Annotated in this window: 55 protein-coding genes, 1 other RNA gene, 1 pseudogene and 2 other annotated features (2 of these 59 cut by a window edge); of the genes and pseudogenes, 9 read left to right on the top strand and 48 right to left on the bottom strand. The window is 34.9% G+C overall.

The features are described from left to right. Together hemW and WAX74_RS07535 are read right to left on the bottom strand one after the other, a co-directional pair. A protein-coding gene (gene hemW, locus WAX74_RS07540) for a radical SAM family heme chaperone HemW (protein WP_336497037.1) crosses the window boundary here: on the bottom strand, nucleotides 1–245 show its start. It extends 889 nt beyond the left edge of the window; the window shows 245 of its 1,134 coding nt (coding positions 1–245); it begins with the start codon at nucleotides 243–245; the stop codon falls past the left edge of the window. 228 nt (nucleotides 246–473) lie between these two features. Next, a complete protein-coding gene (locus WAX74_RS07535; RefSeq protein WP_336497036.1) occupies nucleotides 474–1,085 on the bottom strand; it encodes an alkaline phosphatase family protein in 612 nt (203 codons plus the stop codon). A gap of 49 nt (nucleotides 1,086–1,134) precedes the next feature. Here WAX74_RS07535 and WAX74_RS07530 point away from each other — a divergent pair. Then, nucleotides 1,135–1,655: pseudogene (locus tag WAX74_RS07530) on the top strand (LysR substrate-binding domain-containing protein). A gap of 303 nt (nucleotides 1,656–1,958) precedes the next feature. On the opposite strand, the gene lepA reads toward WAX74_RS07530, so the two are convergent. The 3 genes from lepA to gpr all read right to left on the bottom strand — a co-directional run bounded on the left by lepA (nucleotide 1,959) and on the right by gpr (nucleotide 5,948). Continuing rightward, nucleotides 1,959–3,788 carry a translation elongation factor 4 gene (lepA, locus tag WAX74_RS07525; protein WP_336497035.1) on the bottom strand — a complete coding sequence of 610 codons (1,830 nt, stop codon included), beginning with the start codon at nucleotides 3,786–3,788 and terminating at the stop codon, nucleotides 1,959–1,961. A 243-nt stretch (nucleotides 3,789–4,031) separates the two neighbouring features. Then, nucleotides 4,032–4,832: a stage II sporulation protein P gene (gene spoIIP / locus WAX74_RS07520; RefSeq protein ID WP_336497034.1), complete on the bottom strand. Its 801-nt coding sequence runs from the start codon at nucleotides 4,830–4,832 to the stop codon at nucleotides 4,032–4,034. Nucleotides 4,833–4,931: 99 nt separating this feature from the next. Next, entirely contained in the window at nucleotides 4,932–5,948 is a 1,017-nt protein-coding gene (gpr, locus tag WAX74_RS07515) for a GPR endopeptidase (protein ID WP_336497033.1), read from the bottom strand. 161 nt (nucleotides 5,949–6,109) lie between these two features. On the opposite strand from gpr, the gene rpsT reads away from it, so the two are divergent. Further along, nucleotides 6,110–6,358: a 30S ribosomal protein S20 gene (rpsT, locus tag WAX74_RS07510; protein WP_336497032.1), complete on the top strand. Its 249-nt coding sequence runs from the start codon at nucleotides 6,110–6,112 to the stop codon at nucleotides 6,356–6,358. Nucleotides 6,359–6,400: 42 nt separating this feature from the next. On the opposite strand, the gene holA is transcribed toward rpsT, so the two are convergent. Next, on the bottom strand, nucleotides 6,401–7,405 hold the full coding sequence (gene holA / locus WAX74_RS07505) for a DNA polymerase III subunit delta (RefSeq protein WP_336497031.1): 1,005 nt from the start codon (nucleotides 7,403–7,405) through the stop codon (nucleotides 6,401–6,403). A gap of 156 nt (nucleotides 7,406–7,561) precedes the next feature. Here holA and WAX74_RS07500 point away from each other — a divergent pair, with 156 nt between their 5' ends. Further along, entirely contained in the window at nucleotides 7,562–7,696 is a 135-nt protein-coding gene (locus WAX74_RS07500) for a YqzM family protein (RefSeq protein WP_082355158.1), read from the top strand. 42 nt (nucleotides 7,697–7,738) lie between these two features. On the opposite strand, the gene WAX74_RS07495 is transcribed toward WAX74_RS07500, so the two are convergent. The 12 genes from WAX74_RS07495 to WAX74_RS07440 form a co-directional block, all read right to left on the bottom strand. After that, nucleotides 7,739–9,880 carry a DNA internalization-related competence protein ComEC/Rec2 gene (locus WAX74_RS07495; protein WP_336497030.1) on the bottom strand — a complete coding sequence of 714 codons (2,142 nt, stop codon included), beginning with the start codon at nucleotides 9,878–9,880 and terminating at the stop codon, nucleotides 7,739–7,741. A 140-nt stretch (nucleotides 9,881–10,020) separates the two neighbouring features. Further along, nucleotides 10,021–10,584, bottom strand: a complete 564-nt coding sequence (locus WAX74_RS07490) for a ComE operon protein 2 (protein WP_336497029.1) — start codon at nucleotides 10,582–10,584, stop codon at nucleotides 10,021–10,023. A 74-nt stretch (nucleotides 10,585–10,658) separates the two neighbouring features. Then, complete coding sequence (locus WAX74_RS07485) at nucleotides 10,659–11,276, bottom strand: helix-hairpin-helix domain-containing protein (protein WP_336497028.1); 618 nt, start codon at nucleotides 11,274–11,276, stop codon at nucleotides 10,659–10,661. Between the two features lie 77 nt (nucleotides 11,277–11,353). Beyond that, complete coding sequence (locus WAX74_RS07480; RefSeq protein ID WP_336497027.1) at nucleotides 11,354–12,085, bottom strand: class I SAM-dependent DNA methyltransferase; 732 nt, start codon at nucleotides 12,083–12,085, stop codon at nucleotides 11,354–11,356. 5 nt (nucleotides 12,086–12,090) lie between these two features. Then, complete coding sequence (gene rsfS, locus WAX74_RS07475) at nucleotides 12,091–12,441, bottom strand: ribosome silencing factor (RefSeq protein ID WP_336497026.1); 351 nt, start codon at nucleotides 12,439–12,441, stop codon at nucleotides 12,091–12,093. Nucleotides 12,442–12,445: 4 nt separating this feature from the next. Continuing rightward, nucleotides 12,446–13,012, bottom strand: coding sequence for a bis(5'-nucleosyl)-tetraphosphatase (symmetrical) YqeK (gene yqeK, locus WAX74_RS07470; protein WP_336497025.1), 567 nt, complete (start codon nucleotides 13,010–13,012; stop codon nucleotides 12,446–12,448). Next, nucleotides 12,999–13,574: a nicotinate-nucleotide adenylyltransferase gene (locus WAX74_RS07465; RefSeq protein WP_336497024.1), complete on the bottom strand. Its 576-nt coding sequence runs from the start codon at nucleotides 13,572–13,574 to the stop codon at nucleotides 12,999–13,001. The genes yqeK and WAX74_RS07465 overlap by 14 nt, the downstream gene beginning before the upstream one ends. Then, a complete protein-coding gene (yhbY, locus tag WAX74_RS07460) occupies nucleotides 13,571–13,876 on the bottom strand; it encodes a ribosome assembly RNA-binding protein YhbY (protein WP_336497023.1) in 306 nt (101 codons plus the stop codon). The genes WAX74_RS07465 and yhbY overlap by 4 nt, the downstream gene beginning before the upstream one ends. Beyond that, nucleotides 13,863–14,693 carry a shikimate dehydrogenase gene (gene aroE, locus WAX74_RS07455; RefSeq protein WP_336497022.1) on the bottom strand — a complete coding sequence of 277 codons (831 nt, stop codon included), beginning with the start codon at nucleotides 14,691–14,693 and terminating at the stop codon, nucleotides 13,863–13,865. Before aroE ends, yhbY begins: the two co-directional genes overlap by 14 nt. A 13-nt stretch (nucleotides 14,694–14,706) precedes the next feature. Then, nucleotides 14,707–15,810: a ribosome biogenesis GTPase YqeH gene (gene yqeH / locus WAX74_RS07450; RefSeq protein WP_336497021.1), complete on the bottom strand. Its 1,104-nt coding sequence runs from the start codon at nucleotides 15,808–15,810 to the stop codon at nucleotides 14,707–14,709. Then, nucleotides 15,807–16,328, bottom strand: coding sequence for a YqeG family HAD IIIA-type phosphatase (locus tag WAX74_RS07445; protein ID WP_336497020.1), 522 nt, complete (start codon nucleotides 16,326–16,328; stop codon nucleotides 15,807–15,809). The genes yqeH and WAX74_RS07445 overlap by 4 nt, the downstream gene beginning before the upstream one ends. 98 nt (nucleotides 16,329–16,426) lie before the next feature. Continuing rightward, nucleotides 16,427–17,209, bottom strand: a complete 783-nt coding sequence (locus WAX74_RS07440; protein WP_336497019.1) for a phosphatidylserine decarboxylase — start codon at nucleotides 17,207–17,209, stop codon at nucleotides 16,427–16,429. 88 nt (nucleotides 17,210–17,297) lie between these two features. Between WAX74_RS07440 and pssA the strand changes: the two genes are divergently transcribed. Both pssA and sigK read left to right on the top strand, forming a co-directional pair. After that, a complete protein-coding gene (gene pssA / locus WAX74_RS07435) occupies nucleotides 17,298–17,837 on the top strand; it encodes a CDP-diacylglycerol--serine O-phosphatidyltransferase (RefSeq protein WP_336497018.1) in 540 nt (179 codons plus the stop codon). A gap of 1,181 nt (nucleotides 17,838–19,018) precedes the next feature. After that, nucleotides 19,019–19,747 (top strand): RNA polymerase sporulation sigma factor SigK, encoded by a 729-nt coding sequence (sigK, locus tag WAX74_RS07430; RefSeq protein ID WP_336497082.1) that lies wholly within the window; start codon nucleotides 19,019–19,021, stop codon nucleotides 19,745–19,747. Nucleotides 19,748–19,942: 195 nt separating this feature from the next. Here the strand turns inward: sigK and mtnN are convergent, their stop codons facing one another. The 17 genes from mtnN to cymR form a co-directional block, all read right to left on the bottom strand. Continuing rightward, nucleotides 19,943–20,635 carry a 5'-methylthioadenosine/S-adenosylhomocysteine nucleosidase gene (gene mtnN, locus WAX74_RS07425; RefSeq protein ID WP_336497017.1) on the bottom strand — a complete coding sequence of 231 codons (693 nt, stop codon included), beginning with the start codon at nucleotides 20,633–20,635 and terminating at the stop codon, nucleotides 19,943–19,945. 326 nt (nucleotides 20,636–20,961) lie between these two features. Then, a complete protein-coding gene (locus tag WAX74_RS07420; RefSeq protein ID WP_336497016.1) occupies nucleotides 20,962–21,651 on the bottom strand; it encodes a YrrS family protein in 690 nt (229 codons plus the stop codon). A gap of 174 nt (nucleotides 21,652–21,825) precedes the next feature. Next, nucleotides 21,826–22,299: a transcription elongation factor GreA gene (gene greA / locus WAX74_RS07415; protein ID WP_336497015.1), complete on the bottom strand. Its 474-nt coding sequence runs from the start codon at nucleotides 22,297–22,299 to the stop codon at nucleotides 21,826–21,828. A 112-nt stretch (nucleotides 22,300–22,411) separates the two neighbouring features. Further along, entirely contained in the window at nucleotides 22,412–23,050 is a 639-nt protein-coding gene (gene udk, locus WAX74_RS07410) for a uridine kinase (RefSeq protein WP_336497014.1), read from the bottom strand. After that, nucleotides 23,050–24,324: a peptidase U32 family protein gene (locus tag WAX74_RS07405; RefSeq protein ID WP_336497013.1), complete on the bottom strand. Its 1,275-nt coding sequence runs from the start codon at nucleotides 24,322–24,324 to the stop codon at nucleotides 23,050–23,052. Before WAX74_RS07405 ends, udk begins: the two co-directional genes overlap by 1 nt. Before the next feature lie 17 nt (nucleotides 24,325–24,341). Beyond that, on the bottom strand, nucleotides 24,342–25,271 hold the full coding sequence (locus WAX74_RS07400; protein WP_336497012.1) for a peptidase U32 family protein: 930 nt from the start codon (nucleotides 25,269–25,271) through the stop codon (nucleotides 24,342–24,344). A gap of 4 nt (nucleotides 25,272–25,275) precedes the next feature. Then, the gene (locus WAX74_RS07395) at nucleotides 25,276–25,911 is read right to left on the bottom strand and encodes an O-methyltransferase (RefSeq protein WP_336497011.1); all 636 of its coding nucleotides are present in this window, start codon (nucleotides 25,909–25,911) and stop codon (nucleotides 25,276–25,278) included. Between the two features lie 116 nt (nucleotides 25,912–26,027). Continuing rightward, nucleotides 26,028–27,146: an endolytic transglycosylase MltG gene (gene mltG / locus WAX74_RS07390; protein ID WP_336497010.1), complete on the bottom strand. Its 1,119-nt coding sequence runs from the start codon at nucleotides 27,144–27,146 to the stop codon at nucleotides 26,028–26,030. A gap of 174 nt (nucleotides 27,147–27,320) precedes the next feature. Then, nucleotides 27,321–27,611: a DUF1292 domain-containing protein gene (locus WAX74_RS07385; protein WP_336497009.1), complete on the bottom strand. Its 291-nt coding sequence runs from the start codon at nucleotides 27,609–27,611 to the stop codon at nucleotides 27,321–27,323. Between the two features lie 11 nt (nucleotides 27,612–27,622). Next, on the bottom strand, nucleotides 27,623–28,042 hold the full coding sequence (gene ruvX / locus WAX74_RS07380) for a Holliday junction resolvase RuvX (protein ID WP_336497008.1): 420 nt from the start codon (nucleotides 28,040–28,042) through the stop codon (nucleotides 27,623–27,625). Nucleotides 28,043–28,044: 2 nt separating this feature from the next. Beyond that, nucleotides 28,045–28,311 carry an IreB family regulatory phosphoprotein gene (locus tag WAX74_RS07375; protein WP_053588802.1) on the bottom strand — a complete coding sequence of 89 codons (267 nt, stop codon included), beginning with the start codon at nucleotides 28,309–28,311 and terminating at the stop codon, nucleotides 28,045–28,047. 171 nt (nucleotides 28,312–28,482) lie between these two features. Further along, nucleotides 28,483–31,116, bottom strand: coding sequence for an alanine--tRNA ligase (gene alaS / locus WAX74_RS07370; RefSeq protein ID WP_336497007.1), 2,634 nt, complete (start codon nucleotides 31,114–31,116; stop codon nucleotides 28,483–28,485). 212 nt (nucleotides 31,117–31,328) lie between these two features. Continuing rightward, nucleotides 31,329–31,537, bottom strand: a binding site (T-box leader). Between the two features lie 35 nt (nucleotides 31,538–31,572). Next, entirely contained in the window at nucleotides 31,573–33,990 is a 2,418-nt protein-coding gene (gene recD2 / locus WAX74_RS07365; protein WP_336497006.1) for an SF1B family DNA helicase RecD2, read from the bottom strand. A gap of 20 nt (nucleotides 33,991–34,010) precedes the next feature. Next, complete coding sequence (locus WAX74_RS07360; protein WP_336497005.1) at nucleotides 34,011–34,667, bottom strand: tetratricopeptide repeat protein; 657 nt, start codon at nucleotides 34,665–34,667, stop codon at nucleotides 34,011–34,013. Nucleotides 34,668–34,683: 16 nt separating this feature from the next. Further along, on the bottom strand, nucleotides 34,684–35,796 hold the full coding sequence (gene mnmA, locus WAX74_RS07355) for a tRNA 2-thiouridine(34) synthase MnmA (RefSeq protein ID WP_336497004.1): 1,113 nt from the start codon (nucleotides 35,794–35,796) through the stop codon (nucleotides 34,684–34,686). A 27-nt stretch (nucleotides 35,797–35,823) separates the two neighbouring features. Further along, a complete protein-coding gene (locus WAX74_RS07350) occupies nucleotides 35,824–36,960 on the bottom strand; it encodes a cysteine desulfurase family protein (protein ID WP_336497003.1) in 1,137 nt (378 codons plus the stop codon). Between the two features lie 13 nt (nucleotides 36,961–36,973). Continuing rightward, complete coding sequence (gene cymR, locus WAX74_RS07345) at nucleotides 36,974–37,399, bottom strand: cysteine metabolism transcriptional regulator CymR (RefSeq protein ID WP_336497081.1); 426 nt, start codon at nucleotides 37,397–37,399, stop codon at nucleotides 36,974–36,976. A 172-nt stretch (nucleotides 37,400–37,571) separates the two neighbouring features. Here cymR and WAX74_RS07340 point away from each other — a divergent pair, with 172 nt between their 5' ends. Next, nucleotides 37,572–38,858, top strand: a complete 1,287-nt coding sequence (locus WAX74_RS07340; RefSeq protein WP_336497002.1) for a replication-associated recombination protein A — start codon at nucleotides 37,572–37,574, stop codon at nucleotides 38,856–38,858. Between the two features lie 409 nt (nucleotides 38,859–39,267). Here the strand turns inward: WAX74_RS07340 and WAX74_RS07335 are convergent, their stop codons facing one another. The 5 genes from WAX74_RS07335 to hisS form a co-directional block, all read right to left on the bottom strand. Beyond that, nucleotides 39,268–39,462 carry a hypothetical protein gene (locus WAX74_RS07335; RefSeq protein ID WP_336497001.1) on the bottom strand — a complete coding sequence of 65 codons (195 nt, stop codon included), beginning with the start codon at nucleotides 39,460–39,462 and terminating at the stop codon, nucleotides 39,268–39,270. 79 nt (nucleotides 39,463–39,541) lie between these two features. Then, entirely contained in the window at nucleotides 39,542–40,303 is a 762-nt protein-coding gene (locus tag WAX74_RS07330) for a tRNA threonylcarbamoyladenosine dehydratase (protein WP_336497000.1), read from the bottom strand. 217 nt (nucleotides 40,304–40,520) lie between these two features. Beyond that, a non-coding RNA gene (gene ssrS, locus WAX74_RS07325) (6S RNA) lies at nucleotides 40,521–40,705 on the bottom strand. A gap of 44 nt (nucleotides 40,706–40,749) precedes the next feature. Continuing rightward, complete coding sequence (aspS, locus tag WAX74_RS07320) at nucleotides 40,750–42,534, bottom strand: aspartate--tRNA ligase (RefSeq protein ID WP_336496999.1); 1,785 nt, start codon at nucleotides 42,532–42,534, stop codon at nucleotides 40,750–40,752. A gap of 15 nt (nucleotides 42,535–42,549) precedes the next feature. Continuing rightward, nucleotides 42,550–43,824, bottom strand: coding sequence for a histidine--tRNA ligase (hisS, locus tag WAX74_RS07315; RefSeq protein WP_336497080.1), 1,275 nt, complete (start codon nucleotides 43,822–43,824; stop codon nucleotides 42,550–42,552). Between the two features lie 54 nt (nucleotides 43,825–43,878). Further along, nucleotides 43,879–44,113 (bottom strand) — a binding site (T-box leader). A gap of 115 nt (nucleotides 44,114–44,228) precedes the next feature. On the opposite strand from hisS, the gene WAX74_RS07310 reads away from it, so the two are divergent. Together WAX74_RS07310 and WAX74_RS07305 are read left to right on the top strand one after the other, a co-directional pair. Continuing rightward, complete coding sequence (locus tag WAX74_RS07310) at nucleotides 44,229–45,758, top strand: SH3 domain-containing protein (RefSeq protein WP_336496998.1); 1,530 nt, start codon at nucleotides 44,229–44,231, stop codon at nucleotides 45,756–45,758. 249 nt (nucleotides 45,759–46,007) lie between these two features. Further along, nucleotides 46,008–46,457, top strand: coding sequence for a PH domain-containing protein (locus WAX74_RS07305; protein WP_336496997.1), 450 nt, complete (start codon nucleotides 46,008–46,010; stop codon nucleotides 46,455–46,457). A gap of 246 nt (nucleotides 46,458–46,703) precedes the next feature. Here WAX74_RS07305 and dtd read toward each other — a convergent pair whose 3' ends face one another. From dtd to WAX74_RS07270, 7 genes are all read right to left on the bottom strand, one after another. Continuing rightward, nucleotides 46,704–47,141 (bottom strand): D-aminoacyl-tRNA deacylase, encoded by a 438-nt coding sequence (gene dtd / locus WAX74_RS07300; RefSeq protein WP_336496996.1) that lies wholly within the window; start codon nucleotides 47,139–47,141, stop codon nucleotides 46,704–46,706. 15 nt (nucleotides 47,142–47,156) lie between these two features. Then, nucleotides 47,157–49,349 carry a RelA/SpoT family protein gene (locus tag WAX74_RS07295; RefSeq protein WP_336496995.1) on the bottom strand — a complete coding sequence of 731 codons (2,193 nt, stop codon included), beginning with the start codon at nucleotides 49,347–49,349 and terminating at the stop codon, nucleotides 47,157–47,159. 158 nt (nucleotides 49,350–49,507) lie between these two features. After that, on the bottom strand, nucleotides 49,508–50,020 hold the full coding sequence (locus WAX74_RS07290; RefSeq protein WP_336496994.1) for an adenine phosphoribosyltransferase: 513 nt from the start codon (nucleotides 50,018–50,020) through the stop codon (nucleotides 49,508–49,510). Next, nucleotides 50,011–52,365 carry a single-stranded-DNA-specific exonuclease RecJ gene (gene recJ, locus WAX74_RS07285; protein ID WP_336496993.1) on the bottom strand — a complete coding sequence of 785 codons (2,355 nt, stop codon included), beginning with the start codon at nucleotides 52,363–52,365 and terminating at the stop codon, nucleotides 50,011–50,013. Before recJ ends, WAX74_RS07290 begins: the two co-directional genes overlap by 10 nt. A 275-nt stretch (nucleotides 52,366–52,640) precedes the next feature. Further along, a complete protein-coding gene (locus WAX74_RS07280) occupies nucleotides 52,641–52,961 on the bottom strand; it encodes a LapA family protein (protein ID WP_336496992.1) in 321 nt (106 codons plus the stop codon). A gap of 72 nt (nucleotides 52,962–53,033) precedes the next feature. Beyond that, the gene (secDF, locus tag WAX74_RS07275) at nucleotides 53,034–55,304 is read right to left on the bottom strand and encodes a protein translocase subunit SecDF (RefSeq protein WP_336496991.1); all 2,271 of its coding nucleotides are present in this window, start codon (nucleotides 55,302–55,304) and stop codon (nucleotides 53,034–53,036) included. 159 nt (nucleotides 55,305–55,463) lie between these two features. Next, the gene (locus WAX74_RS07270; protein ID WP_336496990.1) at nucleotides 55,464–55,778 is read right to left on the bottom strand and encodes a post-transcriptional regulator; all 315 of its coding nucleotides are present in this window, start codon (nucleotides 55,776–55,778) and stop codon (nucleotides 55,464–55,466) included. Nucleotides 55,779–55,870: 92 nt separating this feature from the next. Between WAX74_RS07270 and WAX74_RS07265 the strand changes: the two genes are divergently transcribed. Next, a complete protein-coding gene (locus tag WAX74_RS07265) occupies nucleotides 55,871–57,397 on the top strand; it encodes a putative polysaccharide biosynthesis protein (RefSeq protein WP_336496989.1) in 1,527 nt (508 codons plus the stop codon). Here WAX74_RS07265 and WAX74_RS07260 read toward each other — a convergent pair. Continuing rightward, a protein-coding gene (locus WAX74_RS07260) for a DUF421 domain-containing protein (protein ID WP_336496988.1) crosses the window boundary here: on the bottom strand, nucleotides 57,381–57,671 show its final stretch. Its footprint extends 348 nt past the window's final position; 291 of the gene's 639 nt are visible here — the last part of the coding sequence; its start codon lies beyond the right edge, outside the window; the stop codon is at nucleotides 57,381–57,383. The two genes, WAX74_RS07265 and WAX74_RS07260, sit on opposite strands and share 17 nt — an antisense overlap.

Below are 57,671 nucleotides of genomic sequence, written 5' to 3'. Positions count from 1 at the left end.
AATTGATGGATTAAATTTAATAATCGCTCCAACTGAGATTCCGATAAAGAGGTCGGAGTTCCTCCGCCAATAAAAATAGTTTCAATTTGAGCTCCCTTTAATTGTTCTTCCCATAACTGCATTTCTTTTCCTAAAGATTCGATATATTCATCAACCGGTTGGTTATGAAAGAAAAATTTATTAAAATCGCAATAATTGCAAATCTGATGACAGAAAGGAATGTGGAGATAAACACCACGTACCATAGGATGCACCACTTTCTATAAAAGGAAAAAGGAGGCAATAGCCTCCCTACCTTTAATATTTATTAGGCTAGTCCATTTAAAAAAGCCATAAATGCTTCATAGACGAGCACTTTCCTATTGTATTGTATCGTATTTTCTTAAATCTAACAAACCTTTGAGAAACTTGGTTTGTGAAATAAGATATTTTAATTGGATAGAAATACTCTCCTGTATACAAGTAACACTTTACTAATTACCTTGTTTTTTTACTTTCCCCATTAAATCATGCAAAGTGGTTACAAATTCAAAACCTTTTATGCGACCTAATCCTCCATATGCACAATCAAGTTCATTATACTTATTGTTTCGGTCTATTCGTATTCCTGGGCCATAAATAAGAATTGGAACAGGTTCCCCCGTATGCTCTCCAACTTCGCAAGGCGTCGAATGATCAGCGGCGATTAAAATATATACATTTTCCGGTAACTGATCATGAATTAGTCCTACCATACGATCAAACAGTTCAATGGACTTTACTTTTTCAAATGGTTCATTATCATGTCCTTTAACATCTGGTGCTTTTACATGAACATAAACTATGTCATTATCCACAATCTCTTCTAAAGCTAATCTAGCTTTTAGATCAATATTTGTGTCTATGTTGCCAGTCATCTTATTATCGGTAATTGGACTAAAACCTGCTAATTTTCCAACCCCCAGCACCGTACTTTCCCCTGCAATACAACTACCTTTTATATTTAATAACTGAGTAATAGGTTTTAGTTGCACCATTTGTCCTGCTCCTCTAGTCAAGAAAAAATTAGCTGGTAGTTTACCTTTAGCAAAACGCTCCAATTTCACAGGATGTGATGATAATATTATGTTAGCCTTTTAAATATATTTAAAGCAGATGCCGTTCTTTTTGCTTCCTCAGTCCTCTAGTCAGTTGAAGCATATGTTAGAATCCAATAAAGTGGAATTTTTAGTACTCTCTGATCGGATACCAATTGACGAAAGTCGTTTTGAATATAAAACCTTTTATCAAGACGAGCTTGTCCTAATCGTCAATAACCAACATCCACTTGCTAGAAATGAAGAGTGCACTCTAGAAGATTTAGCCAATGAGACTTTCATTTTGAAGCCTAATAAATCAGGTACCCGTAGCTTTTTGCATATGGATTCAGTTCTCCAAATTATATGGAAATTAGCAGCCTAGAAGCAATCAAACATGGAGTAATTCATGGTCTAGGAGTGTCAATTGTTTCGAGTTTAGCCATTCAACAGGAACTAGCAAATGGACAATTAATAGAAATTCCGATACGAGGGGTTAAATTTCTAAGAGGGATAAGATATGCATTTCATCGAGGCTCACTCCTTTCCCCAGCTACTACCCAACTAATCTCTCTCCTTGATGAGGAAACTAGCTACTAAAACTAATAGATAGAGGAATACAATGAGGAACTTTCAATGTATTAGCCATGGCTCAGAAGAATATCATAGTTAATTTTTATAACAATGCTGTTGTATAATTTATCAAAATAAAAAAGGACCTGAATTAGGTCCTTTTTTAGTGCCTTATTAAACAAATCCATCTGCTAACAAAATTATATAGTCGCTTTAACTTTCTTACAACTATATTGAAATAGAACTTGCCACCGAAAAATACAAACGGTGGCAAATTCATTGAAAAATATATAAATTTCAAAAGGATTTTATTTTTATCACTTTAATCAATTATTTATTAGGCTCATCCATCTTAAGAACTGCCATAAAAGCTTCTTGAGGAACTTCTACAGAACCTACTTGTTTCATACGTTTTTTACCTTCTTTTTGTTTCTCAAGAAGTTTTCTTTTACGTGAAATATCTCCACCATAACATTTTGCTAAAACGTTTTTACCGATTGATTTAATCGTAGAACGAGCAACAATCTTTTGACCAATTGCGGCTTGCACAGGAACCTCAAACTGTTGTCTAGGAATAAGTGCTTTTAACTTTTCAACAATCACTTTTCCTCGTTCATAGGCAAAATCTTTATGAACAATAAAACTTAATGCGTCGACTTTCTCGCTATTTAAAAGAATGTCCATTTTAACTAGTTTAGATTCTTTGTATCCAATCAGTTCATAATCAAAAGATGCATAACCCTTAGTACTTGATTTTAACGCATCAAAGAAATCGTATACAATCTCAGATAAAGGAATTTCATAAATAATATTAACCCGAGCTTTAGATAAGAAATCCATCGTGATAAAATTCCCACGTTTTCGTTGACATAACTCCATTACAGATCCCACATAATCTTCAGGTACCATAATAGAAGCTTTAACGTATGGTTCTTCAATTGTATCTACTTTTTGTACATCTGGCATCATAGATGGGTTGTCTACTTTAATCGTTTCTCCATTAGTCAACTTAACATCGTAAATAACACTAGGTGCAGTCGTGATTAAATCTATTTTAAATTCTCGCTCAATACGTTCTTGTATTATTTCCATATGAAGCAGTCCTAAGAAACCACAACGATATCCAAATCCTAGTGCTTGTGAAGTTTCTGGTTCAAATTCTAAAGCTGAGTCATTAAGTTGTAATTTTTCAAGGGCATCCCTTAAATCTACATATTTTGAGTTATCAATTGGGTATAAACCACAGAAAACCATAGGGTTCATTTTTCGATATCCAGCAAGTGGTTCAGAAGCAGGGTTCGAAGCCAAAGTGATTGTATCCCCTACACTTGAATCTCCAACATGTTTCATGGATGCTGTTAAGAAACCTACGTCCCCAACAGTCAACTCTGAACGCATAGTAGATTTTGGTGTAAAAACCCCTGTTTCAACTACTTCGAATTCTTTACCAGAAGACATCATTTTTATCGTATCTCCTGGTTTTACAGTACCTTCCATGATACGAATATAAACAATTACACCGCGATAAGGGTCGAATAACGAGTCAAAAATAAGCGCTTTTAATGGGGCTGCAGGATCTCCGGATGGTGCTGGCACTTTTTCTACTATTTGCTCAAGTATATCTTCAATACCTATCCCTGCTTTAGCAGAAGCTAGAACTGCTTCGGATGCATCTAATCCTATAACTTCTTCAACTTCATTTCTAACACGCTCAGGATCGGCAGCAGGTAAATCGATTTTATTGATAACAGGTAGAATCTCTAAATCATTGTCTAATGCTAGATACACATTCGCAAGCGTTTGTGCTTCGATACCTTGAGCTGCGTCCACAACTAATATAGCTCCTTCACAAGCCGCTAAGCTTCTAGAAACCTCGTATGTGAAATCGACATGTCCTGGTGTATCAATTAGATGAAATATATATTCTTCTCCATCTTTTGCATTGTATGTTAATTGCACCGCATTCAACTTAATCGTTATTCCTCTTTCACGCTCCAAATCCATGGAATCAAGCAATTGGTCTTTCATTTCACGTGAAGTTAAGGTTTGTGTTTTTTCTAAAATTCGATCAGCCAACGTTGATTTTCCGTGGTCAATATGTGCAATGATCGAAAAGTTACGAATCTTTTTTTGTCGTTCCATTCTCTGTTCATGATTCATGCTTGTTCACTCCTAATTAAACTACTAAGAATTATAACAGACAAAGCCCCTTTTCGTAACGAATATTGAATATGTCTGTTAAATAATTATGTATTTCTTGTATATTAAAGTTTCCAAAGTAAAAATACTTTGGAAATGTTACCTTTTAAAATTATTTTTGCCAGAATATAATCTTATCAAAAAGCTGTCCGTAAAACAATCAAGTAAAAAAGAGATCAAGCAATACGCTCAATCTCCTTGTTTTTAAGATGCTATTGGTTGGAAAAACATATTTGAAATAGCTTTTGCTAATATAGCGATGGAACGATTAATTTCTTGTTCATTGTTATCAACGCCTCCAAGTTCAACTACTAGGAGGTTTTTAGCAAGATCTTGGTTGTATACACCGTCTACTCCTTTACCGGATTTAACCAAAACTCCTCGTGAGATCCCAGGTACTAATTTATTTAATTGATCAGAGAGATTGTTTGCAAGTTGCTCATTCCATCTGTAATTCTCATGCTCTCCACCAATAACAAAGATAAATTTCGCATAGCTTTCTTCGCCGACTTTGAGAGTCGTAACATCTGCTTTCATTGAATCTCTGTGAATATCAAGGATAATGTCATACTTATTATGGCCTAATGCATTGAGAACGAATGGGCGAATTGTATTATATTCTTTTATTTCTTGCTTATTATAGTTTTCCAGAAACTCAGTTTCTACTTGGTGGAACGCAAATTGAGCATTGATTTGTTCTTGAAAGGTAGTTATATTACTTTCAGGATGATAAACTGCAACCTTTTCACCTTTTGCTGCCAGTATTGGCTGGTATGCTTCTTGGTAATGAGTAAAATATACAAATGCTTTCTTGGGCTCTGTAATTTCCGTCGCAATTGGTGATGATTCCAATTGTGCCGCATAGACAATTGGTGTTTCCTCTTTTTTCTTTTCTTCAGGTAGTTGCGTTTGCGTAACAAGAGGTGTTTGGATTGTAGCGATCACAATTGGAGCTAAAAATAATAGTAATAAAATGCTTGTTAAATTCTTAAGGGAATTAGTCATAATTTCCACTCTCCTCAAACAATCGTATGTTGAGGAGAGGATTTTTAGAACTTGTATGATTCAGTAAAAAGATTCCTTAAGACTAGAAAGATACGGTATTTATCTGCTTGTAATCCAATTTTCAATTCCATTGGAAAGTAAATACGCATACTGCTCAACCCATGCGTCAGTTTCTTTCGGTGTAACAAATAAAGAAGAATTTTTTCCTACAAACACTTCTTCAAACAATTTTCTTTTTTCATCCGTTGACCATGTAACCCATTCTCCAAATATCGGTTGCAAAACCGTTCTATCAAGAGACGATTTTTTACTAGACACCATAGGGGTAACAGCAAGTGCGGAGGAAGGTCTACTCTTTTCTTCTACTTTAGAAGCAATATAGTGGATAACATTTTCCATCGCATCTGCATATAAGACTGGACCATCAACCACCATCGGAATCCCAATTGCAGTTACTGGAACACCGTAAACCTCCTCTGACACTTCTTTTCTTTGATTACCTACTCCCGAACCAGGATGAATACCTGTATTCGTCAGCTGAATAGTTTTACAAAGTCGTTCACTATTTCTTGCAGCAAGTGCATCTATCACAATTATCAAATCTGGCTGAAATGCCTTACTAATAGCTTCTATAAAGTCACTTGTCTCAAAACCCGTCTGACCAGTTACTCCAGGAGCATACATCACAACCTTTACATTTTCTGATTTTTGGGATAGCGAAGAACCTTGTAAGTATTCAATCGCTTTCGGCCCAATAGCGTCCGGAGTAATAGTTGAATTTCCTAACCCAATTATTAATACTTTTGAAGAATTTGATAAATTTAATCCTTGATGCATCTCGTCTAGCTTCTCTAAAAACATTTTTTCCAGAGCTTCAAAACTTTCCTCTACATCTGGATTGACCGTCAAATCTGTTAACGTAATATATTTCCCTTTTTTCTTGCCTATTTTTTTCTCACCTTGTTCATTAACTTCAATTGAAGTAATTAAGACTGCGCCGCTTCGACTTTCATCAAACTTGATACCTTCTGAATCACTTAATGTCTCTTTCTCACTTTTCGTTCTGTGTTGTACCATTTCTTCCGTTTCGTCTAATAGATCTGTTCTTCCCCACATATAAATCACCTCCTAAATAGTTTGTACTACGTGTCAAGTAAATATTCTTTGCATTTATATATTGCAATTTGTTTTTTCGTTTGTTAAAATAATGCTTGTTGTGTAAGACAGTTTTCAACACATAAATGTATCATCTCAGACCTTATTAGGAGGTGAAAGGTATGCCAAATATTAAATCTGCTATTAAACGTGTTAAGAAAAACGAGACGTTAAACGCTCAAAATGCAAAAGCAAAATCAGCTATGCGTACTGCTGTAAAAAAAGCTGACACTGCTGCACTTAATAACGAAGAAAACGCAAAAGAACTTATTAAAACTGCAATTCAACAAGTTGAAAAAGCAGCTTCTAAAGGTTTAATTCATAAAAACGCAGCTAATCGTAAGAAAGCTCAATTAATGAAAAAAGCGTAAGTAAAAAGACTGGAACCGAATCTTCGGCCAGTCTTTCTTTTTTTATTTCATCAAAAACATTTCTAAAATTCGATCTCGATTAATATTTAATGTTTTTAGTTGTAAGTCCACTGTTGCAAGATCATTTAGTGTTGAAAGCAATTTTTTTTCATTTTGTAGATTAGGATTATCAAATAAAAGCTTCACTCGATAAGGATGTACTTTCAATTGATTTGCAATTTGTTGTGCGTGATATCCTTTTTTCTTTAAGTGTCCTACCTGAATCATCAAACGTACCTGGGTCGCTATTAAGGCATTTAGCTTAAGTGGGTCTTCCTTCCGTTTTAACAAATCATGATATATTTCGATTGCTTCCCCTTTGTTTCCTGTTAAATATGCATTTCCTAAAGAAAAAACATCTTGTTCTAATGTTCTGACGAGAAGCATCTTAACCGTACTAATTTCAATTTCTTCCTGTTCCCCTAAATAAGTGGCAATTTTCATTAATTCTGTTTGTAAATGAACTAAATTAGTTCCACCAATCTCTATTAAACAATCTACTGCCTCATCGGAGATTATTTTCCCTAGATTGGAAACCTCGTGTAAAATCCAACCTTTTAAATCATGAGCTTGTAAGCTAGAAGCTTCTATCACATTAGCAAATTGCTTCATCGCTTTTGTTATTTTTTTTCTTTCATCTAGTTTTTCATAAGGTGCAATAAAAACTGTAACTGAAGTCGGAGATGGACTTTGAACCCATTTTTCCAACAATACAGTATCATGAACAATTTTCTCCTTCCCTTTTTCAGCTGCTTTTAAAAAGAAGGCATTTTTTGCTATTACTAATTTTCGTTCTGAGAAAAAAGGAATCGTATCTGCTTCGTATATAACTTCTTCTATATTATTTTCTTCCAGATCAAAATTTATTACTTCTACTTCACCATTTTCATTTAATTGTCTTTTAAGTTTTTTTAAAGTCTCTTCTATAAAATAAGCTTCCGTTCCATATAATAAATAAACTTCCGCTATATTATTATTTGCTATTTGCATCCATTTTTCTGAAATCATTTAGGAAATCTCCTTATTATCTTTATTAACTCTTATTATACAGTAGAATTAATGAATAATTTGTGACATTATAGTAGTGAAAAGAAAATAGACCGTTTCCGTGTAGATTTTTTTTATATAATCCATTATAATTAGGTGGAAATAGGAGGGGTATCAATGAATCAGTTTGAACAAAATGTACAGTCGAAACGTAACGACGCTATCGACTCAGGCGTAGGTTTCGTAGTCTCCTTTGGATTTTTTACAATAATGTTCGCAATTGCAGTAATTATTGAGTTTATCGCTCGATAAAAGCAAAAAAGGGTTTTGTCATTCGACAAAACCCTTTTTCTTTTATTGTGTAGATATCTCTATCTTCCCATTCTTTTTTATTTCTACTTGAATCGTCCCATCCTTTCCTGTTTGTAAATAAGGAAGATTTAACATATTTAATCTCTCTATTACTTCTAGATGTGGATGACCATAACGATTGTTATAACCCGCCGAAATAATTGAAACGTCAGGCTCAGTTAGGTCTAGGAAAGCTTTAATACTAGATGTTTTACTTCCATGATGTCCTAATTTTAATAATGTAATCTGTCTAATTGCATTTGAGTATTTTAAAATTAGCTCCTCTTCCCCTTCCTTCTCTAAATCACCAATAAACAAACCATGAAAATGGGCATTTTTCATAGATAATACGAGGGAATCATTGTTTCCTTCATAAACCATATCAAATGGATATATATATTGAAGTTGAAAAAATTTAGATTCAATTTGGTCACCTGCCATTTTTTCAACTATCGGTATATTTTGTTTCCTTGCTTCTTTCAACAAATCTGCCATCACTTCTTTCTCAGAAGAATTAGGAGTAATATGCACTTCTTTTATTTTGATTTCTTCTAATACTTCTTCAGCACCTTCCATATGATCAGCATCTGCATGGGTTATTACTAAGGTATCAATCTTTGTTATTCCCCTCCCTTTTAAAAAAGGTACAACAATTTGCCTTCCTACCTCATACATTTCATTCGTCTTTTTCCATGAATCCTGTTCGAAACGTAACAGTCCACCTGTGTCAATCATGACCACTTCTTTTCTGTAGGGCATTTCAATTATTATGCAATCGCCTTGACCTACGTTAAGAAAGGTTATCCAGGTGGATGTATTCAAGTATGGTTTAATCTGCATTAAGATTATCGGGAAAAGAACTATAACAGATACAATAAATAATCTTTTTCGCTTTTCCAAGTAGATAAAAAAGATAAACACACTTAAATATGCGAAAAACACCATTATTATAGATGGTTTCATCGGATTCCATATTTGAAAAGGTATATTACCAAGAAATAATATAAAATTTTCTAAAAATGCTCGAAGAGGCTCGTACAAAGAAAACATAAAATTGCTGATAGTAGTAGAGAAATAAGATAAAAATAAGAAGAATATATTTAGTGGTAGGATTAGGAAAGAAAATATAGGGACAAATAATAGATTTGCTACAAAGGATGAAATAGATACTTCGTAAAAATGATAGAGTAGAATAGGGTAAACGATTAATTGACACACCGAAGTTATCGTGAAAGATTGTTTTATATAAGATGAGCTACTATTTATTAGAACCGAAGAATAGATTAACGAGAAAGCAGCTAAGTAAGACAATTGGAAGCCAATTTGATAAACAATCCAAGGGCTAACTAGTACAAAACCGATAATACTTAGAGAAAAAGCATCTTCCATCGCAATTTTTTTCTTACACACCATACTTATTAATACTATTTCTGTAACGGAAACGGATCTCCATACGGAGGGTGCACCTCCAGCTAATAATGCATATAGTGGAAGTGCTAATATTAACATCCAATTAGCGGTTTCTCTTCGAATTCCAAAGCGAATCAATAATTCATACAATATTAGTGCTACTAATGCTATATGAAGCCCTGAAATAGCAAAAAGATGAGTAATTCCTAATGTTTGATAAGCATTTTTTAGATCCGATGGCATTTGTTCACGATTTCCGATTAATAAAGCTTCTGCTTCGGATTGTAATGAAGGTGGAAATGTCGACTGAATATGTTGTTTCATCTGAAATCTTTTTTCTGCCATAAAACTTGAAAAGCTTTGCTCTTCTCCAATAATCCGATAATTTTCTGCCTCTACTTGGCCCACTGCTCCATTACTTTTTATATAGGCTTCCATATCAAAAGCATACATATGAGTTAAAGATCGTTTTGAAATTTCTTGCGCATCTATAAGAAAAGTTTTGCCGGCAAGCGACTCATTTAAGAAAACGTATTTTTGTTGTTCAGATGTAATTTTTAATTGGACATACCACTTTTGCTGATCATCACCTATAGCAAATCCCCGTAAATAGCTGCCGTCGATACGATAGGTGTCCGTCCAAGTTATTCTGTTCACCGACAAATTTTCAGCAGGCAATGGAATGTTGTTAGAAAAGTACATATAGGAAGAGCTTCCTAGAACTACAACTAACATAATAACCAAAAGCTGTTTTCCTTTATATAGTAACCACAAAACTAGAATAACTAAGAGTAACAAAAGTCTTATCGATTCATAAGCTGCAATGGAAGCAACAATAACAGATAAGGCTATGTATATGACGTTTCCTTTTATTTTTATAGACCGAATAACTCTGCCACCTTCGTTTCATAAGGTACTAACTCTTCAGTACTTGCTCCTTTCTCACGAAGTTTTGTAAGAAGTTCCATATATAGCTCAACTTTTTCATTACTTAGAAAGTCGATTTTCCGCTCATCAAATGGAACATGGATAACTTGTACACCTGATTGTTTTAAAAGCTCTAAAGCGTATTTGTTGTTTTTATAATCCTGTGCATAATAAAGTCGTGAAACACCAGCCTGAATAATTGATTTCGTACAAGGCAGGCAAGGAAAATGAGTGACATATAAGTCTGCTCCACTAACCGAAATACCATACTTTGCACATTGAAGTAGAGCATTCATCTCTGCATGGATCGTACGCACACAATGATTATCAACTACATAACAACCGTGATCAATACAATGATCTCCCCCGGAAATTGAGCCATTATAACCTCCAGCCATAATTCGTCGGTCTCGAACAATTGTCGCTCCAACTGCTAATCGTGTACATGTACTTCGTAGAGCAAGTAAATGGCTTTGTGCCATGAAAAATTGGTCCCATGTAATGCGCTCCATATAACTACCTCCTAAATATTAATTCTTCTATTAGTTTAGTAGTTAGTCCAATCAAACGTCAACACCACAATTAATTACTTAATAGTAATCAATGACTCTAACTTTTCAAACGTTTTTGTACCGATACCTGTTACTTTCATTAGATCTGCGGTTTCTTTAAATATACCTTGTTCATTTCGATAAGTTATTATAGCTTCCGCTTTAGCAGGTCCTATACCTGGTAACGTAGAAAGCAAAGGTACATCTGCTGTATTAATGTTTACTAAGTTCGAGGACTCTTTTAGAGAGCTTTGGAGAGGATCTACTTCTTCTCCTTCTACAGGTACATAAATAACCATCTCATCTTCTACTTTTTGCGCATGATTAATGCCTTTAGTAACACTTGTTGGCAAATAACCGCCTGCAAGCTCAATCGCTTTTAGTACGCGATCTCCTGAGTCTAGTTCATAAACACCTGGCCTACTTACTGCTCCCTTTACTTCGACTACTATTCGATTGTCCTCTAAATATTCTATTGATGATTCTTGTTGCGCAATTGTTTCATTTATTGGGATAGGTTGAATAAAATCCTCCGCAGTGGGATTAGCGGAGTTAAAGTGGGATTGGATAATAAAAAAGAGTAAGGCAAAAGCAACTGTTGCTGGGAGTAACAGTTTTTTTTTGTATTTCTGAAAAAAAGAAAGAATCAGCAAAATCATCCTCTCATATAAAGAGGTAAATTATACGGAGTTAACCAAACTATACTAAATTTACCTCTTAAATGAAAGACTTATTTAATAGCATGTATAAAAAATCTTTCTATTTCGTCCTGTGATTTTTCTTCAAATATAGAAGAAGATACTGAGACCGAAGAAAAACCAATCTCTTTTAATAGATTAACATATGTTTCAACTGGAAATGTGCGTTGGTAATGGGATTCCTCAAAACGCTCATAATAACCAGCATTGTCACGAACGAAAAACGTAATATCATGATAAATAGAATGACTCTCTAGACCAATTTCAGTATTCCAAATGTATGCAACCTGGTCATCTTCATATGTAAATGGACCATCTGGATATATTTCATCCATTTTAAATAATGAATGGACATCGAAAAATAATTGCCCACCTTCTATTAAAAAGTGAAAAATATGTTGAATCGTTTGTTTCACTTCTTCCAGTGTTTCTAAATAATTTATTGAATCTATAGCAATCACAGCAACATCTATTTCTTCGAAACCATCCATTTCAGACATGGACTGACAAATAAACGATACTTGGACATTATTGTCTAAACTACGATTCTGAGCAATCGTCAGCATCGACTCAGATAAATCAACACCAATTACATCATAACCAGCTTTTGCAAATTGGACGCTTAATACTCCTGTACCGCATCCAATATCCACTAGTTTTTTCCCTGCAGAAAGGGGTGCTTTTGTTTGCACCCATTCCGCATACTTTGCATAAGGTATATCTGACATCAATCGATCATATATAAATGCAAACTGATCGTACATTGCCATTATGCATCTAGCCCAACTTCAATCAATGGCGCATCTCCCCAAAGACGCTCTAAATTGTAATAAGTACGCTCATCTTTATGGAATACATGGGCAACAACATCTCCCATATCAACTAAAATCCAACGTGCTTCATCAAAACCTTCTAAACGTTTTACGTTGTATCCAGCTATGCTTGCTTGTTCTGAAAGTTCTTTTGCAATTGCTTGAACTTGACGATCAGAGCTTGCATGACAAATTAAAAAATAATCTGCAAGAAGCGATATCCCTTGCATATTAAGTACGACAATATCGTCTGCACGTTTGTCGTCTGCTGCTTTATAAGCTATTTCGAGTAATTCTGAAGAATTCATTCCTTCACTTTTCCTTTCTTTTTAACAAATCATTGTAACAATGAAATGAATCCGGATAAACCGGTTGTTTTTTTTCTATTAAAAATTTAATACTATGCGTCACACAACTGATCATGGCATCTTCTAAATCTATTTCTGCCTTTTCACGTAAGACTTCAATGCCAGGAAAACTTCGACTTGGTTCAATCATATCCGATATATAAATAATTTTTTCCAAGTTGGACATATCGGCTCTTCCCGTTGTATGAAAGCGTATAGATTGAAGTATGTCTTCATCTTCAATAAAAAATTCTTTTTTTGCAACAATACTCCCAACAGGACCATGCCATAGCTCATGATGAAAAGTTAATAGCATCGGGTCTAGTTGTTCAGATAAGATATTTTGCTTCAACCACTCTCTATCAGCAAATTTCACTACGTCATGTAAGATTCCAGCTATTTCTGCTTTATCTTTATCTTCCCCGTATTTCTCTGCTAAATGTATCGCTGTTGTAGCTACACCTTTTGTATGTTCAAAACGCTTAGTTGGCATACGATCTCTAATTTTTTCTAGTAGATCATTGTGATTCATATAACTTCTCCCTTTGTATGAAATCTCTAACTGATTCAGGAAGGAGAAACTTTGTCGTTTTACCATTCTGTAGGCGATTTCTTACGATCGTTGAAGACAATTCAATTTGAGGGATATTCAATTTAATAATAGGATATGCAGTTTCAAATGTATTATTTGGTCTCGGTACTCCTACAATTTGCACTTTTTTCACAAGCTCATCTATCCGATGCCAATTCGGTAAATATTCAACTTGATCTCCACCGATAATGAAAAAGAAGGTGGTAGTAGGTTCTCTTTCTTGCAAAAGCTCCATTGTATCAAACGTATAGGAAGTTCCTCCACGTTCTAATTCAATTGATTCCACATTCATTTTCGGAATATCCCTTATAGCTAATTTAACCATTTTCAGTCGATTAGCTTCTGAAACATGTTCATCTTTCTTTTTATGAGGTGGGGTAGCATTTGGCATGAAACGTACTTCATCTAAATTCAACCCATGCAACACTTCATTCGCTATGATTAAATGGCCCATATGTGGAGGATTAAAGGTACCACCTAAAATACCTACTTTTTTACTCATGTACGACTCGCTTTTGGGAGCTCGATTCGCTTGTTATTCTTGGAAGGTTTGTATAATACGACTGTTAAGCCGATTAATTGCACTAATTCAGCATTTGTACCTTTTGCAAGTGCTTCTGCTACTTCATGCTTTTCGTCTTCACAGTTTTGTAAAATACTAATTTTAATCAATTCGCGAACTTCTAATGCTTCCCCGATTTGTTTTATCATTGCATCATTTACTCCACCTTTTCCTACTTGGAAAATAGGTGATAAATGGTGTGCTTCACTACGTAAAAATCTTTTTTGTTTACCTGTTAACATAATTTCCTCCTAAATGTTCTGTTAAACGAACTATCATATCATCCGAATTAGGATAGATACCATTCCAATAAGAAAAAGCGATGGCACCTTGGTGTACGAGCATACCTAACCCATTTATTGTTTGAACGTTATATTTTGTTGCTTCTTCTAAAAAAGGAGTAACTAAAGGATTATATACAATATCCGCCACAATTGCATGCTCTTTTATTTTATTTAGCTGTATTGGTAACGTATTTACTTGATTTTTCATCCCTTGAGGTGTTGTTTGCACAACTACATCAAACATATTCAATTGAGATTCCGCTTCTTTTAGGGGGATGAAAAGACCAATATTTAAATCGTTAATCATTTTTTCGGCATTCTCAGCTGTTCTGTTAGCTATTGTAATGTTAGTAAATCCAGCTTGTTTAAAAGCACTAACAATCCCTCTAGCAGCACCTCCAGCACCAATCATAAGAATATTGTCCTCTAAATTAATGGAACCAAGTGACTTGATAAAACCAAGTCCATCCGTGTTATAACCAATAAAACGATTGTCTTTAGTCTTTACTACAGTATTGACTGCACCGATTCCTTTTGCTGATTCATCAATATCATCTAGAAAGGGAATAATTGCTTCTTTGTAGGGAACTGTCACATTCCATCCACTGCAACCAAGAATTTTAAGCCCTCTGATAGCTTCTTCTAAGTTGTTTTCTTCAACATGAATAGGAATATAAGAAGCATCTATTTCAAGCTCTCTTAGCCATTTTTCATGCATAAATGGAGATAGAGAGTGAGAAATCGGATTCCCTATAACTGCAAACCATTTTTTCATTGTGTTTACACTCCTAAATAAGCGATGGACGGATTGAAACTTCTACACCAGCTGGAGCATGTGCCGCTACTATAGCACCTCCATGTTGCACTGTTATCCACCCTAGACCAGAAAAAACAATATCTGTTTTCGCATCCTTGATTTTAAATTCGTGTCTTACTAATGGAGGTAACTTGTCCGCAAATTGCTCAGAAGGTGGAGACAGTAACTTCCCTTTATGCTCTTTATATAGATTATCTGCATTTTCCAATTTTGTACGATGTATTGGAATATCATTTGCAATATGACATGTAAAAGCAGATCTATCTCCTTTTATAAAATCAAAACGAGATAAGCCACCTAAAAATAATGTTTGTTCGCTATTCAATTGGAATACTTTCGGTTTTATTTCTTTCTTTGGTGTAATAAACTTGAGTTCAGTCGGGTCTAAATAATGGGCCATCTGATGGTGATTAATAATTCCTGGAGTATCAAACAAGGCTTTTGTATCGTCTAAAGGAATTTCTATCATATCTAGTGTAGTCCCAGGAAAATGAGAAGTTGTAATAACTGCATCTTCACCTGTTGCATGTTTAATGATTCGGTTTATAAAAGTTGATTTACCAACATTTGTACAACCAACCACATATACATTTTCACCTTTTCGGTATTGTTCTATAGCGTCTATTGCTTCTGTCATTCCAGTCCCTTTATGCGCACTTACAAAAAGTACATCGATCGGAGAAAGACCTAATTTTTTCGATTCTTGCTTTATCCAATTTATTACTTTATTCTTCTTGACCGATTTTGGTAGTAAATCAGCTTTGTTTGCAATTAATAAAATAGGGTTATTACCTACAAAACGATGTAATCCGGGAAGCCAGCTACCATTAAAGTCAAATATATCGACAATTTTAACGATTAACCCCTTTTGTGTGCCTAAACCAGTTAATATTCTCAAAAAATCATCATCTGTTAAAGATACAGGCTGTAATTCATTGTAATTTTTCAGGCGAAAACAGCGCTGACAGATGATAAAATCTTTTTCTAATGAAGATTCTGGTGCATAACCAGGATCCCCAATGTTTTCTGTTTGAATTGTTGTACCACAACCGATACATTTTGGTGTTTCTGTCACTCTTCTTCCTCCCATGTAACTTGTCCTTTTTTATCCAAATAACGAAAAATTCTTCGTTCAACTAGACGGTTAAATTTAGTAAAGAAACCATCTGATTTTGCCACAGGAATAACTAAGATAGTATGTAGCTTTTGTCTATTTCCACCAAACACATCTGTTAATAGTTGATCGCCGATGACTACTACTTCCTCTTTTTTTACAGACATTATTTTCAATGCATGTTGAAACGCTTTTCCAAATGGTTTTCTTGCTTTATATATAAAAGGAATTCCAAGTGGATCAGCAAATGATTGTACTCGCATCTCATTATTATTAGATACGATTGTAACTTGAATTCCAGCAGCCTTCATGCTCGCAAACCATTCAATTAGTTTAGGTGTAGCATCTGGACGATCCCATTCTACTAATGTGTTATCTAAATCAGTAATTATGCCTCTAATACCCTTTTCCTTAAGCATTTCAGGTTTTATATGAAAGACACTTCTTACAAATTCACTCGGTATAAAGTTTTGATACAACGACGAACACTCCAATTCGATGCTTTTTCTTTAGAATAGAAAAGTATAATTTCACTTTTCTTCTTTAGTTTACGGGCCATTGCGCTTTTCTTTAACGATTATAGCATATTTGCTACTAACTCACCCATTCGTAAAAATTGACCTTCACGAATTGTTGCTGCAATTTCAATACTTTCTTCTGAAAAAAACATAACAACCGTGGAACCAAAAGAAAAATATCCCACTTCTTCTCCCTTTGACCATTCTACTGATTTATTTGTCAATTCAATCGAATTTACAAACATGGCCCCTACTTTTATAAAAAAACAGTTTTTGTTATTAGGCATTTCTAATTCAGTTAGTAATCGATAGTTTCCACTAATCGTATTTTTGCCATACATAAGTCCCCATTTGTTTACTGGGTAAGATTTCTTTCCAAGAACATACTGGCGTATTACCTTGCCATTCACAGGCGCATGGATTCGATGATATTCTGCGGGACTTAAATATAAGACAATATATTTTCCACGTACATACTGCTCTGCTATTTTTTCAGATCCTAACATATTGTGTAGAGTATAAGTTTTTCCTTTTACATGAAATATTCCCTCGGCTGTTATATCACCTATTTTTTCTACAGTAGCATCAACCGGACTAATTATCGCTTTTTCAGAGCCAATTATAGGTCTGGATTCATTCTTGACATGACGAATAAAAAAATCATGTAATGAGGAAAAATCGTCCATGTTACTAGTTATTTCTTGGAGTGATATATTAAAATATTTAATATAAGATGGTATGATTCTTTTACTTAGCTTTGATTGAACAAACCCTTTAAGAATGACTGAAGACCATCTACCATTTGTTAATTCTATCATTGATTGGTATATTTTCTCTTTCATTTTAGTCTCCCTTTTGAAAAACTCTTACAATTTTTTCTTATTCGAAGTATAATGAACAAATATATTATTTGTAAAGGAGTTATTTACAATGTATTTACAAGACGTAATGACAAATACAGTAAAAAAATTGAAATCACATGCAGCAAACATGATTACCATTGCTAATCTTGCTTTTGGTGGAGCAGCAATTATGGCGACAATGAATGAACTGTACACATTTAGTGTTTTATTTATATTTGTAGCCGGTTTATTGGACCGGTTTGATGGTATGGTAGCGAGAAAATTTCAACTCGAATCAGAGTTAGGTAAGCAGTTGGATTCCATGAGTGACATTATATCCTTTGGAGTCGCACCAGCTCTTCTCATTTATTCAATGGTTCTACATGAATTTAGTGTTGTTGGGATGATCATTACAGTTATTTATATTGCATGTGGTGCTTTTAGATTAGCACGTTTTAACATATCAGAGTCGAATGGTTATTTTACAGGGCTTCCGATCACAGTAGCAGGAGTAATTTTAACATTGTCCTTTTTCGCTATTAATTATATCCCATCTGTCTCTTATATGTTTTTATTCATTATTCTTGCCTTATTAATGATCAGTACTTTTACTTTACGAAAGGTCTGAGATTAGACGCCTGCATTTGCAGTCGTTTTTTTTTTTGCAATGTTTTAAAGATTTCAGTGAAATAGAATAAATTTTAGCAGATAAATAAGTAGAAACACGGATGTGCGCTGGCAGCACTACACATAAGCCTCCGCAGGATGAGTCGCTCCTTCGTCACTCCCACATCCTTTACGGGGTCTCTTTCTTAGCCCTCCTGCGGCATGTAAGCACCACATCCTGAAAACATCCCAATGAATCTGAAATAATTATCGAAAGAAGCAATCCTAAATCCTGTTGTCAGGATTATTGATTAAACAATACATTAATAGAAACTACTTTATTTCTTCAAAAGGATACACTGGCATTCGCGCCTTGCTAGCCGCATGACGTGCCGTATGAGACAGCGAAATGCGCTTGCGCATATAGCGGCTCATGCGGACGTGCGGCCAGCGCGAATGCATATAGTCGGTGATTTATCTTTTCAAATCTTATATCATTTTTATTTAGAAATAGGAAACACGGATGTGCGCTGGCCGCACGCTTCGCATGAGCCCCCGCAGGATGAGTCGCTCCTTCGTCGCTCCCACATCCTTTACGTGGTCTCATTCTTCGCGCTCCTGCGGCGTGAAAGGCGCACATCCTGAAATTTCCCATGATAAATAGATACAATTAATGAAAGAAGTAAGCCTAATCTCGGTTTTTATGTTTATTGATTAACATTTCATTTAATAGAATCTACTTATTTCCTTTTCAAGAGAATACACTGGCATTCGTGCCTTGCGAGACGCATGACGTGCCGTATGAGACAGCGAAATGCGCTTGCGTATACACCGGCTCATGCGGACGTGCGGCCAGCGCGAATGCCTATAGTCGGTGATGTATCTTTTCAAGTCTTATATCATTGATATATAGAAATAGGAAATACGGATGTGCGGAGGTCGCATTCTTCGGGCAATTACGACGTGTTAGTCGTACATCCTAAAATATCCATTTAGACAGTAAAAAGATAACGTTGGATCACTATCATGGAATTTTGATTAGCGAAAAAATTAACATCAGCAATGAGGCATGACCAAGCCTATTTATTAATGGAAATACATCAAAAGCCGCCTATTGCAAAGAAGACATGCAATGGCGCTTTTTTTCATATTTTGGCTTAATTCGACATATACTGAACTTATAAACTGATGGAGGTGAACACTATCTCTGGTCTTTTCACTGCTTTTATAAGCATGGTCGTAGAACTTCCTCTAGTTCTTGGTTACCTTAAAGGTCAGGCATTCCATCAACCTTTTACACCTGAAGAAGAAAAAGTAATGATAGAACGATTTTTAGCAGGAGATCTAACTGCTAGAGATGAACTAATAGAACGGAATATGCGATTAGTCGCACATGTTGTAAAAAAATTCCATCCAAAACATGAGCTTTTAGATGATTATATTTCCATTGGAACTATTGGGTTGATGAAAGCAGTAAATAGCTATACACCAACAAAAAAAACAAAGCTAGCCACTTATGCGGCTAGATGCATTGAAAATGAAATTCTTATGTATTTACGCTCATTAAAAAAAGTTCAAAAAGATGTCTCCTTGCACGAACCAATCGGCATGGATAAAGACGGACATTCTCTTGAAATCACCGATTTACTACAAGGAATAGAAAAAAGCACAGATGAACAACTCGTTGATCAAGAAGATTTGAATAGACTTTACAAACACCTAGGTAATTTAGAAAAAAGAGAGTTAGAAATAATTGTTCGTCGTTATGGTTTAATAGGTCATCTTCCTATGACACAAAAAGAAATTTCAAAGCAACTAAAAATTTCTAGGAGCTACGTTTCCAGAATAGAAAAACGCGCACTAGTCAAACTATATCAATCGTATATACATGAAAAAAACTCTCTTGATGCTACTAACACCAAAAGAGCTTAGAGATTAATCTTCGCTTGTCTCCGAAATCATAATAAAACTTAAAACTGCAGTAATCAAAATTGACATGGCCATCAGAAAAATCATATTATCTCCTCCTAATGCATAATGAAAGCGTTTATTATGCTTCCATCATATCATAAGAATAAGTAAATATTACTACTATTTTTATAAATAAGTTGACCATTTCATGAAGTTTTATAGTTTTTCAATAACATGCAATACGATTTCTGTTGAATGTTTTGCTGCCACGGGCAAAAACTCATCGAAACTCATTGAAGACTCTTTACCAGCAATATCTGATAAAGCACGAATTACCACAAATGGTACATTGAATTGGTGACATACTTGAGCAACAGCTGCAGCTTCCATCTCGCAAGCTTTCATTTGAGGGAAATTCTTACGTACCACCTCTACCTTTTCAGGATTGTGCATAAAAATATCTCCAGTTGCTATTAATCCAGTTGCTGCTTGATGTTCACCAATCTCTTTTACTGCTTCTTCCGCCAACTCCATCAAATGTGTATCAGCTTTAAATGCCGGCGGTAGCTGTGGAACCTGACCCATTTCATAACCAAATGCTGTCACATCTACATCATGGTGACGAACTTCATCTGAAATAACAATAGCTCCAACTTCTAAATTGGGATCATATCCTCCCGCAGAACCAGTATTAATCACATAATCTGGTTTAAATTGATTTAATAAAATTGTCGTTGTCATTGCTGCATTTACTTTCCCAATTCCACTTTTCAGTAATATTACTTCTCTTTCTTTATACGTGCCAACCGTAAACTCACTATTTGCAATAATTTCCGTTTGAGCATTTTTAATTTCATTTCTTAATAATTCTACTTCTTGTTCCATTGCACCTATAATTGCTATCTTCATTATATTTTCCACCTCTCTAAAAAAGCACTCACTTAAAAATAAGACAAAGACGCCTCTTACGTCAAGTGGCGTTTTAAGTCTGTTAAGAACGACATTTCGTTCGCATACTCGCTTTGGTCTGGGCTTCGCTGATTTCCGTTCCAGGCAGACCCTTTCCGCCGGCATGGCTTCAGCTGCTTTCCTCCCCTAAGCTCTACCCGGACTCTTCAGATCATGCCTCCTGAAAGGCGATGTAGAAATAGAAAAAAATAAGGCGCTCACTGTTCAAAATTGAACAGAAAGTGCCTTATTTATATTTTAAGTAGCTTCTACAGTCTCACCACCTCTTAAGAGGCGTTTTCTAGTGATTTAAGAATTTCTTTTTTAGTTGGTTTCCAGCCTTCCCCATCTATCCATTCCAAATAAATCCGATAGATCTCATTGCCATCTTTTGAAGTTACGGTACCGATGGATTTCTGAGGACTACCACCATTTCCTAAAAACTTTACAAACATATTGGAGGGGTCTAAACCTGCTCCATATGCTAAAGCTTGAACTTTCTCAGCCCAGTCAACAGATTTTTTATCATAGCTAGACGTGTGTTCACCCGATTGTGAAGTACCAATTGGTGCCCAGGTTGGATCAATAATTACATTTTCCACGTTCGGATCATTAGAAGACTCAGTAATAACCTCTGTATTCTCTTCTGATTTCGTTTCTTCATTTCCTTCTGTTGTTTCTTCATTGGATTCGGATTTATCTTCTGATTCCACGTTTTCTTCAGTACTGCTCAAGTCACTTTCTTCTTCAATTTCGGCTGTTTCCGTTAAATCAGTCTCGTCTTCTTCTTTAATAGTTTCTTCTGATACTGCAGTATTTTTTTCTTCCTTTGTGGTTTCTGTTTCATCACTTGTAATAATATTTACAACGACTACAATGATCAAAAGTAAGACGATACCAATTAAAATATTTAAGATTCTATTTGCTTTTTTCTTTCTATTTAATCTAGAGTTCGCTCTTCTATTATTCTCTAACATCCTATCTCACCTCTATAAATCATTATAGTTGTATTAGACGCTAAAAAACTCATTTAGTTTCGATTAAATTAAATAAGGGGTAAACAAGTATGTTTACCCCTCAATTATTGCTTTTAATCTAAACAAAATGAAAGCGTTTTATAACCTATTTAAGATCGAATAAATTATTTCGTTTTAAGAAATTGAAATAATTTCTACGTCCATTTCTCCACCTGGAGTTACAATTTTAACTTTATCTCCAGTTGATTTACCAAGTAATCCTTTTGCAATTGGAGAATCATTTGAAATAAGTCCTTCTAAAGGATCTGCTTCAGCTGAACCTACGATTGTATAAGTTTCCTCATCGCCATCAGGAATTTCCATAAATGTTACTGTTTTCCCTAGCGATACAACGTCATTATTTTGTTCTTCTTCAATAATTACTGCATTTCTAATCATTGATTCGATTGTTGAAATTCTTCCTTCAACAAATGCTTGATCTTCTTTTGCAGAATCATACTCAGAGTTCTCAGATAAATCACCAAAACTTCTGGCAATTTTGATACGCTCTACTACTTCTTTACGTTTAACCGTTTTTAATTGTTCTAGTTCATCTTCTAATTTCTTTTTACCAGCAACGGTCATTGGATATTGTTTCTCTGTTGACACTCCCATACACTCCTTTAAATACACACTTAAAACATGTTCATGTACCATTCATATGTAGAAATTTATAATGATATGAATTTCATGAAATAATTGTCAATCAATAATCATCATATTATACAATAACATCTGTTTCAAGAATAGTTTTTATTTTTGTAACCATTAAATCAATTGCAACTTCATTTTGCCCGCCTTCTGGAATAATTACATCCGCATATCGTTTTGTTGGTTCAATAAACTGATTATGCATAGGACGGACAACATTAATATATTGTTCCACTACAGAATCAACTGTACGTCCTCTTTCATTTATATCCCTTAATATTCGACGGATTATACGTAAATCTGAATCAGTATCTACAAACAATTTTATATCCATTAAATCGCGAAGTCGCTCATCTTCTAATACTAAAATTCCTTCTAATATTATTACATCCTTCGGTTCAATTGTAATTGTTTTTGTAGAACGAGTATGTTGTGCATAATCATACACTGGCTTTTCTATTGCTTTATTATTCAACAATTTATGCACATGTTCAATAAGTAAATCATTATCAAATGCCAAAGGATGATCATAATTTGTATTTAATCGCTCTTCAAACTTTAAATGGCTTTGATCTTTATAATAATAATCTTGCTCAATTACAACTACTGAATGATCTTTAAATACTTCACTAATTGCGTTTGTCACACTTGTTTTACCAGAACCTGATCCACCAGCTATCCCAATAATAAGAGGGGTTCTATTAGACATTATTTCATCCCTTTTCTCATCATATTATTTGGATATAACTTTACAGGACATGTAAAATGAACAACTTCTAATGGATGTCTTGCAACATCCAATACTTGTCCTTTACTATTTTTTATTTCACCTATAACTAAACGAACATTTTCTATTTCTGGTCCGAAAAACTCAACTTCATCGCCAGACTTGAAATAATTACGCTGCTGCAATGTTACCATTTGCGTTACATCGTTATAATCTAAAACTAGTCCTACAAAATCATATCCTAATTTTTTGTCATGTACCCCATACATCTGTTGCTCAAAACTAGGCTCACCTTCAAAGAATGCAGTATCTGTTTCCCGATTAGCACATTTTTCAAGTTCTTCTAACCATTCTTGCTTCATTTGAAAATTTTCGGGGTCAACACAATATGCATCAATCACTTTTCTATAAACACTAACGACTGTTGCTATATAATGTATCGATTTCATGCGTCCTTCAATTTTTAATGAATCAATACCCATTTCAATCATTCTAGGAATAGATTCAACAAGCTTTAAATCCTTTGGGCTCATCGCAAAAGGAACGTCATTTTCTTCAAATAAAGCCAATTCTTCACCATTCTCTTGCTCATATAAATCATAGTCCCAACGACAGGATTGGCAACACCCCCCACGATTTGAATCTCGTGCAGTCATATGATTAGAAAGGGTACATCTTCCGCTATAAGCAATACACATGGCTCCGTGAATAAATGTTTCAATCTCAATATCTACCTTTTCTTTCATTAACTGAATTTCATCACCACTTGTCTCACGGGCAAGAACTACACGATTTAAGCCTTCTTCTTTCCAATATTGGACAGATTTCCAGTTAGATAAAGATTGTTGTGTACTTAAATGTAGCTCTAATTTCGGAGCGATATTCCGACAAGTTTCAATAATAAGTGGATCTGCCACTATAATTCCAGTAACACCTGTCGCTTCAACTGCTTGTAAGTATTCTTCTAGACCGTCCATGTTCTCATTATGAGCAAAAATATTTGTTGTCACATAAACTTTAGCACCATAATGATTGGCAAATTCCACACCTTCCCGCATTTCTTCAATAGAAAAGTTCCCAGCATTTGAACGAAGACCAAACTCTTGCCCACCTATGAATACAGCATCTGCACCATAATGAACAGCTATTTTCAATTTTTCTAAGCTACCAGCAGGAGCTAATAATTCAGGTTTTTTTATAATTACCCGTTTACCGTCTATTAGTTCACTAATTTTATCTGTTTTCGTAATAGTCATTCGAAACCTTCCCTTTCTTAGTAAACTGTTTCTTTAAAGAAAAATCCAGTATCTAATGGTCTTAGTGGAGGTTGTATTTCCTTAATATTGTTAAAAAGAATTTTTTTAATATCCTTGTAGGTAGATTTTGAATCATAGTAAGCATCAATTGCTTGACGGTAGAAACTCGTAACAGCTGTAATATAAGATGGATCCTGTAATATGCCTTCAATTTTCAAACTATCGATTTCAGCATCCAAAAACTCTTCTAATTCATCAATCATACACATATCGTTTGGACTGAAAATATGGGTTCCATTTTGATCTTCAAAAATTGGATACTTGTTCGAACGTTCCTTGTCATGTAAAAACATGTTTTTGTTCTTCGAGCGATTTTCAATTTCCATTGCTTTCTCTTGAAACAAGAAATAATTGCCAAGCAATGGGCGTTTGGATTGGAAAATACAGGTCATACCATGTACTTGTACTTCAACCTGAACATCAGCATTATCTTTAATTTCAATAACTTCATCGATGCTAAGTTCTCTAGCTAGCACTGCTCTTGTAGCTCCTCGTTTACCCCAATAATTTGCTGTGAAATAATTAGTTGCCGTTTGTTCTGTATTCCAATGCAGTGGAATAGTTACACCTGCTTCTCTTCTAGCAATAATAACTGCGGGATCACCGAAAACAATTGCATCTACACCAATATGTTGTAATTTTTGCATGTAAGGTCCAAGTAAGTCCACTTTATCATTATGAAAAAGTCCATTCATCGCAACATATATTTTTTTATTATGCACTTTTGCCAATTTAGTTGCAACTTCAATACTCTCTATACTGAATTCTCCTGCTAAACGCAGACCAAATAATTGCTCACCAACTAAAAATGCATCCGCTCCCGCTACAATAAGATGTTCCATATGTTCGATACTTGTTGGAGTTACTAATAGTTCTGTCTTGCTCATAATTTCACCTCTTAATACTTACTAGCATTCCATCTCCTACTGGAAGAAATGCTGTATCATAGTCTGGATGATTCATTAACCATTCCGTGAAATGATGTTGATTTCGCACCATCGTTCTTTTTCTACGGGGCACTTCACTCATTGGAAGTTCAGACAAACCGTTCAACAATAAATTATCACAATAAATAACGCCACCATCATTTAACAATGGGGCATATTTTTCAAAAAACTTTTTATATTGGCCTTTAGCCGCATCAATAAAGATAGCATCAAACTTCTTGTCTTTGAAAATTTCATTCGAAATTTCTAATGCGTCACCGATAATTACTTCAATTCTATCTTGAAGCTTACCACGTTCAATATAATTTTTAGCTATATTTGCTTTATCAACATCTCTTTCGATAGTAACGATACTTATCGATGTTAACTTTGAAGCAATACGCATGGAGGAATAGCCAATAGCAGTACCAAGTTCTAAAAGTGTTTTTGGTTTTTGTAATGAAAGCAAATGAATCAAAGATTCCATACCGGCTAATTGCATGATGGGTACGTGATTTTCCTTCGCGTATTGCTCCATCTCTATAAAAATTTCTGCACGAGGTATAATTAGCTCTTTCAAAAATTCTTCATTTACGTCCATAAAGTGCTACCCCTTTAGTTTAAAAATAGTTAATATAAGTTATTATGTAAAAAACACAACTAATAATAACATAGCAGGAGAAGGAATGCGATATCGTTCCTTCTCCTGCTTAATATTTATTTTAAGTGTTCGTCTACTTTTTGAAGATGTTCTTCATAAGTTTTCGAAAAATGGTTTTGACCCGTTTTATCTGCTAAGAAATAGAAATAATCTGTTTTAGCTGGATCTAATACAGCATCAATAGAAGATTTCCCAGCATTTGCAATAGGTCCTGGTGGCAAACCTTGATTTTGATATGTATTGTAAGGATTATCCACTTCTAAATCTTCAAATAGAACTCTCTCTTTATGACTACCTAGCGCATATAAAACAGTTGGATCTGTTTGTAATGGCATTTCTGCATCCAAACGATTGTAGAAAACACTTGCAATTGTTTCACGATCAGTTTTAGCAGTTGCTTCTTCTTCTAACAATGAAGCGAATGTTAATAACCAGTGTATCGATTTCCCTTCTGCTTCTAGAAGTTCAGCGTAGTTTGAAACCGTTTTGTCCGTTGCAGTAATCATAGTTTCTACAATTTCTTCCAAGGTAGGCTTTTCAACATAAAAGGGGTATGTAGCAGGAAATAAATAGCCCTCAAGAGCATATCTCACATTCTCACCTTTAATTTCTTCTGTTAAAAGATTTGGATACTTGACCATCATTCTATCTACAAATTCTTCATTTGTAACCAATTTGACAAAGTCATCTGCTGGATGTCCTGTTCTCTTTTCTATTACAGCTCCTATTTGGTCTAAAGTTAATCCTTCTGGAACTGTTAAAGTAAATAATGGTTCACGATAAACTTTACCAGTTTTTAAACTTTGTATTATCTCATCTAATGTCATAGCTTTTGTTAAATTATAATCGCCTGCTTGGAAATTAGATTCATTATTAAATTTTGCATAGTATTTAAATATTTTCGCATTTTTAATAATGCCATTTTTCTCTAAAATAGAAGAGATTGAATCTAGACCAGAGCCAATTGGTATTTGAACAGCAATAGTCTCTTCGGAATTGGGATCTAAAGGCTCTAAAGCATTTTTTACATAATTATACGCAATAAAACCGCCTATTCCTCCGATTAAAAAAATGAATAGAGCGATGATGAATACGATTTTTCGAACAACTTTTACTTCTTTTTTCTTGTTTTTCATTCTTTCTAACATTACCTCTTTTTTTGATTCATTATCCACGGGTTCCCCCCCTTTATTTCCATTTTATTATACAAGATAACAAAAAAATCGCAAGGTTGACAAAGTAGATTAACCTCGGAAGGGATCGGAAAATGATATTTTTTAATAAATTGATATGCGATCTGACAAAAAGAAAAAGGTAGAATGAGAATTCCCCTTCCACCTTTTCATTAATTATTCCTGTTCTTCTTCTTCATCAAGGAAAGTATTTAACATTTCCTCAATCATATCCCACTCAGGTTCTGTTTCAATAGGGAGTAGATCTCCGTCCTCGCCATTTTCATTTGGAGTGAAAGAAGAAGCATGAATTTCAATTTCTTCATTTTCATCCTCTTCAGCACCTATTGGATAATACAGAACATAAGATTTGCCAAACTCTTCTGATTCAAAAGTAAATAATACGTTACAAAGCTGCTCATTTCCATTTTCATCTACAATAGTAATATTTTCTTGACCGTGGTCCATTTGCAGTCACCTCATTTATTTTTTCTATCAAGATAGCCTTGTAAAATCATTACTGCAGCCATCTTGTCAATCACTAGCTTACGTTTTTTACGACTAACATCTGCATCTATTAACATACGTTCTGCAGCCATTGTTGTCAATCTTTCATCCCACATGGTGACAGGAAAATTGTATTTTTCAGTCAACAACTTAGCATAATACTCTGATGCTTCTGCTCGTGGACCTATAGTGTTGTTCATGTTTTTTGGAAAACCTACAACAAATTCTGTTACAGTATGCTCTTTAACTAATTCATCTATCCGTTCTAGACCAAAATCTAGATTGTCTTCATTAATTTTTATTGTTTCAATTCCTTGAGCAGTCCAACCAAGTGCATCACTTATGGCTACTCCCACTGTTCTTGAACCAACGTCTAAACCCATTATCCGCATTCTTAAGCCTCATTATTTTTTTTAATATAGAACTTTACTAGTTCCTCAAGAATTTCGTCTCGTTCTAATTTACGTATCATATTTCGCGCGTCTTGATGGCGAGGAATATAAGCTGGATCACCAGATAAAAGATAGCCTACAATTTGATTGATTGAATTATACCCTTTTTCTTCTAGTGCAGAGTGTACTTGTAGCATCACATGTTTTACTTCCTGTTCCATCGATTCTTCAGGAAAGTTAAATTTCATCGTTTTGTCAAATGAACTCATGATCAGCACCTCGCTTTCAATTTTAATAGGCAATCTTACATATCTATCCATAGTATAACCGAAATTGGAAATAGTATCAAATACACTTCTTGCTTTAATAAAGTTTTGTATCTTGCTTGTTATAAACTTTTACCAAAATATGTGTGATTTTCGATTTCCAATTAGATATAGTTAGACAGATTTAATATAATCATAAACCGAAATTAGAGCAGATTCGAGTTTACTGCCATCTTTTGCACCAGCCATTGCAAAGTCCGGTCTACCTCCACCTTTTCCTCCACATTGTTCAGCTACTAATTTGACGATATTTCCTGCATGGTAGTTTCCTCCAACCAAATCTTTTGTTACTCCAGCAGAGATCATCACTTTATCACCGTCAATTGCACCTAGTACAATAACTGCCTTTTCAAGTTTTTGTTTTAAATCGTCCATCATTTGACGCAATTGATTATTATCTTTTGCATCTACTTTAACTGAAAGAACCGTTATGTCATTTATAGTCTGAGCAGACGATAAAACAGAAGAAGCTTGGCTATTTGCAATTTTTGCAGATAGTGATTCATTTTCTTTTTGTACGTTTTTCAACTCATTTAATGTTTGGGTTACTTTTGTTACTAAGTCTTTTGGTTGAGCTTTTAACAGATTAGCTGCCTCGACAAGTGTTTTTTCTTCCTCTTTCACAACTTCAAAAGCACCTTTTCCTGTCACTGCCTCTATACGTCTAGTACCTGCTCCAATACCGCTTTCGGATAGTATTTTGAAGAACCCTATTTCGGAAGTTGCATGAACATGAATCCCGCCGCATAATTCTAATGAGAATTCTCCCATTTGAACTACGCGTACAATCTCACCATATTTTTCTCCGAATAATGCCATTGCTCCCATATTCTTCGCTTCATCAATATTATGGTAACCTGTAACAACCTGAATATTTTCCCAAATTTTTTCGTTTACAATTTGTTCAACTTGTTCAAGCTCTTCTTTTGTAACTTGTCCAAAATGAGAAAAGTCAAAACGTAGACGATCTGGCCCTACATATGAACCTGCTTGGTTAACATGTGTTCCTAACACATCTTTTAATGCTTGGTGTAGTAAATGGGTAGCAGAATGGTTTTTCACCGTATGGCCACGTAATGAACGGTCTACTGTAGCTTTTACTTCTGCTCCAGTTGTCACCTCTCCTGATTCCACAATGACAGTGTGTAGATTTTGACCGTTTGGTGCTTTTTGAACGTCTTTTACAAAACCTCTAAAAGTATCATTTTCAATAAATCCATGGTCTGCAATTTGTCCACCACTCTCTGCATAGAAAGGCGTTTGAGAAAGGACTAATTGAATCTCATCCCCTTCACTAGCAGATTTAGCAAGTTCTTCTCCGTGGACAATTGTTGTGATATTTGTTGTTATCGATATAGTATCATATCCAACAAATTCACTGTCATCGTGAATATTGCCATAAACTTCAGATTGTACTTGCATAGAATCTACATTTTGACGTGCTGCACGTGCTCGACTGCGTTGTGCTTCCATTTCTGATTTGAATCCTTCATGGTCAACCGTCATATTAGCTTCCTCAGCATATTCTTCCGTTAACTCAATTGGAAAACCATACGTGTCATATAGAGTAAAAGTTGTAGACCCTGGAATAAAAGTTTCACCTTTTTCTAGTTGCTCTTCCATCACTTTTTCTAAAATGGAAAGCCCATCATGAAGGGTCTCATGGAAACGCTCTTCTTCGTTTTTAATTACACGCATAATAAAATCTTGTTTATTTGATACCTCTGGGTAGAAATCCTTCATTATTTCACCTACAACAGGTACTAACTCAAAAAGAAACGGCTTGTCTATACCTAACTGTTTCGCAAAGCGAACAGCTCGACGAAGTAATCTGCGCAATACATATCCTCTACCCTCATTAGAAGGAAGAGCTCCGTCCCCAATTGCAAATGCTACCGTACGAATATGGTCAGCTATTACTTTGAAAGCTGTATCATCTTCTTCATTTGTACGATAAGATTTTCCTGAAATTTCTTCCGTTTGACGAATAATCGGGATAAATAAATCTGTATCAAAGTTTGTTGGAACATTTTGTACCACGCTTGCCATACGTTCTAATCCCATGCCTGTATCAATGTTTTGTTTTGGTAGAGGAGTATAAGTATGATCTGGATTATGATTAAATTGTGAAAATACAAGGTTCCAGATTTCTAAGTATCGTTCATTTTCTCCACCTGGATATAATTCAGGGTCATTCAAATCATTTCCATATGGTTCTCCTCGATCATAGAAAATCTCAGAGTTTGGACCACTTGGACCTTCTCCGATATCCCAAAAATTTCCTTCCAGACGAATGATACGTTCTTCTGGAATACCAATTTCATCCTTCCAGATAGTATATGCTTCTTCATCTTCAGGATGAATAGTAATAGATAATTTCTCTGGTTCAAATGCCATCCATTTTTCACTTGTTAAAAACTCCCACGCGAAATGAATTGCTTCATTCTTAAAATAATCACCTATTGAGAAATTTCCAAGCATTTCAAAAAATGTATGGTGTCTTGCTGTCTTCCCTACGTTTTCAATATCATTTGTGCGTATGGATTTTTGTGCATTTGTTATACGCGGATTTTCAGGCACTACACGCCCATCAAAATATTTTTTTAATGTTGCAACACCACTATTAATCCATAGTAAAGAAGGATCATTATTTGGTACTAATGGAGCTGACGGCTCTTGTGCATGACCTTTTTCAATAAAAAAATCTAAATACATTTGTCTAATTTGTGCACCAGTTAATTGTTTCATACGTTTTTCCTCCTAATATTTATAATCGAAAACTACATGGCGTAATTTTTTTCAGATTTTTTATACATTCTTGATAAATATCTCTAATTAAATCTGAAGTAAATCGCCGGGGGCATTATTTTTATTCAGTATAGTTGAAAATCAAAATAGAATGGTTCCATTTTTTGCACTCACTTAACTCTGAATAAAATAAAAAAAGCCTTCATCCCTAAAAAAGGGACGAAAGCTATAATTTCGCGGTACCACCCTAGTTACACAAAATAATTTTTGTGTCTCTCAAGTAACCTTAACGCGGCTATACGGCAGGTTTTGACTGCACTCTAGAGTAGCTTTCCTACTTGTTAGTTTCTGAAGATTCTTTCAGCCCAGGAATCTTTCTCTTTACAGGTAACAAGAGTACTTTCTCTTTCATCGATTTGCTTATGCATTTGATTATAAAAAACTATCCCGCTAATGTCAATTATCACTTTCCATAAATTGATAAGGAGTGACACCATTCATTCCAATCAATGGATCAACGAGGTGATAATTGTCCGCCGACAAGTAGGTAGAATCAGTTTGAACTTTCTTGATTGCCTCATCAATAGGTTCTTCACTTGCATCTATTTTTTCCTCACCTACAGTTAAACGATCCTTTAATGTTGTCAATCGTTGAAGGTCATCTTTTCGCTGTACGCCAAACTTAAAAACCTCTGGGTCTCCACATAGTATTAAAAAGTTTTTTGCTCTTGTTATACCAGTGTATAATAGGTTTCTTCTAAGCATTTTCATATAACTTCTCGTTACTGGCATAATAACTGTTTGAAATTCACTGCCTTGAGATTTATGAACAGAACAACAGTAAGCTAGTGTAATTTGATTTAAATCATTTTTTTCATACGTTACTTCATTTCCATCAAATGAAATGACAAGCATTTCTTTTTTTTCAACCGTTTCAGCAGCTTTAAATATACTTACTACCTCACCCATATCACCATTAAATACATTACTTTCTGGCTGGTTAACTAGCTGAAGAACCTTATCTCCTATACGATAAATCGTTTCTCCAAATACCATTTCTTTTCTCTGACCATCCGTATTTGGATTCACCATTTCTTGAATCATTTTGTTTAAGGCATCTATTCCTGCGGGACCTCTATACATAGGCGCTAATACTTGAATGTCACGTATTGTTTGCCCTTTCGTAAGGGCACTTTTTAATACTTGTTCCACTACTTTTGGAATTTGCTCTGTCGATGCTTTAATGAAGGAACGATCCTTTGTTTTATCTAATAAAGTTTGAGGGACTAAGCCTTTTTTCATTTCATGCGCAAGTTCAATAATAGAAGATCCTTCTGATTGACGATAAATATCTTTTAATTCAACTGTAGGAATTCTTTCGGAAGCTAATAAATCTTTTAAGACTTGACCTGGACCAACAGGTGGCAATTGGTCTTGGTCACCTACAAAGATAACTTGAGCGTCTTTTGGAATCGCTTTTAATAATTGATGTCCAAGCCATGTGTCAAGCATAGATGTTTCATCAATTATAATTAACTTACCTTCTATTTCTTTTCCTTCTGATTCTGCATCTTCCTGACCATTAAAGCCTAATAATCTATGAATGGTCATAGCAGGGAGTTCAGTTGATTCACTTAAACGTTTTGCTGCACGACCAGTTGGCGCAGCTAGAACAACTGGAAAAGGCTTTTTATCTTTTGCCCATTCTTTTGGGTCAAGAGAGAGTCCATGTAGCTCAGCATAAAGCTCAACGATACCTCTAACAACTGTTGTTTTCCCTGTTCCAGGACCACCTGTAAGGAGTGTCATGCTCGAATTAAGCGCAGTTTCAATCGCTTGAACTTGTGTTTTAGCATATTGAACTCCAAGACTCTCTTCTATACTACCAAGATGCTTTTTCATTTCAGCAAGTGGAAACTTTTGATGTGAATCATTTTCGTTTAGTAATGTTTCAATTTTAGAACTAATGCCTACCTCAGAAAAATAGAGAGATGGAATATAAAATCTATTTACTTCTCCTACAATTCTATTTTCTTCGGAGAGTTCAATACAACACTTTGTGATTGCTTCATAAGTGATTTCCTCTCTCTGCGCGCTCTCCAATAAACTTTTGACAGATTCCAGTAATTGTTCAGCATATAAAAAAACGTGACCCTCACTTAAAGAAGCAGTCTGTAATAGGTGAAAAATGGCAGCTTTAATACGATCCGGGTGATTACCTTGAATGCCCAGTTTATATCCTAGCTCATCCGCTCGAACAAATCCTACTCCCTCAACTTCTTCTATTAAACGGTATGGATTTTTGGTTAATACATTAATTGTTTCTTCTCGATATGCCTGATAAATTTTCATCGCAACTTGTGGACCGAAACCCCATTCATTGAGTTGAATCATTACTTTTTCTAACCCTAAGTTTTGTTCCAAAACAGCTCTCAAAGTCTGTTTTTTATCTTCACCTAGTTTTGGAATAACATCTAGTGCAGTTGGATCATCTAAAATTCTATTAATAGCATTTTGACCAAGTATTTTCACTATTTGTTCAGCAGTTTTTCTACCAATACCGGGAAACATGTCACTAGATAAATAATGGACAATCCCTTGTTCTGTTGCAGGTACTTCTTTTTGAAAAGTTTCTATTTGAAATTGAACGCCATATTTAGGGTGATTTTTTATAAACCCTGTAAATTTATAGGCTTCTTCTAAAACTAATGGAGGAAAATAACCAGTAACAATTATTTCTTTTTCTTTGTATGTAGTGTTCGTAGATTTGATTTTTAGTTTGATGATGGAAAACAAGTTTTGGGGATTATGAAAAATAGAAACGATAGGACGACCAGTAATAAATTGTTTTTCATTATTTATTTCCATGGTCATACTACCGCCTCCGATTATAGTTAATTGCGTAGAGAAATCATATCATACACATAACGTGCTTGATCATAACTTGGTTGAATGGTATAAGCTTCTTTCAAATGGTGAAGTGCAGCTTCTGTATTTGTGGTAGACACTGCATAAAGCACTCCTAGATTATAATGTGCATCTGCATTTTCTGGATATACTTCTAAAATCTCTTTTAAAATTGGTTCAGCCTCTACAAACATCTCAAAGCTTGCAAGAGCAATGGCATAAGATAGTTTTATTTGTAAATCGTGTGGTTCTATTTCATATGCCCTTTGAAAGTATGGAAGAGATAATTTTGTTTGACCTATTTTTTCGAAGCTTTTTCCTAACATAAAATAGGCATCTGGACCTTCGATTTCATTAGAAATAGCTTTTTCATATAACTTTGCTGCCTCTTCAAATCTGTCAACTTCAAAATATAGATTAGCTAAACTATAATATGCTGTTGCAGCATGCTCATCTAAAGTAATAGCTTTTTGAAAAAATCTTTCTGCTCGTTCGTTTTCATTCATAGATGCTAATAGATTTCCAAAATTTATATAGCCTATTACTTCATCTGGATTTTCTTCAATTGCCTTTGTAAATAACTCTGCTGCTTTTTCATAATTTTCCTCTTGAATGGCTTGTATACCCAATTCATTAAAATTCATTATAAATCCCTCCCAATTAGCCGACGTAATCCAATTGCATACCATCTTTGAACACTTTATCAATCGTTGCTCCACCTAAGCATTCGTCTCCTTGATAGAAAACAACTGCTTGTCCTGGTGTTATGGCACGTACAGGCTTATCAAAAGTAACCAAAACTTCATCATTTGGAAGTAATTCTACGTGAACTCCAATATCTTCTTGTCGATATCTAAATTTAGCAGTGCAATCGAAACTTTTTGGCTTTTCTAGAGTAGTGGTAAAAGATAAATCGGTTGCTATTAGACTTGTAGAAAATAGTGCATCATTATTGATATTTTGACCAACTAATAATACATTTCTTTCTAGATCCTTTCCGATAACAAACCATGGATCACCTGAGCCACCAATACCTAAACCATGACGTTGGCCAATTGTATAATACATTAAACCATCATGTTTACCCATAGGTATTCCATCCATTGTTTCCATTACGCCTTGTTGGGCAGGTAAATACTGACCTAAAAACTCTTTAAAGTTACGTTCACCAATAAAACAAATACCTGTGGAGTCTTTTTTAGATGCTGTAGCTAGTCCTTGTTCAAGTGCAATTTCGCGCACTCGTTTCTTTTCCAAATGTCCAATTGGAAACATGACTTTTTCTAATTGTTCTTGGTTTAATTGATTTAAGAAATATGTTTGGTCTTTGTTAGCATCTTTTCCACGTAGCATATGTGTTTGACCATCACTTACTTCTACTTGGGCATAATGACCAGTAGCTAAATAATCTGCTCCTAGTGCAAGTGCATGCTCTAAAAACGCTTTGAATTTAATTTCTTTGTTACACATAACATCAGGATTTGGTGTTCTCCCCGCTTTATACTCCTCAAGGAAATACGTAAAAACTTTATCCCAATATTGCTTCTCAAAATTTACAGCATAATACGGAATACCGATTTGGTTACACACTTTAATCACATCATCATAGTCTTCCGTAGCTGTACATACGCCAAATTCATCGGTGTCATCCCAATTTTTCATAAAAATCCCGATTACATCATATCCCTGTTCCTTTAACAAATATGCTGCAACGGATGAATCCACGCCACCAGACATTCCAACTACTACACGTGTATCTTCTATTTTTTTCACTTTTACACACTCATTTCGAATTATTCGTTAAGATTTAAGAATAATTTTACTTATTTTATTTGCTGCTTCAATGACTTGAGGTTCTGTGTTATTAATTCCAAAACTAAAGCGTACAGAATTTCGAAGCTCCGGAGATTTCTCACCGAACATCGCCACTAAAACATGAGATGGATCTATGGAACCTGCAGTGCAAGCTGAACCGCTAGAGGCATCAATTCCCGCTAAATCAAGTTGAACTAAAAATGTTTCAACATCTGTTTTTGGAAAACTAACATTTAATACATGTGGAAGCACATTATTTTTCGGTCCATTTATAGTAAAATCTACACCATTGTCTTTCAATTGTTGGACAAAAACGTTTTTTAGACTTTTCAATTCGATTATATTTTCCTCTAAGTGTTGTTGCTTTAATTCCACAGCTTTCGCAAATCCAACAACTGCAGGAACATTTTCTGTACCAGCACGTTTCTTTCTTTCTTGTTGTCCACCATAAAATAATGGTTTTAAGTATATTCCTTTATGTTGATATAAAAAACCTATTCCTTTTGGACCGTTGATCTTATGACTAGAAACGCTAAGTAAATCGATATTCAGCTCGTGCACATTGATTGATATACTACCGTAAGCTTGAACTGCATCTGTATGGAAATAAGCTGGATGATCTTTTAACAGTTGTCCAATTTCACTAATTGGTTGAATAGAGCCTACCTCATTGTTTCCATACATAACAGAAACTAATATAGTATCGTCTCGAAGTGAATTTTTCAAGTCATTTACCTCAATAATTCCTTCTTTATTTACAGGTAAATAGGTAACTTCAAATCCTTCACGTTCTAATTGGTTACATGCATGAAGAACTGCGTGATGTTCAATTTGTGTCGTAATAATATGCTTTCCTTCTTGGACACGTGCGTAGGCAGTCCCAAAAATAGCATAATTATCAGCCTCTGTTCCACCACTAGTTATCGTAATTTCGTTTTCATTTGCTCCAATACTTGAAGCTAACATGGTTCTTGATTCGTCTAATTTCTTCCGTGCACTTCTACCTGTTTGGTGAATGCTCGAAGCATTACCGAATTCTTTATTCATTTCGTCTGTAAAGGTATTGATCACTTCTTCTGCCATTGGTGTTGTAGCAGCATGATCTAAATAAATTCTAGTCATTTCTAACTACTCCTTAAATATAAAACATATATCCATCATTATTATCTGGATCATCTTCTGTATGCTTTGCTAAATCCTCGATTGTAGCCGTTTCCAATACATTTTTTACTGCGTCTCGAATACGCATCCAAAGCTCTCGTTGTGGGGGTTCTTCCTCTTCGATACCTTCTACAATTTGAATTGGACCCTCTAGTACCCTAATAACATCACCTGCAGTAATTTCGTTAGGGGCTTTAGATAGCATATATCCACCATAAGCTCCTCTGACACTTTTAACTAGTCCAGCATTTCGAAGTGGAGAAACTATTTGCTCCAGATACGCCTCCGATAAACTGTGATCCGATGCAATTTGACGAAGTGCCAATGGCCCCTCTCCGTACTGTTTACCTAACGCTATCATTATGGTTAAACCATAACGTCCTTTTGTTGAAAACTTCAATATATTCCACCCCATTAAATGTCTAATTAGTCTCGGCATACTCGTCGCCAAGAATTTGAAAAATTCTTTCCCTAGTATAGCATAAATACACCATTTAACGACTTCTAAATGACTTTTATACTGAACTTCGATATAATTAAAGAACAGATGTTTGAATAAGGAGAGATCATTTTTGAATAATGAACCTTTAGCATATAGAATGAGACCCCAAACGATAGACGAAATAGCTGGACAACAACATGTTATCGGCAAAGATACAGCATTATATAAAATGATCATAAATGGTCATGTTCCTTCTATGCTTTTATATGGAGACCCTGGAGTTGGAAAGACATCACTAGCATTTGCTATTGCAGGTACAACTAAACTCCCATTTGTAGCATTAAATGCAACAAAAGCTGGCAAAAAAGATGTGGAGGAAGTCGTAGCAGATGCGAGACTAACTGGAAAGGTCATTTTATTTTTAGATGAAATTCATCGTTTTAATAAACTTCAACAAGATACATTATTACCTCACGTTGAAAATGGCTCTATTGTATTGATAGGTGCTACTACAGAAAATCCATTTCACGATGTAAACCCAGCAATACGATCCCGTTGTGGAGAAATCAAACAACTCAAACGACTCACATCGGAGGACGTGGATTTGCTTCTTGAAAGAGCATTAGAAGATCCCGTGAAAGGTCTTGGAAACATAGCAATTGATATGAGTATCGAACAAAGAAAAAAAATTGCGGATGCAGCAAATGGTGATGCAAGAAAAGCATTAACCTTATTAGAATCAACCATATTTGCTAGCTTTGAAGAAGATGGCGTAACAAAAGTTGAAGATTCAATATTGGATAGCCTTGTTGATAGGGTAGGCGTTTTTGGAGATAAAAAAGGCTCTCACTTTTATAACCTCTTATCTGCTTTGCAAAAGTCGGTACGTGGAAGTGACACAGATGCTGCACTATACTACTTAGCACATTTACTTGAAAATGGGGACTTGGTGGCTGTTTCAAGAAGATTACTCGTTATGAGCTATGAGGATATAGGTCTTGCCAATCCTTCCATTGGTCCACAAGTGTTAGCAGCGATACAGTCTGCGGAAAGATTGGGTCTTCCAGAAGCACGCATCCCATTAGCGAACGCTGTAGTCTTAATGTGTCTATCCGAAAAATCTAATTCAGCATATTCAGCTTTAGATACTGCAATAGCAAGTATTCATCAAGGTAAAACAGGAGACATTCCTAATCATTTAAAAGATACACATTACTCGGGAGCAAAAGACCTTGGACATGGAGGGTATATCTATCCCCATGATCATAAAATTGGTACATTCGGAGGTTGGGTCAATCAAACCTACTTACCTAATAACCTTATAGGAAGCAAATTTTATAACCCAATAGAAGCGGGAGAAGAAAAACGACTTTCCGCTATCTATAATCGATTAGAAAAGTTTAAAACAGAAAAGTGAAAAGTAAAAGGGGCTGCCCTAAAAGTCAAAAAAATGACTTTTAAGGGCAGCCTCTTTCTTCGTAGTTCTATTAAAAAGTGTGATAGATTTCCATTCCAGTCGGATGCTTTCCGCGGGCGAGCGCTGAGCCTTCTCGGGCAAACACGATGTTGGTCATGAAGGCGTCGAGGGCCACAGGATGTGGGCGATGCAATCAACATTATTAGATGGAAACACAAAAGCAGAAGGAGAAAAATGAGTCGTTTTTCTCCTTCTGCTTTATTTTAGGGACTTCTTGGACAGCACCTTTTCTTAAAGTTCGTAGCTTATAGACACATTTTTCTTCTAGTATTACTCACTTACTTGGTGGTGCTCCTGCGCAAAGCTAATAGCAGACCGATATAGATAACCAATCTAAATTGTTATCCTGTTAAACACCCATCTTCCGTCTAGTATTACTTACCTTTTTAGTTTGCTGGCTCTTCATTTTTTGGTTGGATGCTGGACCACTTCCTAATGATTTACCGCCGGAAGCTTGGTTTTTCTTTTCTTCAAGTTTTTGTTTCACTGCTTCTTGTAGTGTCATTTTCTTTTTAGGAGCATCTTGATTATTTAACTCTGTCATGTATATTTTCCCTCCTCATTTGTCCACTTATTATTTACTTTAATTCTAGTATAGGCTAAAAGGAAAAACTTTCAACAAATTATTGCACTCGATTTATATGAATATCCTTTGTTATATCATTAATGACCCAACTAGCACAAATTAAACCTACAGAGGATGGTACAAAAGCATTAGAAGATGGTGGCATTTTCGCTTTTCGAATCGTTGCTTCTGGTTTACCAACGGTTCCAACTACATCTTCTCGAACAATTATTGGGCTTTCATCTGAAAATACGACAGGTATTCCTTTTGTAATTCGGTCCTCTTTACGTAGTTTAGTTCTAATGATTTTTGCGATAGGATCTGTATGAGTTTTCGAAATATCCGCAATTTTAAATCGAGTTGGGTCCGTTTTGTTTGCAGCTCCCATACTTGAAATTATTTTAATATCCCGTTTTAAGCATTCTTTCATTAAATGTATTTTATAAATAATCGTATCTGATGCATCAATTACATAATCGATGCCTAAATCAAAAAACTGTTCATATGTTTCTTCTGTATAAAACATATGCATATCAATAACTTCACATTCAGGATTAATATCAGCAATTCTTTCTTTCATAACTTCTGATTTAGAACGTCCAATCGTAGACATATAAGCTACTAATTGTCGATTGATATTGGTAATATCCACATTGTCCTTATCTACTAATATTATACGGCCAACCCCGCTTCTAGCACATGCTTCAGCTGCAAATGACCCTACTCCACCAACACCTAATATGGCAACTGTTGTATTTTTTAATAATTCGATTCCTTCTTCTCCTATTGCAAGTTCATTTCTAGAAAATTGATGTAACATACTATAACACTCCATTAATATCAAATTAGTTAAGAATCATATTCAACTTGTCTCATTTGCGTCCAGATTTTATACTCACTTGTCAGGTAAACTCACTAAAAAATCTGTCACACAGGTATATTTTTATTCAGTAGGAGTTTGAATCCTTACTGAATACAGTTATAGCCATGAAAAACCCTCCAGCAAATCTTGCTAGAGGGGTTATAAGTAACTTAGGACGAATCCCAATCGTGCCGACAAATAAAGCGTATCGTTTTGAACCCGCAGTTAGCAGGTGGGTGTCCTCTTTATTAATCCTGGCGTCCCGATAAAGGGCATGTCATTTATAATAAAAGTTAGACTCCCGACGATATAGTTGTTCGGTCAAAACTGATTAGCACGTTGCGAACACATCAGGATTCGTATTACTTGTATAATAGCACATCATTTTTTAAACTTCAATTATTTTAGCGTGATATTTTTTCACTATTCTGAACAATCACATTTAGGCTTAATTCCTCAAGTTGGGCTGAAGCTACAGAACTAGGTGCCTGTGTTAACAAGCAACTTGCGCTTGCTGTTTTAGGGAATGCTATAGTGTCACGTAGATTTGTACTACCAGATAGCAACATAACTAAACGATCTAAACCAAAAGCAACCCCACCATGTGGCGGTGTTCCGTATTCAAATGCTTCCATTAAGAAACCAAATTGTGCTTTCGCTTCTTCATCGGAGAATCCTAGAATTTCAAACATTTTCTCTTGAACGTCTCTAGAATAAATACGTAATGACCCACCACCAAGCTCATATCCGTTTAACACTAAGTCATATGCTTGTGCACGTACTTTACTAGGATCTGAATCCATTAAAGTAAGGTCTTCGTCAAATGGTCTTGTGAAAGGATGATGTGCAGCATAGTATCGTCCTTCTTTTTCATCGTATTCAAATAATGGCCAATTCACTACCCATAAAAATTCAAATCTGCTTTCATCAATAAGTTGAAGATCTTTCCCTAATTTTAAACGAAGTGCTCCAAGTGCATCAGCAACTACTGATTTTTTATCAGCTACAAATAATAACAAGTCTCCGGAAGAAGCTTCTAATATTTCGATTAAGCTTGTTGCAGCGTCCCCTTCAAAGAACTTAGCGATAGGTCCTTTCAAACCTTCTTGGTCCACTTTTAACCAAGCAAGACCTTTTGCACCATAAACTGCTGCAAACTCACCTAGGGCATCAATATCTTTTCTTGAATAGTTATCCGCTGCTCCTTTAACGTTGATTGCTTTAACTTGCCCACCATTCTCAACTGCGGATGCAAATACTTTAAATGCACTATCTTTCACAACTTCAGATAGGTCTACTAATTCTAAACCAAAACGTACATCTGGTTTATCAGACCCAAAACGGTCCATTGCTTCATCGTAGTTCATACGATTAAAAGGAATTGTTACATCGATGCCTTTAACATCTTTCATGATTTTTTTCATCATGCGTTCATTCATTTCCAAAATATCATCCATCGATAAGAAACTCATTTCCATATCAATTTGTGTGAATTCTGGTTGGCGGTCCGCACGTAAATCTTCATCGCGGAAACATCTAGCTATTTGATAGTACTTTTCGAAGCCAGATACCATTAACATTTGTTTAAATAATTGTGGTGATTGAGGTAAAGCATAAAATTCTCCTGCGTGTACACGACTAGGAACTAAGTAATCACGAGCTCCTTCAGGGGTTGATTTTGTAAGAATCGGTGTTTCTACTTCTAAAAATCCTTCTTCATCTAAGAAACGTCTTACCGTTTTTGTTATATCTGAACGCATTTTAAATGTGTCATACATTACAGGTCTTCTTAAATCCAAATAGCGATACTTCAAGCGGATATCTTCCCCAGCATCCGTTTGATTTTCTATTGCAAATGGTGGAGTTTTTGCTTCGTTTATTATTATTACTTCTGTTGCGTGAACTTCAATAGATCCAGAAGGTATATTAGGATTAATTTGATTTTCAGCACGTTCGACTACTGTACCGTGAACTTCAATAATGTATTCATTGCGAAGTTTGTCCGCTACATCAATAGCAGTTTGTGAAAATTCAGGATTGAATACAACTTGTACTAGCCCGGAACGATCTCTAACATCAACAAATATTAATCCACCTAAGTCTCTTCTTTTTTGTACCCATCCGATTAACTGGACAGATTCTCCGATATGTTGTTCATTTAATTCACCACTAGTATGTGTTCTTTTCATTTTTTCTTCCTCCACTCAAGCTAAAATACTATTTTTCAGTTGCTCTACTAATTGATCCCATGGAACAAGCTGTTGCTCGCCATTTGATAAGTTTTTAAGCATGGCACTTTCTTTTTCAATTTCATCTTCACCAATTACAAGGACATATTTGGCTTTGAGACGATCAGCAGATTTCATTTGTGTTTTAATTTTACGATCTAAATAATCCATCTCGGAAGTAATATTATTTTGACGTAATTCATAAGTAAGCTCGACTGCTTTTTTCTTTGCAACTTCTCCCATACTAATTACATATACATCTAAAGTTGATTGTTCTGTCCATTCCTTATTCTCAGCCGCAATAGCAAGTAATAATCGTTCAATACTCATAGCAAATCCAATTCCCGGGGATGCTGGTCCACCTAGTTCTTCTACTAGTCCGTTATATCTTCCACCACCAGCAAGCGTAGTAATAGCCCCGAATCCTTCAGCAGCACTCATTATTTCAAATGCTGTGTGGTTGTAGTAATCTAAACCACGAACTAAATTTGGATCTACTTCAAACTCAATATTGAGTGCAGTTAAATATTCCTTTACTTTTTCAAAATAAGCAGCAGATTCTTCATTTAAAAAATCAGCTAAAGATGGAGCGGTGGCCATTAAAGGATTGTTACGATCCACTTTGCAATCTAATATTCGAAGTGGATTTTTTTGAAGTCGATTTTGACAATCTGAGCAAAACTCTTCAATATGTGGTTCAAAGTGATTGACTAATGCTTCTTTATGAGCAATCCGACTTTCTGTATCCCCAAGTGAATTAATAATAAGTTTTAATTTTTTTAATCCTGCTTTTTGATAAACAGACAGCGCCAATGAAATTACTTCTGCATCGATTGCAGGATCAGCACTTCCAATCGCTTCAATTCCAAATTGAACAAACTGACGATATCTACCTGCTTGTTGTCTTTCATATCGGAACATCGGCCCCATATAGAATAGCTTCACTGGTTGATCAGGATATCCAAACATTTTGTGCTCGACAAATGCCCTAACTGCAGAAGCAGTACCCTCTGGTCTTAATGTTAACGATCTGTTTCCTCGATCTTGGAATGTATACATTTCTTTTTGGACAATATCAGTTGTATCACCCACACTTCTAGTGAACAATTCAGTATGTTCGAATACAGGAGTCCTAATTTCTTTATATTGATATAGACGACACGTTTCTCTGATTAAGTCCTCTACTATTTGCCATTTGCCTGTTTCACTTGGCAAAATGTCTTGTGTTCCTCTTGGCACCTTAATATCCATGGCTATTGCCCCTTTCTTTGACAAATAAAAAAAGCCCCCATCCCTTGCTTAATAGCAAGGGACGAGAGCTAATATTAGCTTCCGCGGTTCCACCCTAGTTGGCCAAGTAATTGACCCTCTCATTTCTGGATAACGACCAGCACCGTTTTTGCCTACTAAAGGAATCTCTTTCGACAAAAAACCTCTCGAATGTTGTTCACTGAGTTCGTCTGTAGGAAAGATTTCAGCCACGTCTTCCCCTCTCTTGTCATACGTATAAAACAGCTACTTTTTCGGTCTTTGGTTTATTACTTGAATATAATTATACCTTATCTTAATAACAGAAAAGAAATAAGTCAACCTTTTTAAACAAAAGGTAGAAATTTTATGACAGAATATTTACAATAAGAATAGGGAGGGATACAATGATCGACAAACTAATGCAGAAAATGACAATTATCATTATTTCTTTTATTTTAGTTATACCTGTAATTCATGTTTATGCACAAGAAAACGATGTGACAGTAGATGTGGGATCACTAAAAGTTCGTTCTGGTCCTGGTCTTACATACAATGTTATCGGTTCAGTAGAGCAAAATGATAAGCTCACAGTTATTGGTAAAGAAAATGATTGGCTGCAAATCAATTACGGTGATAAAAATGGTTGGGTTGCTAGTTGGTATACAAAGAGTAAAGCAATTGAATTTACAAATAAACAAATTGTTTCAAAAGCAAATAAACTAAATGTACGAAAAGAAGCATCTTTATCGTCTGCAGTTATTGGTCAGCTACAAGAAGGGGATCAGTTTATCGCCTTAAAGTCAGAAGGTGAATGGATTGAAATAGCTTTTAATGATCAAAAAGGCTGGGTACATAGTGAATATGTTTCAATAGTAGAACAAACTAAAGAAGAACGTGAACCAGAAATTACTACCCAAGGTGATATGTTTGTCGTATCAGTTGATATATTAAATGTGCGAGCTAAGCCAGATCTATCCTCAAAGCAAATAGGACAAGTTGAAAAAAACCAAGCATTTGAAATTCTTGAGAAAAATCATAATTGGGTTCAAATTAAATTAAAAAATGGCAAAAAGGGATGGGTTTATAGCTTTTATGGTAATTTTACCGAACAGCCAAAATCAGCCGTTAAATCTGCCACTTCTAATGAAACGATTAAAATTCTATATAACGGAACAAATTTACGTTCAGAAAGTACAACTAGTAGTGAAGTGGTTGCTCGGGCAGATGCTGGTGAGGCATTCACTGTAATTGAAAAAGTAAATGATTGGTATAAAATTGAGCTAGCAAATAAAACGACTGCTTTCGTAGCTAGTTGGGTCGTTTCAACAAATGATACTAATCCAATTACTTCTGAAAAACCAAAAGAAAGTCGAAAAAAAGGAACTCTAGATGGATTAACTCTTGTAATTGATGCTGGACATGGAGGAAACGACCGTGGTACTACAGGGGCTCTTGGAACGGATGAAAAAGATATTACACTATTAACTGCCGAGTTATTATCTACTAAATTAAAAGCTGCTGGAGCAAATGTCATCATGACAAGAGAATCAGATGTTTACGTAGATCTACGTAAACGCGTATCTATAAGTCATCAAAATGCTGCTGATGCTTTTATCAGTCTACATTACGATGCTATAGAAAATAACTCTGTACGAGGCTTGACCACTTACTATATGTATGATTATCAAAAAGAATTAGCTACCTATGTTCATAAAGAACTGAACGATATGGTTTCACTGAAAGACCGTGGAACACAACCAGGAAATTATTTAATTCTTCGTGAAAATAAACAAAATGCTATTTTAATAGAGTTGGGTTATTTGAGTAACGCAAACGAAGAACGCCAAGTAACAACGGAAAAATATAGAGAACAAGCAACACACGGAATCTACAATGGAATCATTAAATATTTCGATTCACAATTAGAGAAATAGTGAAATGAAACATACTATTATTTATAAGGTGTAATTTTGAGGTGCGGTAAGTGACTATGTAACTTATCGCTCCTTTTTTTATTTTCAAGACTGTTTTCGTAAACATTGTTGCTTTTTTAGAAAAGATAAATTTAAAACATTATAATTTTCTGCAAAATAAAATATAATTTAATTAGAAAAATTGATTTAAGAATGCAACCACTATGATAAGTGATCGTATAAATAAAATTAGAAAGGTGTGATTAATCAATGGTTTTCCGTTCAAAAGTAGATATCTTTTTTAATACATTCATTTTTTTAGTAGTTTTAATAATGGGTGCTATATCACTGCTTTTCCCCCAATTCATTTATGAAGAAACATCATTATCAATTGTAATTATTATGTCTGCTATCTTTATTATTTCAGTAGGTTTTATGTTGTGGTATGTAATCTCAATTAAGTATGTTTTCTATGAAGATTATCTATTAATTAAAGGCGGACCATTCAGAAGTAAAATTCCATATCAAAACATAACAAAGGTTTCTCCAACAACAGATAGATTTACTGGTTATCGAATTTCATCGTCTGATAATGGCCTTGAATTATTTTACAAATCAGCAACCTTTGGAAGTATAAAGATTGTACCAAAGGATAGGAAGGAGTTCATAACCGAGTTAAGAAAACGATGCCCTAATACACAGATTCAAGAATTCGAGTAAATGATGCTATACAAATTTAACCCTAAGAAGGGTTTTTTTTATGCTCTTTCTTAACTTTTGAGCAGTCCTATAATTTGATTTTTGACACGCTGAAATAAGCATTTGTTCTACACGTTTGTCAGCTGCGATTTTTTCTTTGAAAAACAACAAAGATATTTAACAGAATAAAAAAAATAAGACAGTATACAACTCATAATTTGAGGTTGTTTACTGTCTGAACTATATTGTTTTTACCACTACAACTATTTATGCTTCTAACATTATCGTTACAGGTCCATCATTAGTAAAAGTAACGTCCATCTTGGCACCAAAAATACCCGTTTCTACAACAAACCCCTTCTCCCGCAGCTTATCATTAAATAACTCCCAAAGAGGCTTTGCTATTTCTGGTCGAGCTGCGTCAATGAAACTTGGTCTTCTTCCTTTTCGAGTATCTGCATATAACGTAAATTGAGAAACAGAAAGGATAGATCCACCAGCTTCTACAATTGAGTGATTCATCTTACCCTCTGCATCTTCAAATAAACGCAAACCAGCTAATTTGTCGGTTAAAGAGATTATTTCTTTTTCACTATCTGTTGAAGTAATGCCAACTAATAATAAATAACCATGACCAATGGAGCCCGTAATTTCACCATCGACTGTTACAGATGCATTTTTGCAACGTTGCAATAATACTTTCATGAGAAAAGAACCCCTTTAATTAATAATTCGTTGAACCGAATATACATCCGGCAATTGTTTAATACGATCAGCCACTTTATGTAAATGGGCGATATTTGTGATTTTTATAGTCATATTTATCGTCGCAATATCATTTTCTATCTTTCCACTAACAGCAGCAATGTTAGTTTTTGACTCATTTACTACTTGAAGTACTTCGTTTAATAAGCCAGCCCGATCAAAAGCAGATACTTCTATATCTACTTGATAATCTTTTTTCATTGGTGAATCTGTTTGCTCCCACTCCACTTCGATTATTCTTGAGTGGGATTCGTCACTTTGAACGTTTGGGCAATCTGCTCGGTGAACAGATACTCCTCTTCCTTTTGTAATAAAACCTACTATTTCATCTCCTGGTACAGGACTACAGCATCTAGAAAGTCGTATAAGCAAATTTTCTATACCTTTTACAATAACACCTGAATCAGTTGATTTTTTAGGGGCGGGAGCTTTCATTTCAGTTGTAATTTTTTCCAGAGCTTCTTCTTGATCGCGTATTTTTCGCATTTTTTCAGCTAAACGATTTACTACTTGCTGAGCTGTAATTCCATTAAATCCAATAGCAGCATACAAGTCTTCTTCCCCAGCAAATGCATACTTTTCGCAAACACGTTTAATGTTTTCTGGAGTTAATACTTCTTTTATATCAAATTCCTGTGCTTTAATTTCTTTTTCGACCTGTTCTTTTCCTTTAATAACGTTCTCATCACGAAGTTGCTTTTTAAAAAATTGCTTTATTTTGTTTTTTGCTTGTGAAGATTGAGCGATTTTCACCCAATCGCGACTTGGCCCAAAAGATTGTTTAGACGTTAATACCTCGATGATATCTCCTGTTTTTAACTTTGTATCTAAAGGAACCATCTTTCCGTTCACTTTTGCACCTATAGTTTTATTACCTACTTCAGAATGGACACGGTAAGCAAAATCAATTGGTACAGAGCCCGCAGGAAGTTCAATTACATCGCCTTTAGGGGTAAATACGTATACCATATCTGAAAACAAATCAAATTTTAATGATTCCATAAATTCTTCCGCATTGGAAGACTCTTGTTGAAACTCTAAAATTTCTCTAAACCATGTTAATTTAGAGTCGATTGTTTGTTTATTTGTTTCAATCTTTCTACCTTCTTTATATGCCCAGTGCGCTGCAACCCCATATTCTGCAATATTATGCATTTCTTCTGTGCGGATTTGCACCTCTAATGGATCACCATTTGGACCAATCACTGTCGTATGTAGTGATTGATAAAGATTTTGCTTCGGCATCGCGATATAGTCTTTAAATCGACCTGGCATTGGTTTCCATAGTGTATGAATAACACCTAATACTGCATAGCAATCTTTTATGCTTTTTACAATAATCCTCATAGCTAACAAATCATAAATTTCATTAAACTGCTTATTTTGGACAACCATTTTGCGATAAATACTATATATGTGTTTTGGTCTACCTGAAATATCCGCGTCTACTTCCATCTCATCTAACTGGTTACGAATATCATTCATTACATTCTTTAAGTACGCTTCTCGTTCTGTCCGTTTCTTTTTCATAAAATTAACGATACGGTAATATTGTTGTGGATTTAAATAGCGAAGGGCTGTATCTTCAAGCTCCCATTTCACTGCCGAAATTCCAAGTCGATGGGCAAGTGGAGCAAATATTTCTAAGGTTTCATTTGAAATACGTCGTTGTTTTTCTTCCGGTAAATGTTTTAACGTACGCATATTATGTAAACGGTCCGCAAGCTTAATTAGAATAATACGTATATCTTGTGCCATAGCTATGAACATTTTTCGATGATTTTCGGCTTGTTGCTCTTCTTTTGACATATATTTAATTTTACCGAGTTTAGTCACACCTTCGACTAATAGTGCAACTTCTTCATTGAATTCACGGACAATATCTTCTCTCGTATATTCTGTATCCTCTACAACATCATGTAAAAAGCCAGCAGCAACGGTTTCTGGATCCATTTGAAGATCAGCAAGAATTCCGGCTACTTGAATAGGATGTAAAATATATGGTTCACCAGAATTTCGAAATTGTTCTCTATGCGCATGCTCTGCTAGATTATATGCTTTTTGGACAAAGGAAACATGCTCTTCATTCATATAAGTAGAGAGTGTATAGAAAACATCTTCTGCTGTCTTCACTTGATCTTTTGCCATGCTAAGTCACCTGATTTCGTTATATTTCTAGAATAGTATATAAGTTATATTGTATAAAAAAAAAGATGGACTTGTAAAGTCCACCCCTTTGACTGCTTAGAAATGCTTCTATTAATACAAGCTCTCCGCAGTTTCAAAGTAAGTTTATTGAATAGTTATTAGTATTGCATCAACGTGCAAATATCATACTTATCTAGCTTATTTCTTCCTTCTAGATATGTTAACTCTATTAAGAATGCACAACCAACTACAATACCACCTAATTCTTCCACTAATTTAATGGTTGCTTCAATTGTACCACCAGTAGCAAGTAAATCATCTACAATAAGAACCTTTTGCCCAGGTTTTACAGCATCTTTATGCATAGTTAATACGTCTTTCCCATATTCCAAACCGTATTCTGCACGAATAACTTCACGAGGTAGTTTTCCTTCTTTACGAACTGGGGCAAATCCAACACCAAGAGCGTAAGCGACAGGACATCCTATTATAAATCCACGTGCTTCTGGTCCTACTATAATATCTGCTTGTACTTCTTTAGCATATTCGACAATTTGGTCAGTTGCATATTTATATGCTTCTCCATTATCCATAATTGTTGTTATATCTTTAAAACTTATACCTGGTTTTGGCCAGTCTTCAACTGTAGTCACATATTGCTTTAAATCCATAAATGCTCCTCCTCAGGAACGGTTTGTACTGCTTTCCGCTCTTCAAACCATTGTTTCAGCTCCATATACGGGGCGTATAATAGCTTTTGTTCTAGTTTTATTTGATTTTCTCGTTGTTTATACGCTGGTGCTTCCGATAAATCTGCTTTAGTTAGTTGATCATTTAACACTAACATCCCATTGTCTATTCTAACAAAATTAAGCTCAAAAAACACCTGTGACATAAAATTAATTGTATTTTGACTCCAACCGGTATGTTTAGAAAGTTCGTATATATGCTTTTTTAATGCAAATGTTTTTCTTTTAGATAAAAATGAAAAGTACCATTTAAATTGATCTCTAGAAGGAAGCCCTTCAAAATACACGGAATCACTACCATAAAAGTGTGCATAAATTCTAGACCAGTCATGGTATGTTAGCAGTTTTGTCATTGTGGATTCATCCATAGGTAAATCTAAAATAGTAACATAATCTGATTTTAAATGGTGTTTTGTTAAATCAGTATAGAGCCAAATTTTTTCTTTTATAAGTGAGTTGAAATGGGAAACTGTTTCTTCATTAAAAGCTACAAATACATTTTTTTCTACAGGAATGGTTGGTAACCAACGATTCACTTGACGAATCCCTCGGATATCGAAAAGTTGCCAATCATTCGACTTGGCATCTTCAATCATTAGTTGCGGTTTTTTTCGACCATTCCATTCATTAATTTGTAAATCACCAATAAATGAAAGTTTAGCTGTCGGTGAAATTTCATCCGCTAATTCACCTTTACCAAAGCCAATCGCATCTAAAGCGATACCGCCATACTTTAGCTCCATTTTCACATGGTTATTTGCAGATCCAATTTTCCTTACTGTTGCAACTTCAACGTTTTCTATACAATACACCGGCTTGGCAAAATCCATTCCAAACGGGGAAAGCTTTTGTAAGGATTCAATTGCTTCTGTTGTAATTTCATTCATTTCAAGTGGCACATCGATCGAAACAACAGGTATGAGTTGCTCATCTGTTAAACAAGCTTGCGCTTGAGCTATTAACCTATTTCTTAGTTCATCCACATTCTCCAGTGGCAAAGTCATTCCTGCCGCCATAGGATGACCTCCAAAATGAGGTAAAATATCACTGTTCTTAGCTAGCTCCTTATACATATGGAAGCCTTCGATACTTCTCGCTGACCCTTTAGCTATTTGTTTGTCTTCATCAAGTCCTAAAACTATTGCAGGACGATAATACTTTTCTACTAACTTGGAAGCGACAATACCTAAGACGCCAGGATTCCAATCTTTTTTGCCAACAACAATCACACTAGGTCCTTCTATGTTACCTTCCTGATCAATTAATTGTATAGCTTCATCAGAGATTTTTTTCACGATGGCTTGTCTTTCTTTGTTTTTCTCATTTAACATGTTTGCTATTGAGTGAGCATCACTTGAGTTTTCCGTTAAAAATAACTCAACTCCAGGAACAGCTTCTCCCAATCTTCCAACAGCGTTTATACGTGGTCCAAACATAAACCCTACCGTTTCCTCGTTAATGGAAGAAACTTCAATTCCGCTAATTTTTGCCAATGCTTCAATAGCTAACAGATTAGAGGTATTCATTTGTTTAATTCCTTGTTGAACAAAATAACGATTCTCACCTGTTAACGAAACTAAGTCTGCTATTGTGCCAATTGCAACTAAATAATATAACTCTTTTGGAATCTCACCTAATAGAGCATGTGCAACTTTAAATGCGACACCTACTCCAGCTAAGTTAGGAAAGGGATAAGAAGTATTCTTTAAGCCGGGGTGGATAATAATATCTGCTACAGGAAGTTCATCACCTGGTTCATGGTGATCCGTTACAATAACATCCATCCCAAGATCCTTTGCAAATTGAATTTGTTTAAGTCCAGAAATTCCATTATCTACTGTAATGATTAACTTAACACCCTCATCATAAGCTTCTTGGAATAATCGCTCACTAGGACCGTAGCCATCGATAAATCTATTTGGAATTTTAAAAATTACATCTGCACCCATTGATTGCAAGGTTTTCATCATTACTGAAGTACTAGTAATGCCATCTGCATCATAATCTCCATAAACCATTATCTTTTCCTGTTGATCAATTGCTTTGAAAACACGTGCTACAAGCTCGTCCATCCCATTAAGTAAGAATGGATTATGTATATGATCTTTCGTTAAATGTAAAAAATTATAAGCTTCTTCTACAGATTTAAATCCTCTTGAAACCATTACTTTTGCACATACGCTAGGTATTGCAAGTTCCTTTTCAAAAGTCGATACTAACTGTTCATCTGGTCTTGAAATTTTCCATCTTTTTTGCGATTGAATCATATTTTCACTTCCTTGTGCTCTATTATACTACAAGTAGAGACAGAGCTTATAAAAAATGCGCAAGAAGAACATAAAATGACTATCTACTTCTTTTTAGGAGTTGGAAGTGACTGAAGCATTTACTGGTGGTCGGCGTTTGTTCTCCACCCTCCTGGAATATTAAAGTAAAAATTCTCTCCTACGCATAAAAGAAATGTCCGAAGATACAATTTCGGACACTCTGCTTTATTATTAGTCTATTTTAAAAACCTTTTAACGTTCTCCAAGTGGTTTTATCAGTGTTTTGAAGAATTATCTAGTCGCCCCTCTTCTTGTGCAACTAAGTCATTTTGAAGTACACCTAGAGAATGATCTTTCTTTTCAAGCTCTCTTTCTAAATTTTTAACCTTACGAGATAGAACAAATGAACGATATATTGCAATAGAACCACTTAGGAGCGCACCGAGAAGTGCAGAACCTAAAATAACTAAAATGAGCGGCCATTGTGCTGTACCAATAACATAATTCACAGGTACTCTTTCTACATTATTAACAGCAAAAAGAGCAATAATTACGGCAAATATTAATCCAAATAAAAGTGACCATTGTAATTTCATCTATATTCCTCTTTTCAATAAAAAATAGAACAGAATATATAAAATATACCCTGTTCTACCTTTTACTAACCATTATACGACAGGTTCGTCTGAACCCCATTTTTTCTCTTCTTTTTGAACATCGATCCCACCAGTTTTTCGAAGTTCTTTCACTTTTAAATCAAACCAAACTTGAACTGCGATAAAAATGGATGAATATGTTCCCGCAAGTAATCCAATTAGCAATGCAATAGAGAAGTTTCGAATTCCATCTGCACCAAAGATTAATAATGCAACAACAACTAATACAACAGTTAGTACTGTATTTACGGAACGACCAAGTGTTTGTCTTAATGACTTATTAACAATTGTCGCAAGTTCCTCTTCTGTTGTAATCTTTTTATTGCGATGCAAGTTCTCTCGAATACGGTCAAATGTAACGATTGTGTCATTAATCGAATAACCTACAATCGTTAACACTGCGGCTATAAACGTTATATCAACTTCCAAACGTAACATACTAAAAATAGCTACCATTAAGAATGCATCATGTACAAGTGATACGATGGAGCCTACACCCATTCTCCATTCAAAACGGAATGCAACGTAAATTAAAATACCAAGTGCAGCGATAGAAAGTGCTTTTATTGCATTTTTCGCAAGCTCTTTCCCTACTGTCGGAGATACACTACTTACTGTTGGATCTATCCCAAACTCCTCGGTCATTTCAGTTTTAAGTGTTTTAACTTCTTCTTGTGAAAAGTCTTCTTTGTAGCGAACAACTGCGATTTCATTTTTATCACCTGAAATTACTATATCTTCTGATGAAAGACCAATGTTATCCAGTTTTTCTGCGACAACTTCCTGTGTTAACGGTTGAGTTGATTTGATATCTACACGTGTACCACTTGAGAAGTCTATTCCAAGATTTAGTTTTAATGTACTTAAAACAATAATCCCAGCAACCGTCAATACGATAGAAATAATATAGAATATTTTACGGTTGTGAACAAAATCGAAACGATCAAATTTTGTTGTCAAATCAAGTGTTTCCACATTTTCTTCCGGTGCGTGAATTCGTTTCTTAGGAATACCAAACCAACCTGGCTTATTATCCCAATACCCGCTGTTTACAAGTAAGCCTAATAGTAATCTTGATGCCCAAACCGCAGTTAGGAATACTACTAAAATGCTAATTATTAACAATGTAGCAAACCCTTTTACAGAACTTGTACCAAAGTAGAATAATACTATTGCTGCCAAAAGCGTCGTAAGGTTAGCATCTAATATTGCAGTAAATGCTTCTTTTGCTCCAGTATTAAACGCTTTTTTAACAGATTTACCAACACGTAATTCTTCCCTTATACGTTCATATGTCAAAATGTTAGCGTCTACCGCCATACCAACACCAAGAACTATTGCTGCGATACCAGGTAGCGTCAATACACCATTAATCCAATCGAATATGACAAGGATTAAGAAAATGTAAACGATTAGAGAAATAACAGCTATGAAACCTGGTAATCGATAATAGGCGATCATAAAAATAAAAATTAATGCAACCCCAATAATACTAGCTAAAATTGTGCTATTGAGTGCTGATTCTCCAAATTGAGCTCCTACAGAAGTTGAGAAAATTTCCTCTAAGTGAACAGGTAAAGCTCCTGCATTCAAAATACCTGATAAGTTTTTAGTTTCCTCCACAGTAAATGTACCGGAAATTTCAACACTATTTAAACTAATTCTTTGTGACACACGAGGAGCTGATGTAAATTTAGGTTCTGGTTTTAATGCCTCTTCCTTATAGGAATCTACACCTTCTTCGAAATCCAACCAAATAACTAATACATTATCTGGTGCTGGTTTAGCAGCAATCTCTTCCGTCACTTGTGCAAACTTATTAGCATCTTTTAATTCAAGTGTAACAATTGGTTGTCCATTTTGGTCAAAAGCAGCTTTTGCTCCGCCTTGTTTTAAATCTGTTCCATCCAGCATGATATTATCATCTGAATCACGGAAAGTTAAGTTTGCTTGTGTAGATAAGAGTTCTCTAGCAGAGTTTTGGTCTTCCACCCCAGCAAGCTGTACCCGAATCCGATTGCCACCTTCAATTTGAATACTAGGTTCACTTACTCCTAATACGTCAATACGGCTAGTTAACGCTGCTGCTGTATCCGCAACTACTTCTTCTGTAATTTTTTGTCCTTCTTTTAATTCTTCTACTTGATAAAGAACTTCAAATCCACCTTGTAAATCTAAGCCTAGTTTAATATTATTTAATACTCCACCAACTGTAGGACTAATTGTCCCTGCAAAGATGACAAGTAGTAATAAAAACGCAACTATGCGTCCTCTAGTTTTCATATGTATATTTCCTCCTAAAAAAGCTACCAACGTCGTCAGCTACGACAAGCAACAGGCGTCTGATGCTAAACAATTACTATATAGATATGTGTTCTACTTCAAAAATCGCAATATGTTTATTATGAAACACGATGCGCTCTCTGTCAAATAACGGAATGATTACTCATCATGCTTTTTATGATTTAACAGCAATTGAAGTTCTTCTTGATTTACTTCAGAAAACCAATTAGATGTCTTAAATTTCTCAATTTGTTCAAAGGTCATAAATTCTGCTGGTGATATTGAAAGAATATCATTTACAATTTGATAGAGCGCCATTTCTGGTACTACTTTTTTACGCCATTTCTTCGTGATACAAAAGTTCCAAATATCCTTTTCTGATACAGTCTTATATTGATAAACTTCAAATTCAGTTTTCTTACTTTCTAACGCAGGAAGTACATGTGAATATATTTCTTCGTATGTGATTTTCAAAATACCGCACCCCGTTTAAAGAATAATGTACCTACTAGCTTGCATATTGTAATTGTAAACGATGTTCCTGTATTTGAGAAGGAAGTGTTTACGTGTCTACATTTTTAAGAGGATCTCTTTTGTTAATGCTCGCCATCTTTATATCAAAGTTTTTAGGATTTATTTATCGCATGCAATTTGTTCGTTTAACCGGAGAAGAAGCATATGGAATATATATGACTGCTTATCCAGCTTTCATTTTCTTTCTATCTCTGATTCAGCTTGGTATACCTATTGCAATGTCGAAGATTATTGCTGAATTAAGAACAAGAAACGCTGTTTCTAGTTATTTCTCGGTCATGCGAACATCCGTTATTGTTACTGTTATATCTATTCTAGCCTTTACTCCTATTTTCCTTTATGTCACACCATTTATTTCAGAAAATTTATTAAAAAATGATGCTATCACAATGACACTCTATGTTACCATTGCTATTGTACCATTTGCTGCAGCTGGTGGAATCTTAAAAGGATTCTTTCAAGGAATAGCAAGAATAGAAGAGACAGCCGTTTCACAGTTGATGGAACAAATAATACGAATTCTGCTTATTAGCTTTTTATTGCCACTTCTACTAACATCAGCTTCCCCAAAAGAAGCAGCTGCTTATGCAATGGTAATGTCATTACTAGGAGAAGTTGCGGCATTACTTTACTTAAGATGGAAGTATGTAAAATGGAAAGCAAAGCAAACGATTAAAAATGCGTCCAAAGCTTATCCACTTTCGCCACTTTTTTCTATTGCTCTGCCTTCTTCAGGTAGCAAGCTATTTGGTTCTTTTACATGGTTTTTAGAGCCTATTATTTTCATCAAAGCTTTAGCTATTACTGGTATAACAAGTGTAGCCGCAACTACGTTGTATGGAGTTATCTCCGGTGTACTAATACCATTACTACTCTTTCCATCTTTTATTCCTTACGCATTGTCTGTTGTATTGATTCCTGCAGTTAGCGATGCTTTTGCAAGAAGGAACACTTCTCTCTTAAAAGAAAGAATTCATCTCTCTTTAAAATTCTCAACCTTAACAGGTTGTTATGCTGCGACCTTATTTTATTTACACGGCGGAGAACTCGTTTTCGAACTATTTCATGTTGAAAATGCTTCAACATATATGAAAATTTTATCACCAATTTTTTTCTTTTATTATATTCAAAGTCCTTTGTTTTCGATTTTACAAGCTTTAAACAACTCCAAGGCAGCTTTTTTAAATTCGTTATATGGCGGAGTTGGTAAATTATTATTATTATTTTTTCTTGCTTCCCAAGCAACCATTCAAGAAAAAGGAGCAATCGTTGCGATTGGTTTTGGTGTATTAATTACTTCCTTCTTACATATCGCTTCGCTAAAAGAGAAAAAAGAAGCGCAAATTGGCTTCTCGTTTTTCGCACTTCCATATGCTATTTTTTTACTTACGATAATTTCACGACCACTCATTTTCACTATTGGAGAAAGATCGTTAATCATTGACTGTATTATTACAATACTTTATCTTACCATTGGTTTAGTTCTTTTTAGACAAATAAAAAGAAAAGAAGTCAGTGTTATTATACAAATACTTCGAACCTCTAAAAAGAAGTTTTGAGTTGAATATACAAAGAATCATCTTCATAACTACAATAAAATATCTTTTTTACTTCCAATATTGATTTTTCTTCAAGTTCTGCTCTAAGCCATTTCTCGTCTTTCCCAAGTCTTTGTAAATGATCTATTTGAATCTCGCCATCGATAATTAGCGGAAAGACATATTGTTGGCTCTCTTTTTTAAAGACAGATAAATTGCCAGATGGTTCTAAAAAGGCATATGAAACGGATTGAATAGAACCTATTTGTTGTTCTCTTAATTGTTGCAATAAATC

This window comes from Psychrobacillus mangrovi, assembly GCF_037104765.1.
Lineage (GTDB): Bacteria > Bacillota > Bacilli > Bacillales_A > Planococcaceae > Psychrobacillus > Psychrobacillus mangrovi.
Note: the sequence above shows the minus strand (reverse complement) of the source record. Positions and strands in the feature narration are given on the sequence as shown.

What these genes read in the sequence shown, in the direction of transcription:
- lepA (WP_336497035.1), bottom strand. Translation starts at nt 3,788, where the DNA reads ATGAATCATGAACAGAGAATGGAACGACAAAAAAAGATTCGTAACTTT.
- spoIIP (WP_336497034.1), bottom strand. Translation starts at nt 4,832, where the DNA reads ATGACTAATTCCCTTAAGAATTTAACAAGCATTTTATTACTATTATTT.
- gpr (WP_336497033.1), bottom strand. Translation starts at nt 5,948, where the DNA reads ATGTGGGGAAGAACAGATCTATTAGACGAAACGGAAGAAATGGTACAA.
- rpsT (WP_336497032.1), top strand. Translation starts at nt 6,110, where the DNA reads ATGCCAAATATTAAATCTGCTATTAAACGTGTTAAGAAAAACGAGACG.
- holA (WP_336497031.1), bottom strand. Translation starts at nt 7,405, where the DNA reads ATGATTTCAGAAAAATGGATGCAAATAGCAAATAATAATATAGCGGAA.
- WAX74_RS07500 (WP_082355158.1), top strand. Translation starts at nt 7,562, where the DNA reads ATGAATCAGTTTGAACAAAATGTACAGTCGAAACGTAACGACGCTATC.
- WAX74_RS07495 (WP_336497030.1), bottom strand. Translation starts at nt 9,880, where the DNA reads ATGTTAGTTGTAGTTCTAGGAAGCTCTTCCTATATGTACTTTTCTAAC.
- WAX74_RS07490 (WP_336497029.1), bottom strand. Translation starts at nt 10,584, where the DNA reads ATGGAGCGCATTACATGGGACCAATTTTTCATGGCACAAAGCCATTTA.
- WAX74_RS07480 (WP_336497027.1), bottom strand. Translation starts at nt 12,085, where the DNA reads ATGTACGATCAGTTTGCATTTATATATGATCGATTGATGTCAGATATA.
- rsfS (WP_336497026.1), bottom strand. Translation starts at nt 12,441, where the DNA reads ATGAATTCTTCAGAATTACTCGAAATAGCTTATAAAGCAGCAGACGAC.
- yqeK (WP_336497025.1), bottom strand. Translation starts at nt 13,012, where the DNA reads ATGAATCACAATGATCTACTAGAAAAAATTAGAGATCGTATGCCAACT.
- WAX74_RS07465 (WP_336497024.1), bottom strand. Translation starts at nt 13,574, where the DNA reads ATGAGTAAAAAAGTAGGTATTTTAGGTGGTACCTTTAATCCTCCACAT.
- yhbY (WP_336497023.1), bottom strand. Translation starts at nt 13,876, where the DNA reads ATGTTAACAGGTAAACAAAAAAGATTTTTACGTAGTGAAGCACACCAT.
- aroE (WP_336497022.1), bottom strand. Translation starts at nt 14,693, where the DNA reads ATGAAAAAATGGTTTGCAGTTATAGGGAATCCGATTTCTCACTCTCTA.
- WAX74_RS07440 (WP_336497019.1), bottom strand. Translation starts at nt 17,209, where the DNA reads ATGAAAGAGAAAATATACCAATCAATGATAGAATTAACAAATGGTAGA.
- pssA (WP_336497018.1), top strand. Translation starts at nt 17,298, where the DNA reads ATGTATTTACAAGACGTAATGACAAATACAGTAAAAAAATTGAAATCA.
- mtnN (WP_336497017.1), bottom strand. Translation starts at nt 20,635, where the DNA reads ATGAAGATAGCAATTATAGGTGCAATGGAACAAGAAGTAGAATTATTA.
- WAX74_RS07420 (WP_336497016.1), bottom strand. Translation starts at nt 21,651, where the DNA reads ATGTTAGAGAATAATAGAAGAGCGAACTCTAGATTAAATAGAAAGAAA.
- udk (WP_336497014.1), bottom strand. Translation starts at nt 23,050, where the DNA reads ATGTCTAATAGAACCCCTCTTATTATTGGGATAGCTGGTGGATCAGGT.
- WAX74_RS07405 (WP_336497013.1), bottom strand. Translation starts at nt 24,324, where the DNA reads ATGACTATTACGAAAACAGATAAAATTAGTGAACTAATAGACGGTAAA.
- WAX74_RS07400 (WP_336497012.1), bottom strand. Translation starts at nt 25,271, where the DNA reads ATGAGCAAGACAGAACTATTAGTAACTCCAACAAGTATCGAACATATG.
- WAX74_RS07395 (WP_336497011.1), bottom strand. Translation starts at nt 25,911, where the DNA reads ATGGACGTAAATGAAGAATTTTTGAAAGAGCTAATTATACCTCGTGCA.
- WAX74_RS07385 (WP_336497009.1), bottom strand. Translation starts at nt 27,611, where the DNA reads ATGGACCACGGTCAAGAAAATATTACTATTGTAGATGAAAATGGAAAT.
- ruvX (WP_336497008.1), bottom strand. Translation starts at nt 28,042, where the DNA reads ATGCGGATAATGGGTTTAGACGTTGGTTCAAGAACAGTGGGAGTAGCC.
- WAX74_RS07375 (WP_053588802.1), bottom strand. Translation starts at nt 28,311, where the DNA reads ATGAGTTCATTTGACAAAACGATGAAATTTAACTTTCCTGAAGAATCG.
- alaS (WP_336497007.1), bottom strand. Translation starts at nt 31,116, where the DNA reads ATGAAACAATTAACTGGTGCACAAATTAGACAAATGTATTTAGATTTT.
- recD2 (WP_336497006.1), bottom strand. Translation starts at nt 33,990, where the DNA reads ATGACCATGGAAATAAATAATGAAAAACAATTTATTACTGGTCGTCCT.
- WAX74_RS07360 (WP_336497005.1), bottom strand. Translation starts at nt 34,667, where the DNA reads ATGAATTTTAATGAATTGGGTATACAAGCCATTCAAGAGGAAAATTAT.
- WAX74_RS07350 (WP_336497003.1), bottom strand. Translation starts at nt 36,960, where the DNA reads ATGACTAGAATTTATTTAGATCATGCTGCTACAACACCAATGGCAGAA.
- WAX74_RS07335 (WP_336497001.1), bottom strand. Translation starts at nt 39,462, where the DNA reads ATGACAGAGTTAAATAATCAAGATGCTCCTAAAAAGAAAATGACACTA.
- WAX74_RS07330 (WP_336497000.1), bottom strand. Translation starts at nt 40,303, where the DNA reads ATGTTACATCAATTTTCTAGAAATGAACTTGCAATAGGAGAAGAAGGA.
- aspS (WP_336496999.1), bottom strand. Translation starts at nt 42,534, where the DNA reads ATGAAAAGAACACATACTAGTGGTGAATTAAATGAACAACATATCGGA.
- hisS (WP_336497080.1), bottom strand. Translation starts at nt 43,824, where the DNA reads ATGGATATTAAGGTGCCAAGAGGAACACAAGACATTTTGCCAAGTGAA.
- WAX74_RS07310 (WP_336496998.1), top strand. Translation starts at nt 44,229, where the DNA reads ATGATCGACAAACTAATGCAGAAAATGACAATTATCATTATTTCTTTT.
- WAX74_RS07305 (WP_336496997.1), top strand. Translation starts at nt 46,008, where the DNA reads ATGGTTTTCCGTTCAAAAGTAGATATCTTTTTTAATACATTCATTTTT.
- dtd (WP_336496996.1), bottom strand. Translation starts at nt 47,141, where the DNA reads ATGAAAGTATTATTGCAACGTTGCAAAAATGCATCTGTAACAGTCGAT.
- WAX74_RS07295 (WP_336496995.1), bottom strand. Translation starts at nt 49,349, where the DNA reads ATGGCAAAAGATCAAGTGAAGACAGCAGAAGATGTTTTCTATACACTC.
- WAX74_RS07290 (WP_336496994.1), bottom strand. Translation starts at nt 50,020, where the DNA reads ATGGATTTAAAGCAATATGTGACTACAGTTGAAGACTGGCCAAAACCA.
- recJ (WP_336496993.1), bottom strand. Translation starts at nt 52,365, where the DNA reads ATGATTCAATCGCAAAAAAGATGGAAAATTTCAAGACCAGATGAACAG.
- WAX74_RS07280 (WP_336496992.1), bottom strand. Translation starts at nt 52,961, where the DNA reads ATGAAATTACAATGGTCACTTTTATTTGGATTAATATTTGCCGTAATT.
- secDF (WP_336496991.1), bottom strand. Translation starts at nt 55,304, where the DNA reads ATGAAAACTAGAGGACGCATAGTTGCGTTTTTATTACTACTTGTCATC.